We start from the raw sequence: 57,671 nt of genomic DNA, 5'->3' as shown, positions 1-57,671 counted from the left end.
GAGTTTATTGTGATAAAAACAAGCTTATTTATTCCACTAGCTCTATTTTTTGCTTCTTGTGCTAGCTATAGAGTAATCCCTGAAAATATTGTCCGTTATGATAAAGGTGTTGAAATCCTTAATTCTGAAAAAGCTCATTCAAAAGTTCAAATTGAAGTTTCCCAAAAAAAATTAGGCGGTTTAAATAACCCTCCTTTAGTTATCTATATTGGGACACAAATCACTCAAGGTGCAAATATTATATTAGATACAGATGATGTAATAGCAATGCAAAATGGAACAAAATTAAAAGTTTTAAATTACAGAGAAGTTTTGGATTCCAATTTTGATTTTACAAATATTTTACAAGATTTTAGTATTCCAACACCAACTGTTGCGGTCAATACAAATGTCATAACACCTATATTTTATTTTGGACGTGGAGGATTTTTAGCCTACAATATGCTTTTCAATCCTTTCATTATCAATGACGCACAAACCCAACAAATGCTACAAGAACAACGTCAAGCACGAAAAATAATGGGAGCAAACTATCTAAGAAAAACAACACTAAGTATTGAAGGAAAGGCAAAAGGTGGTTTTGTAGCCATCAGTCCAAAACACATCAAAGCAGGTAAAATTACCCTCAAAATCCAAATTGGGGATGAGGCTCATCTCTTTAATATTGATATTGAAAAAAGATGATTTTTTATCTTTGATTTTTTTTACTAGATGGTTTCCAAAAAATATAAACTATTTTAATCAATATAGTAAAAACAATCCCTTCAAAAATCGCTGCCAATAAAAATGAATAATAAGTATTCTGATCCATTGCATTTAATTGCAAACCTAAAGTAGCTGTAGCGACCAAAAATGTCAATGGCATAGAATCGCTCAATGCAAACAAAACCGTATTTTTTGCACTTTTAAAATAACTTTTAAAAGCAATCGTGGCTGAAAGCAGACGTAAAGAAATCATTCCTATCACTATCAGCATCCCTTGTAATAATAAACTTGGGGTATGGATAATCAAAGACAGATCTAAAGTAGAACCCACATGAATAAAAAATAATGGCACAAAAAAACCAAAACCAATATCATTAAGCTTATGAACCAATTCATGTTTATAAGGGAAAAAGGTTGCCACAATCATGCCTGCGAGAAATGCACCAAGCACAATCTCAAGTCCAAGCCACATCACAACAACAATAAGTCCAAAAAATAACATTATACTGAAACGAATATCTTGATTATTTTCATCATTATAAGGCATGATAAAAAGCTTTAGACTTGGGAACCACCAAAACATTATTTTGCCTATTTGAAACAATCCAATAATTACAAGCAAAAAAAGTAATAAAACAGCTAAAGTTTTATAAAGATCAATCGTCAACCCATAAGAATAAGAACCGTTAATAATAACTAAAACTGCTATGCTTACAAGTTCTCCAATAATGCCAATTTTTAATGCTAAATCAAGCCAAGGGGTATTTTTTCCATAATCTTTAATCAAAGCCATAATCATCCCCAAACTCATCACTGGAAAAGCTGCAATATAAATAGGTGGTAACCTCAAAAGCAATACCATTAAAGTGGCTATGACATATAATACAGTAAAATAAACACCTGCCCTCTTTAAAAAAGTTTTACCAAGTTGGCGAAATCCACGCAAATCAACTTCCATACCACATAAAAACATTAAAAATAAAAAACCAACTTCTGCAACAATATTGAAACCTTCTGAATGCTTGAAAATCCCAAAATAATACGCTAAAGCACCCAATATCATTTCAACAACCACAATAGGAATTCTTGTAATCTTACTCACATAGGGGGCTATAAGGATCAAAATAGCTATAATGGCAAATATAAATAAATTATCCATTCGACTCCTCCGATCTCAAATCTAATGCTTTCAAAATAGCTTTTGGATAAAGAATATATTCTAATTGATGTATCCTAGTTTCAAAAGATATAAAGCTTTCAGCTTCAAGTCTAAAAATAGACTCTTGTAAAATAATTTCTCCATCATCAATACCTTCATTCACCCAATGTACAGTCACTCCACCAAACTCATCGCCAGAGTCATAAGTATCTCTGATTCCATTGGCACCTTTATATTTAGGCAAAAGGGAAGGATGTATATTGATAGCTTTAATTTTGGAAGTAAAAATCAAAGATAAAACCCTCATAAATCCTGCTAATACTGTCAAATCAGGACTATAACTCAAAATAAGCTTTGTTAACTCCCTATCAAAATCTTCCCGTACCCTGAAATCTTTATGTGACAAAACCTCACACTTTATGTTGAGATCCTTACAACGCGATATGCCATAAGCATCTGGATTATTAGTGATACAAGCAACAATTTCAATACATACTTTTTCACAAACACCTCTAATAAAATATTTATTATGCAAATTATGGATAATATTTTGCATATTGCTACCATTTCCACTAAAAAGAATAACTAAATTTATTTTTCTCAATTTAATCCTATTTTTCAAATGATAAAAATCAATCAAGAACTAAAACTTAAAGCTCAGTTCTTTGATAATCTCCACTCTTACCCCCACTTTTATGCTCCAAACATACTTCAGTAACAATCATCGCCTTATCAATTCCCTTAACCATATCATAAATAGTCAAAAGTCCTATGCTGACACTCATCAATGCTTCCATCTCTACACCTGTTTTACCTTCTGTCATTACAATGGATTTAAGTGTAAAGGTATGGTTTTGTTCATCCTCTTCAATCTCAATATCTACACCTGATAGAAATAATGGATGACACATTGGTATCAAATCACTTGTCTTTTTTGCACCCATAATTGCAGCAATCACAGCAGTTTGTAAAACAGGACCCTTATAAACATTGTTATAAATGATCGCTTCATAAGCTTCAGGACTCATCTTTATTTTACCACTAGCAATAGCAATCCTTTTTGTTTCAGGCTTTAAACCCACATTTACCATTGTGGGTTGATTTTTATCATTGATATGGCTTAAAGGCACTTATACTCCTTACTTAGGATTTGGGTCTAAAAATCTTAATATTCTTTTCATTAGATACAATATATCTCCCTCCAATAAGATCAATGCAATAAGGAATCGCAGGAAAAACAACCTCTAAACATTCTCTAATGCTTTTTGGTTTTCCTGGAAGGTTAAGGATGAGGCTTTGCTTTCTGATACCTGCAGTTTGCCTTGAAAGTATCGCTGTAGGGACATATTTTAGGCTATTTTGACGCATCAATTCTCCAAATCCATGCATTATTTTTTCACATACTGCTATAGTAGCCTCTGGAGTTACATCTCTTAGAGCAGGACCTGTACCTCCAGTGGTTACAACCAAATCACATTTTTCCTCATCACACAATCCTACCAATACAGATTGAATCAAATCTTGTTCATCTTTAATAAGATGATAAAAATATTCACAAGAATTTAGAATATATTCACTCAAAACCTCTTTAATTGCCATCCCTGATTTATCTTCATAAACACCATCAAAAGCCCTATCACTTGTAACCACAATCCCTATTTTTATGACATCCATTTAACTCACTCCAAACAAATCAATTCAAATCCTCTAAGATAAAATCCCACTACCCTTCAAAACAAAACTACGATCTTTTGCATAAATCCTTTCATTATTTTTTATATCATATTTCCAAATAGGTGCAGAATGCTTAAAATCATTGATAAAATCCTCATATAAGCTCAAAGCAGCTTTTCTGTGAGCAGACATCAGAGCAACCATATAAGAACTCTGAAATTTTGCGACATTTCCTTTTGAGTGAGCCATCCTCAAAAAAACTTTTTGATCCTTAGCCTTTTGTTCCCAAACTTCAAACCATTTTAAAAAAAGAGGTTCATAAATATCAAAACTCAGCCCCTCAATATCACCCTCTTCCCTCACAATACCTTCAAACAAACAAAATGCACCCAAATTTTTTTCTATCGCTTCGCCTTCCCATCGCTTATATAGCTCAAAAACAGGTAAAGGTCCTTCATAAATTTCAAGCATTTTTAGCCACCACAAACCGGTGGCAATACCACAACTCTATCACCATTTTTTAGTTCCATATCAATATCTTCTACCAAAACATCATTCACAGCCACTGCACTTAAATCAAGCCACTTGGCAATAGCAGGTATTTCTTGAAGTTTTATTTTTAATTCAAAAAGATTTTTCACATCAAGTTCTATTTTGTTTTCATTGATTGGACCCATAAACTCTACTATTACCATACCTCACTCCTCAAAAAAAATTTTTAAAAAGTAAAATTTCAACTTCACTGCCTTTTGAAATATTCTTTCCATTTTCTTCCAAAATTACAAGTGCACTATCCCCACATAAATTATTAATAACTGAACTTTGCAATATCTTTTTGGAAGAAAAACTTACCTCATATCTGCCTTCAATTATTTCAACATCACAAACACGAAATTCAACCCTTGAATCATTCCTAAGAATATCATCCCTTAGAGTTGCTTTTAAAAACTGATGTTTATAAGTCTTTTGAAACATTTTAGAAAAAAGAATACTGCCAAAAAGATAAAAAGTAATTGCTGCAGAATTAGGAAATCCAGGCAATGCTAATAAATGTCTCTTTTGAATCTTATTATCATAAATACCATACGCAACAGGTTTACCCGGCTTCATACGCACGCCTTTAAACACTACTTCACAAATTTCTTCCATAGCTTGTTGGGTAAAATCATAATCCCCCATACTCATCCCACCTGTAGTGAGTAAAATATCACAATCTAAAAAAGCTTCAGACATCATCTCAACAATAGTTTTTCTATCATCTGGCATTATTGGATAAAGGATAGCTTCTCCACCCATTGAATAAACCATTGCATTCAAAAGATGATTATTCACACTACGAACAAAATTTTTACCTTCAGAGACTTCACCTACTTCTAAAATCTCTGCTCCTCCTGTCAAAATACCAACTTTAGGCTTCCTGAAAACTTCTACAAATACTTCATTGGCATCTGCTAAAAGTCCTATTTCATATGGACCAATACGAATCCCTTTTTGCAAAAGGATTTCACCCTTAATATAATTTTCCCCAATTTGCCTGACCCAATCACCTTTTTTTGGCATTTTAGCTTTTGGATCTAAAAATACTTTATTGTCTTTTACAATAGCAGACTCGACAAGCAAAATAGTATCGCTATTTTTTGGCATTTTAGAACCTGTAAAAGTCTTGATAGTAGATTTTGGGCTGATTTCAAAATTCTTTTCTTCTCCAGCAGGATTATCCCCCTCTAAAACCAAACCTTCTGTTTGCAAAACTTTCAAATCATTGTAATTGAAAGCAAAACCATCCATACTTGAAGTGCAAAAAACAGGCATATTTACTTTGGCAACAACATTATCAGCTAATACCCTACCTAAAGCACTCTGAAAAATAATTTTCTCTCTACTAAGCGAATCTATAGGCATATCTTGTATGATTTGAATAGCCTCATAAAAACTAATATTTTTCAACATTAAAGCAAATGTCCTAATTTAGACTTTTTGGTTGCTAAGTATTTTTCATTATGACAATTACTTGGAACAATAATACTATCTCTGATGACTTCAACATATTGACTCATCGCATCAATCTTGCGAGGATTATTAGTCAACAAATGAATTTTCTTAAGTCCATAATAATGCAAAATATCCCCCACTATCGAATAATCACGATTATCGCTTTTAAATCCTAATGCTTCATTTGCTTCAACAGTGTCATAACCTTTATCTTGCAAAGCATAGGCATTGACTTTATTGAATAGCCCAATTCCCCTACCTTCCTGACGTAAATAAATGAGCATTCCTCCTTTACCCTCTTCAACACTTTGAGCTATTTTCTCCATTGCTATTGCTAATTCTCCCCCACAATCGCATTTTTGGGATCCAAACACATCTCCAGTCAAGCATTCTGAATGCACTCGCACCAAGGGAATCTCAGGTAGATTTTGAGTAAAAATAACTAAATGCTCTACTGGACAAGGGCAATCTTTTTGAACCTTAAGCTCTCTAAAAGATTGAATAAAAAAGACACCAAAACGAGTAGGTAATTTTGCTTGATTTGATACTTCAAATTTTTCCAAAAATATCCTTTTTTGATTTTTTGTAATTATAACATTTTATAGAAAGGATAAATTTGGATTTGGATTCAGCCCTAAGATAATCAAAAAAATTTTACCATTCGTAACCCATCTATTGACCCATAATAATGAGGTAATATCCTACAAACAACAAATCCAAGCTTTTGATAGAGATTGATAGCCTTTTGATTACTAGATTTTACTTCTAAATAGATAAAATCCTTTTTCTTTTCTCTCGCCATATTGATCGCACACTCACATAAATATTCTCCATAGCCCTTACCTTGATACCCAGACAAAATAGCCAAAGAATAAACGCGCAAACTCTTTTGATAGCCCAATACTAATAAATAGCCAACAATTTTATCCTCATCCCAAAGAGAAAAAAGCCTATCTTTCTTAGCAAGATGATAGAAAAAAACCTTTTTTGAAAACCTACCATCTTGAACAGAAAACAAAGAGTTTTCTATTTCATAAATGACTTGTATATCTTCTTTAAGAGAAGTTTTGAGCTTCATTTTTGATAAATCGTATATTTAGGGACTAGTTTTTCAGGTCGATAAGACATTTTTACTTTTTTGAGGTTTTCAAAACCCATATCATCACCAACGTTAATATATTCACTATCATACTTATCTTTTAAAACTTTACAAAACTCTCTGAATATAAATTGAGCACACCCAAGTACTTCAAAATCTGTTTTTTCAATCAACACACTTGCAGTATCTTCCCTAACCTGTTCACCTACAGTAAAACCTTTCAATTCATCACCAATATAAATAACCAACCCCACCAAATTCAAATCTAAATAATCTTGCAAAACCCTTTTTACAGCCAATCTCTCCTGATAAATCCCATCCATAAAAATATCAATTTCTTCTTTTGGCATATATTTAATACGATCGCTAACCCACTTGTTAAAAAGATGATTGATAGGAACTGAATGGATTTCAGGATCTAATGTTTCAATCCTAAAATCTGGATATGCTTTTTTAAATTTATTGATCTCATTACGTTTGGCATGGTAAGCGTTGCCCTTAAGCTCAATCAAGTCATTAGTTTTATAAATATAATCAACCAATTTTTTTTCAATAACATAACTTTCCAAAGATGAGAAAATAACTTCGCCTTCATTACTATAGGTAATAAAACCTTCAAGAAATTCATCACAAACATATTCAATTTTAGAACAATAATTAGATGAATTATTTTCATTCATAATATCAAAGCATTTAGGGATTGCATTGTAACAGTGTTTGGGCTTTCCAAGCGGGGGTAAGAGCATTGAAAGCTCTCCGCCTGTCATCACAAAAAGACAAAAGGTATCATCAATGATCTCATAAAAACCACTTGTCCTTGAAAGCCAAATATAATTAGCTGCGAAAGAATAATCACTCACATCAACCTGAACTTTCTTCAGATAATTTTGCATGATGATTTTTGTTTCCATAACAAAAGGCTTAAGCTTATAATCCAAAATATTTATTGTTGCCATTTAGGAGCCTTTAAAATTTGGCTCGAATTATACTCCTAAAATAACATTTTGCAGCAAAATATTATCAAGATTCGATTGACAAGGTTAAGGGAACTAATAATCCTTCAAACAAAGCTTTATAAGTTTCTTGTCCACACAATAGCTTGACTATCTCAAGTCCAAATAATATTGCTGTGGCAGGTCCTGCAGAAGTAATAATATGTTCCCTAACAACAACTGCTTGATTGTGTCTTTTACCATCAAGTCCTGTTTCACAACCCGGATAACAAGTAAAATCTCTACCTTCAAGCACACCTGCATGGTGTAATACTATAGGAGAAGCACACATAGCACATACAAGCTTTTTTTTAAAGTGAAAATCTTTTATGATTTTAATGATTGTATCATCAGACTTCAGATTATCCATGCCTTCAAAACCACCAGGCAAAACAATACCATCAAATTCAGAAGGTTCAATATTTTTTAGGGATTCGTCTGCTTTTATTTGGACACGATTTGCTCCTGTATACAAACTATCTCCTTGCAAACCTGCAACAATGACTTCAACCTCAGCTCGTCTTAAAACATCAACAATACCTATAAATTCGGCTTCTTCAAATCCATTTGCTAATGGAACTAATATTTTCTTATTCATCAAAACTCCTAAACACAAATTCTCCCACAAGTATTAATATACTTTTGCGGGTTTAAGATATAATTGTAGTGGAAAATAAAAAGAAGAAATATAAGTTATTTGACTTTTTCTACATATTCTGCAGTTTCTGTATTTACTCTAATAGTTTCACCTTCAAGGATATGGAAAGGTATCTGCACAACGGCTCCAGTTTCTAAAGTAGCAGGTTTTTTACTTGCACTTGAAGTATCGCCTTTGAAATTTGGAGCAGTTTCTATAATCTTAAGTTCAACAATTTGAGGCACATCAACAGAAATAGCCTTGTTATTATGAAAAAGAATTTGAACACTCATTCCATCTAGCATCCATTTTGAGACATCGCCAACTTGAGAGTCATTTAAGGAAATCTGTTCATAAGTCTCTGCATCCATGAACTGATAAGTATCACCATCATGATAAAGGTATTGCATTGTTTTTTCTATCAAATTAGGCTCTTCGCATTTATCTCCAGCATGAAAAGTCTTTTCTATGGTTCTATTATCTAGAAATGATTTTATTTTTGCACGTACAAAAGCTGCACCTTTACCAGGCTTAACATGTTGATATTCCATAATCCTATATGGAATCCCTTCTATTTCTATTTTTAATCCCTTTTTTAGCTCACTCATCCCTATTGCCATATTTGCTCCTCTAATCTATCTTATTGACACTACCCAATAAATTCATCCGTTCAACAATGACTTTTTTGATAGCTTGGATACCAGGTACAAAAAACTTCCTCAAATCAAATTGTGTTCTATCCTCATTAGCCATTCTTCTGACCTCTGCAACGAAAGCTATCCTTAGATCAGTATCAGTATTTACCTTATTAATACCTCCTTTGATAGCCTCTTGAAGAAATTCAAAAGGCACACCCTTGCTACCCTTCAAATCACCTCCAGTATTCAAAAAAGATTCACGTACATTATCAGGTATAGCACTAGCCCCATGTAAAACCAATGGAATATTTGTAAGTTTTTTGACTTCTTCGAGCCGTTTAAAATCCAATTTTGGTTCACCCTTGAACTTAAAAGCACCATGACTGGTACCAATAGCAGGAGCAAGATAATCAACTTTTGACTCTTTAACAAAAATTTCAGCTTCTTTTGGATTGACCAAAACAGCATCTTTTTCATCAACTGAAATATTATCTTCAATCCCCATCAAACGACCCAATTCTGCTTCTACACTCACACCAACACTATGAGCAGCTTTAACAACCTTTGAAGTAAGCTCAAGATTTTCTTCAAAAGGATGATGAGAAGCATCAATCATCACAGAGGTAAAACCTGCTTCTATAGCTTTTTTACAGCTTTCAAAAGTAGTACCATGATCTAGATGGAGTGCTACCGGAATATGAGGATAACGATTTGACATAGTTTTAGTCATTGATACAACCATATCAATACCCAAATATTTAATAGCACCCTCACTTGCTTGGACAATAATAGGAGAGTTTGCCTCATTTGCAGCTTCAAAAATTGAAACGAGCATTTCAAAATTCACAAAATTAAAGGCTCCTACACCATAACCCTCTTTGTGAGCCTTATACAAAATATCATTGCCAACAACCAACATAAAACTTCCCTAATTTAAATTACTTATTAATAGTAATTTTGGCTTTTTTCTTAAGTTCTTCTATTTTTTTCTTCATATCTGCTTGGAATTTTTTCTCTTTGAGCATTGCCTCAATTGTTTTCTTAGCTTCATCAAAAGTATAAGTTTTAGGATCATTTTTCTTTATCAAATAAATAATATGATAACCAAACTCTGTTTTTACAGGTGTTTTTGTATAAGTTCCAGGTTTAAGTTCAAATGCAGCTTTAGAAAATTCTGGAACCATTTGATTCTTTTGAAAAGTTCCCAAATCACCGCCATTCTGAGTATTTTTTGTATTGGGATCAATAGAATCTTTATTAGCTAGTTCAATAAACTTTGCTTCAACTTTAGCTTTTGGAGTTTTATTAAGTTCTGAAATAATTTTTTTAGCCTCATCTTCAGTTTTTACAAGAATATGTCTAGCCTGTGCTTCTTGCTGTACAAATTGTTGTTTATTATCATCGTAGTATTTTTTTAGATCTGCTTCTGGGATTTTTGTTTTACCTACAGCTTCAGCCTGTTTTTTAGCCCACATTTCAACCAAAAGTTGTTTTTTAAATGCCTCCATAGCAGCTTTAAAATCAGGTATTTGATCTATTTTTTCTTTTTTAGCTTCTTTTTCTATCAAAATATTATTAATGGCTTGATCCAAAAGGGCTTTTTTTTGATCATCTTTGAGTGTATCAAAATTAAAATTAGGCACTCTTTGTTTGATAACATCAAAATCTTTTTCCGTGATAGCTACGCCATCAACAGTTGCTAGAGTTTTAGCTCCAGCAAATGCAATACACAATGTACCTGCAAGGATAATACTTACAATACTTTTTTTCATTAAAATCTCCATTCATTTAAATATTTTTCGTCGTTCTTTTTATCAAAACAACTCATTTCGCTATCTTACCTTTTAAACTTAAATAAAGTCAATAAAAGATAAATTTTTACACATAAACAAACAGGAAAAAATCAATGTTCATTATCATTAAAAAAAGCTGGGAAGACTTCTTTAGTTTGAAAATGCTCACATTAAATCTATTGCCAATTTTGATTGGTATTGTATTTTGGGCATTTGTGTTGTTTTATTTCAGCGATTATTTTATCAAATTCCTAGAATATTTTTTACCCCAAAGTTGGCAAAAAATATCACAAAATCAAGGTTTTTTTAGTCATATAGGGAATATACTTATCCATTCTTTACTCTATATTTTGCTTGGATTTTTGATTCTTATTTTGACCCTTATTGGGAATATTTTTATTTCTATTTTTTATACGCCCATTGTTGTAAAATATTTGCATAAAAAATATTTTTATTATATTGATATTGATTCATTTGGCAGTATACAAACCTCAATACATCATTATATAAAATCTCTTGGGAAATTTTTATTATTTTTTATTGTTTTAACCCCATTTTATTTTGTGCCTTTCATAGGATTTTTTGCTATCTTGATACCACATTTTTTCTTTTTCAAAAATACAATGCTCTTTGACATAGGAAGTTCAATATTCAATACTGTCCAATATCAATCCTTTATGAGGAAACATAAAATCAAAATCTATCAAATAAGCCTGATGGCTTATTTTTTCTCTCTCATCCCAATTTTTAATTTCTTTGCTACTTTGTTACAAACCATAATCATTGCACGGTATTTATTCCAATCAAAATCAAATATCAATTAAAAAAATTTTCTGCCAAAAACCACCCTAACCAAACCAAAATAAATCCTAAAATATTTGTACTCAAAATATAAAAAATAACTTTAAGATATTCTTTTTGTACAAACATATCAAAAGTATCCAGACCTAAAGATGAAAAAGTAGTAAAACCTCCCAAAAGACCGACAATAAAAAATAATCTAAAATCATTACCTAAAAATTTATGGACAACCAAAAAACCCATCAATCCTATTAAAAAACTCCCAATCAGATTCACTGCAAAAGTCCCTAAAGGAAATGTATCCCATATGAAAAATTTTAAAGGTAAGATTTTCCCCAATCCATACCTAAAAATACTCCCTATTGCTCCGCCTAAACCTACTAAAATAAAATCCATTTTTATCCTTTTTAAGGTAATTTTAATGCTAAATCTTTTGCAAATTCTATGCAACTTTCAATACTTTGTTCCGGACTAATAAACCCTTCCACTTCACTATCAAACACTCCAAAAGTAGTCATACCAATAGCAATCGCACTATAACTACCATCCCAACCAAAATTTTGTCTAAATGCCAAATAATGACTTGGAGCTGTAAAAATTAAGATTGATTTTGTCGCTGGTTTGAAGGTTTTATCTACAATATGAGTCTTATTCTCATATGCAATGACTTGCTTAAGTTTTATTTTAGCTTCTAAAAGCTTTATATCAAGTCCAGAAACAATTTTTTTAGCACGAAAATACAAAGGTTTTCGATTTTTTAACAATGGGATAATCTCACTAGAAAATCCTGCACCATGGGAATCTATACCAACATATTCGACATCAAACCCAGCGATTTTGAGTTCTTGAGCAGTATTTTCTCCAATGACAAAAGCAGGTATACTTCTAAAAATCTCTAATTCAGGATATTCTTCAATATTTTTTAACAATGACTTGAAGGCATTTTTTGAAGTAAAAATCAATGCATCCACATTTTTTTCAATTTGAGAAAGACTTAAGTATTGCTCAATGAGAGATTTTTTCATCAACAAAAGTTCAATTTTATTTACTATCAAAGTCTTTATCTTAGAATTTTCTTTAGAATTTATCAAAATAATATCTCGCATAACCACCTCAATATTTCTACAAAATCATACAGATAAACTGATAATAAATATATCAAGCTATATATTTTAGATTTTATTTTCTCTTATTTCACAAACAATATATAAAGTATACTATCTATAATTTATGATATTTTATCTCTTTATATAAATCTATTTTATAATCTTGCATATACAAAGTTTTTCTTCAAAACACAACAAATCCTATGGCTTCAAATGTTGATTTTATATATTCTTATGAATAATTATCCTACAATTAAATTTTTTATTTTTACCTCATTCATACAAAATTTGATACCATAAAAAAGGAATTTCAATGCTATTTTTGGATAAATATTTTCAACTCACTCAAAATCACACTAACATAAAAACAGAAGCACTTGCGGGATTCACCATATTTTTAACCATGCTTTATATCATCCCTGTTGGTTCTCAAATCCTATCGATTGCAGGGATGCCAAAAGATGAGCTTATCACAGCTATCTCTTTGGTAACTGCTTTAGCAACCTTACTCACTGGAATTTGGGCAAACACCCCAGTTGCAATGAGTGTTGGGATGGGGTTGAATGCTTATTTTACCTATGGATTAGTACAAGGAATGGGTTTGACTTGGCAACAAGCACTTGGAGCAGTATTTTTATCTGGGGTAATTTTCCTTATCATTTCTTTCACTAAACTGCGTGTTTGGATCATGCAAAGCATACCAAAAGATCTTAGATTTGCCCTATGTGCTGGACTTGGTGCATTTATAGCTACGATTGGATTCAAGTCATTGGGATTCATCACTATCACCTCCTCAGGATTGATGACATTAGGAGATCTTTCATCCCCACAAATCATCATAGGTATATTTGGAGTCATCCTGATGCTTTTACTTCATGCCCTCAAAATTCAAGGAGCCTTTATCATAGGTATTTTGATATGTAGCGGTATTGCTTGGATTTTAGGACTTGCTTCAATACCTCATCACTTCCTCTCAACGCCTTCTTCTATCTCAGGTATCGCAATGCAATTTGATATAAAAGGTATTATCCATATTGCACTCATTCCAGCAATCATTGCTCTACTCATCACAGATTTATTTGATTCTTTGGGCACCCTTGCAGGCGTAGGAGCAAAAGCCAAAATGTTTCAAGATACAAGTGGGAAAGATAAAAAACTTGAAAAAACACTTCAAGTTGATGCGATAGCCACAACCAGTGGAGCAATGTTTGGATTATCTACAACCACAGCATTCTTAGAAAGCTCTGCTGGTGTAGCTTCTGGTGGGAGGACTGGACTCACTGCGATTTTTTGTGCGTTCTTTTTCATACTCACACTTTTTCTTTTACCAATATTCAGTGCTATTCCAGATTATGCTATTTACCCTACACTCATTGTAGTTGGGGCTTTGATGTTTATGGAAGCAAGGCATATCAATTTTGAAGACCTACCTATCGCTGCTGCTAGTTTTTTTACGATTATTCTAATGCCACTGAGTTCATCTATCACAACAGGTTTAGCAAGTGGATTTATCATATATGTATTGATGTGTACATTTAAACGACAATGGGAAAGATTAAATCTAGGGATAATGATTTTATTTTTAATAAGCCTCATTCCATTTATATTCCAAAACTAATCAATCTTTAATCGTATAAAACTCCAGATTAGCAACCTTTTTGATAAAAATTTTTTTATCAAAAAGAAATTCTTCAAGATAGCTCAATGCCTTGTCTTCAAATAAATTTGAAGCCTCTATGACACTTATAGGTCTCCTAGCTATCAAATCTATCAAATCTTTTTTAGAATATTTTTGATGAACTAAATTAACATTCTCTTTTCTATATGGCAGACTTACATATAGACCTTCAAACTCTTTAGCAATTTCTAGGAGTCTTTTATAACTGAGTGGATTTGCATCATAAGCAGGAGGTCTATCTATAGTACCTAAATCAACCCTGTCTATCTCGATACGTTTCAAAAATTCTACAATAGACCTGATATTTTCAATCCCATCATTAATCCCCTCTACCAACAAAACTTCAGCGACTAACTCGCCTTTATAAATAGATGCAAATCTTTCAATCCCTGAAAGCAAATCCTCAATCCTAATATCGCGATAAGGTCTATCTATTCTCTCAAAACTTTTCTTATCTACCCCATCTAGAGAAAATTTCACAATATCAAACAAATGCAATGCTTTCTGCACCTCTTCATCTCCAAACTTTGAACCATTACTTAAAATCAGAGAAGAAACCTCTTGGGGAAGATTTGGTTTTATGGTTTTGATAAAATCATATAAATATGGATAAAGAGTAGGTTCACCATTTGCGGTTATAGTCAAAACATCAATTTTAGGATTTTTTTTCAATGAAGAAATCACACTCTGAATTAAAGTCTCCAAATCTAAGACTTCTTTCATTTGATTTTGAGCCTTTTTGCCTTCAAGTTCACAATAAAGGCAATCAAAATTACATTGTTTTACACTAGGAGATAAATCCACACCCAAAGACACTCCAAATCTTCGAGATATAACAGGACCAAATACCACGCTCTGCATTATGGCACTTCAATACGATGCTTACATTTAATACATTCTTGGACATGTTTATTCCTATAAATCCTATCACTCATCATATACCCACATTCAGGACATTTATCGTTAATAGGCTGATGATTAGTAATAAAATTGCACTTTGGATAATTCCCACATCCATAAAATGACCCCCTTCTCCCTCGCCTAAGAAATATTTCTCCTCCACATTCAGGGCATTTAACTTCATTTATCGCTTGAGTTTTATTAGGTACATTTTTTAAAGATTTTGTATTTTTACATTCTGGATACCCACTACAAGCGATAAATTCTCCATTCCTACCGTGCTTTTTTACCATTGGCTTTCCGCATTTTTCACAAACCTCATCTACTTCTTGGGTTTGAATATCTTCTTTATCTTGAGGTTTGATATATTTACACTTAGGATAGGCACTACAAGCGATAAATTCTCCATAACGACCACTCCTTTTAACAAGCTCTGAGCCACATTTAGGACAAAATTCTCCTGTAGGGATAATGACTTTTTGAGAAGCAATATTGAGTTTACCTTCTGAAATCTTCTGCATAAAAGGATCATAAAAATTTTTCAAAACCTCTTGCCAATCCTCTTTATTTTGTGCAATTTCATCAAGTTTATCTTCCAAACTAGCACTAAAAGCCGAATCAACAATTTCATTAAAATAAGCCTCAAGCATTTCAATGACCTTAAAAGCATCTTCTTGAGGTAAAATCTGTTTTTTTTCTACAACAATGTATTCACGATTTTGCAATAATGAAACGGTTGGGGCATAAGTACTGGGTCTACCAATACCTAAACTTTCTAAAGTTTTTATCAAAGATGCTTCAGAATATCTTGGTGGAGGTTCTGTTGTATGCTTGTTATTTTGAATTTTTTCAAGCCTAATAGGAGTATTTGATTTTAAATCTGGCAATAATTTATCCTTATCTTCATCTCCTAAAATCTTGTAATATCCTTCAAAAATTAATCTCCTCCCACTTGCTTTAAACTCACCTTTATCACATACAAAAGTAATACTTTGACTTTCAAAAACTGCATCTTCAATTTGAGAAGCCAAGAATCGATTATATATGAGCGTATATACTTTAAGTTCATCAGGTTTAAGATATGTACTTGCAATCTGTGGAGTAAAACCAATATTTGTAGGTCGTATTGCCTCATGAGCTTCTTGTGCACTTTTATTTTTCGTAGAATAGACTTTAGGTTTTTTGGGTAAATATTTTTCACCAAAATCTTTCAAAATCTTCTCTCTAGCCATATCTTGAGCTTCTTTAGCAATATTAAGGCTATCAGTCCTCATATAAGTGATGACTCCCATTGTGCCATTATTGGTCTCTACTCCTTCATAAAGCCTTTGAGCAATAGACATTGTTCTAGTAGGCGAATACCCTAAAAGATTTGAAGCACTCTGCTGCAAAGTAGAAGTCATAAAAGGTGGTGGTGAGGGGGATTTTTTTGATTTTTTGATTATTTCACCTACATGGTAAGGAAGTTTTTTTAATGCTTCTAACATCTTTTCAGCAATAGTTTTATCAGTGATAGATTGCTTTTTGATTTTTTGGCCTTCATAGATATTCAATTCTGCTTGAATATCTCCCTCAAAACAAGCATCAATAGTATAATAATCAATTGGCACAAAAGCTCTAATTTCTCTTTCTCTATCAATAATAATTTTAAGAGCAGCACTCTGCACCCTTCCTGCACTCAAACCTCTATGTATCTTACTTGAAATCAAACCACTAAGTTTAAAACCCACAATCCTATCAAGCAATCTCCTAGCTTGCTGAGCATTAACTTTATCCATATCAATATTTCCTGGATTTTTCAAGGCAAAATCTATGGCATTTTTTGTAATTTCATGAAACACAATACGCGGAAAACTTTCTGTATCTTTGCCAATGGCTTGTGTGATATGAAATCCTATAGCTTCCCCTTCTCTATCCTCATCAGTAGCTATATAAGTTATTTTTGCTTTTTTTGAAAGTGATTTTATTTTTTCGACAATTTCTTTGTGATCTTTATCTATTTTATAATCTGGAGTAAAAACCCCATCCTCAATCTTTATACCAAAATTTGACTTTGGCAAATCACGAATATGTCCCTTTGAAGCAATTACTTCATAATCATTATTCAAAAAATTCTTAATAGTCTTCGCTTTTGCAGGAGACTCCACAATAATCAAGTTCTTCATCATTTCTCTTTTAGCTATTAATCTTTGGCAATTCTAACACATTTTTGTTTTTTTAAAAAAACTTTTTTGGAACAAGTCTTGCTTATCAAACATTAAACATAAATTTTAGCAAAGGATGCGATTATGAGTTTTAGGATTAATACGAATGTAGCTGCACTTACAGCCCATGCTGTAGGAATACAAAACAATAGGGACCTGGCAGGTTCTTTAGAAAAACTAAGCTCGGGATTAAGGATAAATAAAGCCGCTGATGATGCTTCTGGTATGGCGATTGCAGATAGCCTTAGGAGTCAAAGTGAAAGCTTAGGACAAGCTGTCAAAAATGCAAATGATGCCATCGGTATGATACAAGTTGCTGACAAAGCAATGGATGAACAAATAAAAATTTTAGATACCATTAAAACCAAAGCAGTCCAAGCAGCACAAGATGGACAAACTAACGAATCAAGAAAAGCCCTGCAAAGCGATATTCAAAGACTGCTTGAAGAGCTTGATAATATCGCCAATACTACAAGCTTCAATGGTCAACAAATGCTTTCAGGCAGTTTCTCAAACAAAGAATTCCAGATTGGAGCCTATTCAAATACAACAGTAAAAGCCTCCATTGGTCCTACAAGCTCAGACAAAATTGGACACATCCGTATGGAAACTGCTTCTTTTGATGGGGCTGGAATGCTTGCATCTGCAGCAGGTTCAAATTTAACTGAAGTAGCACTGAATTTCAAACAAGTAGATGGAGTGAATGATTATGAAATTGAAACGGCAAAAATCTCCACTTCTGCAGGCACAGGGATCGGGGCACTCAGTGAAGTTATCAATCGTTTTTCTGACAAATTAGGTGTAAGGGCATCTTATAATGTAATGGCAACAGGTGGACTACCTGTCCAATCAGGAACAATCAGAGGCTTGGTTATAAATGGCGTCTCTATAGGAACCATAAATGATGTACACAAAAATGACGCTGATGGAAGACTCATCAATGCTGTCAATTCAGTAAAAGACCAAACAGGGGTAGAAGCATTCTTAGATATTACTGGCAGGATCAACCTAAAATCTAATGATGGTAGGGCTATATCAATCCATGCTAATAGTGCTACTGGACAAGTATTTGGAGGAGGAAACTTCGCTGGGATATCTGGATTCAATCACGCTATTGTTGGAAGACTAACCCTTGTACGTACCGATGCTAGAGACATTATTGTTAGTGGTGTAAATTTTAGCCATATTGGTATGCATTCTGCACAGGGTGTATCTGAATATACAGTCAATCTGCGATCTATTAGAGGGGTATTTGATGCCAATGTCGCCTCAGCTTCTGGAGCCAATGGAAATATCGCTCAAGCTGATTTGAACTGGAAAGGACTTGGAGCAGGTGTAACTAGCCTCAAAGGAGCGATGGTTGTTATGGATATGGCAGATGCAGCTAGGACACAACTAGATAAAGTCCGAGCAGATATAGGTTCTGTCCAAATACAACTTGTAGCAACTATCAACAATGTATCTATCACTCAAGTGAATGTTAAATCTGCTGAATCTCAAATCAGGGATGTGGATTTTGCTGCTGAATCTGCAAGCTTTTCAAAATATAATATACTTGCCCAAAGCGGTAGTTTTGCAATGGCACAAGCTAATGCCGTCCAACAAAATGTCTTAAGACTACTCCAATAATATACTGAAATATACTGATTTCAACCACTTATCAAAAGATTTCAAGCTTAAAAAAATCTTTTGATATGTTAAAAAGCTTAAACCCTCTTAAAATCTCAAGGATAGCTATGAAAAGTATTTATGACAAAAATCTCTCTGCATTAAAAATCAAAGATCCTCTTTTTGCACTCTCTCTTATTAATCTCAAGCCTAATGAAAAATTTGAAGTATTTATGGACAAAGATGCTGCTAATTTTAATATCATTGACAAAAGCTCAAATACTCCTATTTTTTTAGGCAAGCCCCTAGATGAAACAATGCAAAAAATTACTGATTTTACCCCCTATACCTATTATCCATATCTTTATTTTTATGGAGCTGGGAATGGTGTATTTTATCGTATTTTATTAGGCAATCCACAGATCAAACGCATTGTTGTGATTGAGCCTGAAATTGAAATTTTATTTATCATCTTAAATTTATTAGATTTTTCTGATGAAATATTAAATGATAAAATCATATTTTTATATTCAAAAATTTGCTCATATCACCTTATAGGTTCACTTTTTGAAATGGATAAAAAATCTAGAATCTATTCAAAAGTTTATGACTTGCATATCTTCAATCACTATTATGAAAAACATCAAAAAGAAATTTTAACTTTCAATCAATATTTCATCAAAGCGATTGAACATAGCGTTATCAGTCTTGGGAATGACAGTCGGGATGCAATCATAGGCATCAAACAACATATCCAAAATCTTCCTGATGTTCTCTCATCTCCCACACTCATCAACCTAGTTCAAAATCTAAAAAATCGCAATACCGCCATCATTGTCTCAACAGGTCCAAGCCTAACCAAACAACTAGACACACTCAAAAAAATTGCACCTTACGTTACACTTTTTTGCATTGATGCCTCTTTCCCTATTTTATACAAATATGGTATCAAGCCTGATATCGTACTCTCTTTAGAACGTGTTGAAGCAACGGCAAGATTTTATTATGACACACCACAAGCTGCTCAAGAAAATGTCATATTTGCTATCACTTCTATTGTCCACCCAAAAATCAAAGAATCAATTACAAAAGGCATCAAACAATTCAGTTTCCGCCCATTTGGCTATACGAATCTTTTTGGGTTCCACGAATATGGATATTTAGGGATTGGAATGAGTGCAGCTAATATGGCATATGAACTGGTGGTGCATTCAGGATTCAAACAATGTATACTCATAGGGCAAGATTTAGCCTTTGGCGATGATGGGACAAGTCATGCAAAAGAAGCACTCTATGGCAGCAAAGAAATAAAACCAAAACCTGAAGATGAAAAAATTTTCATAGAAAAATATGGTGGCAATGGAAAAGTAGAAACAACAAAAGTATGGAAATTGTTTTTAGAATTTTTTGAAAAAGATATTGCACAAACCTCACATAAATTAAAAATCATCAATGCTACAGAGGGTGGGGCCAGAATCAATGGTGCTTTAGAAATGAATTTTAAAGAAGCTATTGCTTCAATAGATACCTCTACTTGCAAAGCCCCTATCAAACTCGCATATCCTGATAATATCACTTCAAAATCCAATATCAAAACAGCCAAACAAAAATGTCTTGATATTATCAAATATGGCACTCAAAAAAAATCTATGATAGAAAAATTATTTTTAAAAGTGGTCAAATATACAGAAGAGCTTGAAAAACTAAATATTCAAAATAATTTAGAAAAAATCAATTTCAAAAAACTAAACCAACTCATTGATGAAATTGACAATATCAAAAAACTTTTTGAAGATAAAAAATTCAATGACTATTTTGTCGATGCATTACAATCTTATATTTTTCATCAAGAAATGGATATTGCCAAAGTGGTAGTCAAATACACTCAAAGTGAACTAGAAACCCAAGCCAAGCAAATTGAATGGATATATTTACACAAATATTGGCTTTTTAGCCTTGCGGGTGGGATTGATTGTGTCATCAATGTTGTCAAGGAAGCTTTAGATTCTTGGTAAATCCAATCCTCTTTATTTAAAATATTTGTCAAAATTTTTAAGCTAAAATACAAAAAATATTTACTCTCAAAAATTCAACAAAAGGTCTTCAAAATCCTATGAAAGAAAAACAAATCATCCCACTTATGTTTTGCTTTGACACACATTATGTTATTCCCGCAGCAGTAGCATTCTACTCGCTATTAGAAAATATCAAAAAATCTTTAAATGGGGGGGGGGGTATATGAAAATATAGAATATAGATTCTATGTCATTCATAATGATATTTCACAAATTCAAATACAAAAACTCCAACAAATTTTCACTCCTTTTGCATTCGCTTCTTTAAAACTTATCCAAGATACAGATCGTTTCGAAAATCTTTGGAATAACATACTTACAAAACACCATTTTGCCAAAGAAATCTTTTATAAAATAGTCGCATCAAGTCTCTTCCCTCAATATGAGAAAATAATCATCAGTGATGTTGATGTGATTTTTTTAGATGATGTTAAAGAAAGTTTTTTAGCTTTCAATACAGATGAAAAAATTTACTTAAGTGGCATCAAATCAACCAATCCAAATAATATATTCCCTCTCACAGGCTGGAAAGAAGGGTATAAAAAATTTAGCAAAATTGAATTAGAATCTATAATGAATGGGATAGGTGCAGGATACTTTATCGCAAACCTCAAACAAATACGCAAAGACAAAATAGAAGAAAAAATGATTGATTATGCCATCAAAAATGCCCACAAACTCATCCAACCTGAACAAGATATACTCAATATTGTCTGTTATCCTTACATAAAGAGCTTGAGTTTACGACATATGATAAGCCACACAATGTGGCAAAGATATGGTGAAAAATGGGAAAAATTAACTCCTGTGACTTACCCTGAAGAAGAAATCACACAAGCTCGCATAAACCCTATTCAAATCCATTATGATGGAAATAAAAAACCTTGGAAATACCCAAATATTCCAAAATCAGATCTATGGTTTTATTATTTAGTCCACACACCTTTTGCGAAAGAATTTTTCAATCAGCTCACTTCAACAATCATTGATATATATAAACAACAAACATTTTTTTATCGATTAAAAAAACTATCAAAACAAGAACCTCTTTTTTTCCTAAAAATCAAGTTCTATAAAAAAATATATGACAAATCTAAAAGGTTGGTAAAAACATTAATTTGATTATCAAAATTTTTAAGCTAAAATACCCAAATTCAGTTTTCTGGAGGATCTCTTTGAAAGGCATTATTTTAGCTGGTGGTAGCGGGACAAGACTTTATCCAACAACCCTTGCACTATCCAAACAACTCCTACCTATTTATGATAAGCCTATGATTTATTATCCTCTATCAATCCTAATGCTCGCAAAAATCAGAGAAGTACTCATCATCTGCACTCCTAGAGATATTTCATCATTTCAAGATATTTTTGCGGATGGATCTTGGCTAGGGATGGACATACAATACTGTATCCAAAAAAAACCTGATGGTCTTGCACAAGGGCTTATTCTTGCACAAGATTTTATCAAACAAGATGATATCGCCCTTATTTTAGGGGACAATATATTTTATGGACGTGGTCTATATCCAATGCTTGAAAATGCCAGAGAAAATACACTCAACAAAGAAGCAACTATTTTTGCTTATCCCGTAAAAGACCCTGAAAGATTTGGTGTTGTAGAATTTGATAATAAAAATCAAGTCATCAGCTTAGAAGAAAAACCAAAAAATCCTAAAAGCAAATTTGCAATCACTGGACTTTATTTCTATGATAATACTGCTATTGAAATAGCCAAAAATATCAAACCTAGCACTAGGGGTGAACTCGAAATAACAGATGTCAACAAATACTACCTACAAAAACAAAAACTCAAAGTACAAATATTTGGCAGAGGATTTGCTTGGTTGGATACCGGAACTCACGATAGTCTAATTGAAGCAAGTAGTTTTGTCCAAACCATTGAACACAGACAAGGCTATAAAATTGCTTGCATAGAAGAAATAGCTTATAATAACGGCTGGATTAGTAAAATCCTCTTAAAAAAAAGAGCAAAAATACTTGAAAAAAGTGGTTATGGGGAGTATCTTTATAATATTCATCAATCAAGTTTATCCATCTGATAAAATATGTATAAAAATCAAGGGAAGATAAGAAGATAACGGAGCAAAAATGAAAAAAATCAATAATTTCAATTCTGATGAAAAAATACTTCAATACTCTAACAAGATTGATTATTTTTTTAATTTTCATAAAACATTGATAGTGACAGAATTGGATTTAACAAATAAATGCAATCATCGATGCCCTGGTTGCTGTGGACATAATGAAAATAATGCAGAACTCTCAAAAGAACAAGTAGAAGCAGTGGTAGAAGGTCTAAAAAGTCTTGACAATAAAGGCGTCATCTTGTCTGGAGGAGGTGAACCCACTGTAAGCCCTTATTTTGAATATGCTATTGAACTCATCAAAAAAGCAGGGATGAATATTGGTCTGAACTCACATGGAATGAATTTAGATGAAAACAAAGCCAAAATCATCGCGAGCAACCTTGAATATTTTAGGATAAGCTTAGATGCAGGCAGTCCTGAAATGTATGGAAAAATTCATGGGATGAAACCACATCATTTTGAAAAAACACTTGAAAATATTGCTTTATTTTCTAGAATCAAAAAAGAGCTAAATTCTAAAACAAGCTTTGGGGTAGGTTTCCTCACTTCTGAACTCACACAAAAAGATATGGAACCCTTTGTGCAACTAGTCAAAGAAAGAGGTGCGGATTTTGCACAATTCAGACCTTTTACAGGTAATACTTTAGATATCCTCCCTATTTTAGAAAAACTCCGCAAAAAATATGAGAGTGATGATTTTAAAATCGTAGCAAGTTATCAAAAATATAAAGAGATGAGTGATGTTTCTTATCGAGGTTATGATAAATGCCATGGGATGTTTTTCTCCACTGTCATCAGTGCAGATTTTAAAGTTTGGGCTTGCTTACATTTCAGGCAGAGTGACAAACACTTTTTAGGTGACCTCAAAGAACAAACGCTTGAAGAAATATGGCGTGGAGCTAGAATCCGCGAAGTTTATGAATCAATTAATTGTGCCCAATGCCCTATACTATGCAGGAATGATAGCTTCAATCGGACACTCAATAAACTCAGTCTAGACATCACTAATAGTGAATTTTTATGATCAAATTTTTTAAAATTTTATCATTTGACTCATAAAGGATATTTATGCACATCAATGTCAATAAACCCTACCTACCTGATATAAAAAAATACCACCAATATCTTGATAGTATTTGGAAAAATCATCACCTCACTAATTTCGGTCCTCTTTCTACATTACTAGAAGAAAAACTATGCGAATACCTCAAAATCCCTCATATTTTATTTGTCACCAATGGGACTATTGCACTACAAATTGCCTACAAACTCATAGGACTAAAAGCTACAGATGAGGTTATCACAACTCCTTTTAGCTTCGTAGCTACAAGTTCAACATTATCTTGGGAAGGACTTAAAGCTAAATTCTGCGATATTGATAAAAAAACTTTCTGTATAGACTCTAAAAAGATTGCATCAAAAATCAATCAGAAAACAAAAGCTATTTTGCCTGTACATGTCTTTGGTAATGCTTGCGAAGTTGAAGAGATTGAAAAAATTGCAAAAACACACCAACTCAAAATCATCTATGACGCTGCACACGCTTTTGGAGTCAATTATAAAGAAAAAAATATTTTAAATTATGGAGATATTTCAACCCTTAGCTTTCATGCCACAAAACTTTTTCACACTATAGAAGGTGGGGGGATTGTATGCCAAGATTGGGCTATGATAAGCCAAGCCAAAGAAATCATTAATTTTGGTCTGAAAAATTCCCTACCCTACACGCTTGGTATCAATGCAAAAAATAGTGAATTCCACGCTGCTATGGGTCTTTGCATATTAGAAGAAATGGATTTTATCCTGCAAGAAAGACAAAGAATCTGGGATTATTATTACTCAAACCTCAAAGATCATTTTTCTTTCCAAAAGCAAAATCAAAACTCAAATAACAATCATCACTATTTCCCTATTCTTTTTGAAAATGAAACAATACTGCTCAAAACCCTTCATGCCCTAAATAATCAAAATATTTTTCCAAGAAGGTATTTTTATCCAAGTCTTGATACCCTTCCGTTTCTGAAAAATAATGAATGCCCTATATCAAGAGACATAGCCAATCGCATCCTTTGTTTGCCTATTTATATCGGATTGGATAAAAACACACAAGATAAAATCATCAAGGAACTCAAATCAAACCTCTCATAAAAATTAAAATAACAGATTGGTGGCGAAATGAAAATTTTGATGAAAATTATTTTATCAAACACTTACGCAAAAAATATAATGTCATAGAAGATGAAAATCCTGATTATATCCTTTATTCAGTCTTCGGGTATGAACACACAAAATATGATTGTATAAGGATATTTTTTACAGGTGAAAATATTTGTCCTGATTTTAATGTATGTGATTATGCGATTGGCTTTCATCATATAGATTTTGAAGATAGATATATCAGATACCCGCTTTATCTGATATATGAAAAAGATTTATATAGAGCTCGCAACAAACACCTTATCACAAAAGAAAACTTTAAAAATAAAACTAAATTTTGTAATTTTATTTATTCTCACTCTGATAGTTCCAAATTACGTGAAGAATTTTTTGAAGCACTAAGCCTATATAAAAAAGTCGATAGTGCAGGCTCATATCGTAACAACATTGGCAGAACTTTGCCAATCATTAATGGTGATTTTTCAACTTCTAAATATGAATTCATGAAAGATTATAAATTCTCAATAGCATTTGAAAATTCTTCTGCTAATGGTTATAGCACCGAAAAAATTATTCAAGCCTTTGGTGCTCAAACAATCCCTATTTATTGGGGAGATCAAAAAGTTGCTATGGGGGGGGGGGCTAAATCAAAAAGCTTTTATAAATATTTTGGATTCTAATGATTTTGATAAAGCCATCAAAACAATCATCAAAATAGATAATAACAACACATTATTTGAAAATATTTTAAAAGAACCTGCATTTTCCCCAACTGATTATCCAGACAAACAATATAAAGCTTTGATGAATTTTTTTGATAATATTTTTTCTCAAGATTTTTCTAAAGCAAACCGGCGAAAAAATGAACATTGGTTCAAAAATCATGATTTTGCTTACAAACAAATGACTTCAATGCTATGTATCAGACAAAAAATATCACAATCAAAAATCTCACAAATCCTAAAGAAAACAGGTATCATAAAAATCTTAAAATCACCCTTCTCTTAAATTGTTCATATATTGAAACTTTAATTCTAATGAGGTATAATAGCTAGCAAAAATATAGGCAGTTTATGGATAGTTTTTACACAAAAAAAGAACTTGAACATTTAGGATTCAAATCTATTGGTAATAATATTTTTTTAAGTAAAAAAGCAAGCTTTTATAATCCAGAAAAAATCAGTATTGGCAATAATGTCCGTATTGATGATTTTGTAATCATTTCTGGATATGTCACTATAGGTAATTTTGTTCATATTGCTACAGGAAGCGTTGTGATGGCTAAAAAAGAAGGTATATTTATTGAGGATTTTGCAGGCATAAGCATCCAATGTAAAATCTTGGGTAGTAGCGATGACTTTTCAGGGAATGGACTTATAGGACCCTGTGTTCCTGAAAAATATAGGCAAATCAGCTCAAAAACAATCAGATTACAAAAACATTCCCTACTTGGTTGTAATAGTATTATTTTGCCAGGTGGAAACCTTGCAGAAGGTGTCAGTGTAGGAGTGTTTAGCCTTATCAATAGACCCACAAAAGAATGGGGGATTTATTTTGGTATTCCAGCTAAACGGATTTTAGAAAGGAGTAAAAATATCCTTCAACTTGAAGAAGAACTCTTAAAATCTAAAAAATCTCAATGGGGGGGGGGGCATAACAAACTAAAACCTCATAAAGCTTCTCTTTCTTTCTCTATTCATACTTCTTCTATCTTATTACAGTGTGCTTAAAATGAAAGAAATTATTTTTATTGGTGCTGGTGGTTTTGGCAGTGAGTGTTATGAATATTTATGTGATGTGATGGCATTACATAAAGATATTTCTTTCAAAGGTTTTCTTTCTACTAGCAATGATCTTAAGCCTTTAAGACATTTGAATTTCCTTGCACACAAAACTACTTTCATACTAAAAACAATCATTGAAAATAACTACAAAGTCTTGACTAACTCAATAGTATTAAGAACCTTACTGAAGTTAGCCATACAAATTAAATGAATAAGGAAATATAAAAATGGAAGAAAAAATAAAAGCAATCATCCTTGATCTCAGACCCGACCTAGAACCCCTTGAAGACAATATAGAATTTGTCAATGATGGCATTTTTGACTCTTTTGATATCATTTCTCTAGTATCAGCTATTGACAAAGAATTTGGTATTTCTATTGATGGGAGCAAAATCACTCCAAAATACTTTAATACCCTTGAAGATATAAGCAAACTTATAAAAGAAAGTCGAAAATGAATTTCAACTTTTTTGGCAAAAAAATCACATCAATCACAACTATACTCCCTGAAAATGAAAGCTTTTTTGATGATGAGATAAAAAACTATAATTTTCCTCCAAAAAAATCAAAAATCCTAAAAGAACTAATGGGATACAACAAACACTGCATCGCTTCAAAAAACACACTTGCCTCAGATTTTATCATTGAAGGATTTTCTTTTCTGTTTGAAAATAAAATCATTGCACCTCAAGATATTGATGTACTCATCTATATCACCCAATCGCCTGATTATATAATCCCACAAACTTCTACTATCATTCAACACAAAACTGGTTTGAAAAAAGATATTTTATGTTTTGATATCAATCAAGGTTGTGCTGGGTTTGTTCAGGGATTATTCCAAGCCTTTTTTATGCTAGAAAATCCCTGCATAAAAAAAGTAGCGATTGTTAATTCTGATATTTTGAGCCATAAGGTCAATCCAAAAGATCGTAATAGTTACCCGCTTGTAGGAGATGGGGGAAGCATTACTATTATAGAAAATAGTGAGCAAAAAAATGAAATCTTTTGTTTCAACCAGACTTTTGGAGAAAATGCCCTTTCTATCTCCATCCCTGCAGGAGGATTCAAACTTCCAAGTACTGATAAAACAGCCAAAGATTTTGAAGATGAAGATGGCAATATCAGGAGTCTGAATAATTTAAAAATGGAAGGAGCCTCAGTCTTTAGCTTTGTGCAAGAATACGTTCCTGATATGGTAGATTCATTGCTAAAAAATGCAGGCCTTATGAAAGAAGAAATTGATTATTTCATTTTCCACCAACCCAATAAATTTATGTTAGAAAAACTAGCTGACAAACTTCAAATCCCTCATCAAAAAATGCCCAATAATATTGTTGAAAATTTTGGGAATGGGAGTGGTATCACTATACCTCTTAATATTTGTTTCAATCTAAAAAATGAACTCAATCAGAATCATTTAAAAATCTGTTTTGGTGGATTTGGTGTGGGACTCACACTTTCAGGAATTATAATGGATCTTGAGTCTATCCCATCCATAAACCTCATTACCCTAAAAGATAAAAAATGAAAGAAATTATTTTTATTGGTGCTGGTGGTTTTGGCAGTGAGTGTTATGAATATTTATGTGATGTGATGGCTTTACATAAAGATATTTCTTTCAAAGGTTTTCTTTCTACTAGCAATGATCTTAAGCCTTATGGATTAGAAAGATTCTTTATGGGACATTATGATGATTATGATTTTAAGGAAAATGATTTTGTTGCCATAACCATTGGAGATCCTATTGCCAGGTATAAAATTTATCATTTACTGAAAAAAAAGGGTGTTAAATTTTATAACTTGATTTCTCCTAAAGCTTTTGTTACTAATATTAATAATATTGGAGAGGGGAATGTGATAACACCATTCAATTCAATAGCTTCTAATGTTAAAATAGGCAATGCAAATATAATCAATGGATTTTGTGCAATAGGACATGACTGCATAATTGGGAGCTACAATGCAATCAATTCTTATTGTGGATTTGGAGGATTTTCATCCATTGGGGATGGGAATTTTTTAGGTCCAAATGTAATCATTTTTCCAAAATCAAAAATAGGGAATAACTGCAAAATTTCAGCAGGTAGCATTGTATTCAAACGTCTAAAGGATGATTGTATCGCTTTTGGCAACCCAGCTCAAATTATCGGCAAAAATGAATATTTTAACTTCAACTAAAAGGAAAATAAAATGGAAAAAATCTACATGAAACTTCAAGATATACTTGATACAGAATCTATCAATGACACTGATGTGTTAGAAGATTTTGAGGATTGGGATAGCTTAAGTATAATCACCCTAATAACATTTCTGGACAAAGAATACAACATTGTCCTTTACACCAATGAAATCAAATCAGCCAAAACAATAGGTGATTTATTACAAATAATTCAAAAAAAGAAACAATAATGCAAACTTATATGCTTCTAACAGGAGCAAGCTCTGGGATTGGCAAAGCGATTGCTGCAAATCTTGCACATTCTTATTCTCTTATCCTATGTGCCAAAGATAATGATAGGTTAAAATCTACATTACAAAGCCTAGATAATCCTCAAAATCACAAGATACTCACTTGTGATTTATCAAATATACAATCCACAGAAAAATCAATACAAAATCTCCTCAAAGAAATCAAAATTCAAGGATTTATTCATTGTGCAGGGATTAATTATGTTTCATATGCAAAGAATTTCAATTATAATGAAATGCTTGATTGTGCCAATGTCAATCTATACTCTGCAATGGCTATCAATAAATACCTCCTCAAAAAAAATGCAAGAGAAAACCTTAAAAATATCATCTTTATCTCTAGCATTTCGAGTCAAAAATGTGAGGTAGGAGATGGTTTTTATGCCTCAACAAAAGCAGGTTTAGATGCCTATATGAAAAGTCTAAGTTTAGAACTTGCTCCAAATATTAAAGTCAATTCAATTCTTCCTGGAACTATTTTTGAGACAAAAATGGGGACACTCATCTACAATGAAGAACAAAAACAAAAAACACTCAAAAAATACCCACTCGGAGAAGGAAAATGTCAAGACATTGCAGAAGGGGTAAATTTTCTACTCCATTCAAGATGGATAAGTGGTCAAGAACTTATTATTGATGGGGGGTATAGCACTTGAATCAAAAATCTAATTCTCCAAAGGCTAAAATATATGCTAGATAAAAACCTAATCCTTTTTACCCATAAAGACAAAAAGATAACAAAAAATGATATTCATAATGCTTTATTAGAACTAAAAGCTAATGAATGTGATTATCTATTCATACACTCTGAGCTAAATTTTGGGATGCCTAATACGGATTTGAGCAAAAAAGAACTTTTGAATCATATTTTTGATATTTTTGCTTCGTTGAATGTTGCGAACTTGATTGTACCTACTTTTAGTTTTAGTTTCTGTGCCAAAGAAGATTTTGATCATCAAAATACAAAATCACCAATGGGCATTTTTAGCGAATATTTTAGAAAACTCCCTCAAGCAAGACGAACTATAGATCCATTGCTATCATGTTCTATCATAGGCAAAGATAAAGGACTTTTTGATATCGGTAAACACTCTTGTGGAAAAAACAGCCTATTTGATAAACTCCATCATAAAAAAGATGTAAAATTTATCTTCTTTGGCAACCGCGTGTGTGATTGTTTCACCTATTCGCACTATATTGAACGTATGCTTGAAGTACCATATCGATATGATAAAGCCTTTGAAGGGAATATAATCCTTGAAAATAAAACATATCAAGATACTTTTATATTACCCGTAAGGTATGCAAATGTAGAAGCCTTTAAAGATGATACCCTTAATACTACTCTTGATAACTTCAATGCGATCAAAAAAATTAAATTAGGAGGGAGTCAAATCCAAATAATAGAAGAATCTATCTCTTATCAAATCATCACTCAGGCTATTGAAAAAAACATTGATTTTATGCTTGAAAATCCCTATCCAAGAGATTTTTTAGATAAAACTTATGTTCATGAAAAAAAGGTTGCTTTATGAATTATACACTCCTGAATGGAGCAAGCTCAGATATTGGCAAAAAAATCGCACTTACCTTGTCTAAAAATCACTCGTTGCTATTATCCGGACGCAATCACTTAAAACTTCAACAAACCCTTCAAACATTACACAATCAAAAAAATCACAAAATACTCCTATTAGATCTCAAAGAAATACAAAACATTAAAATTATCATAAATGAATTTCTAAAATCTCTAAATGGGAGGGGGGGGGGGTATAAGCTCTTTTATCCATTGTGCAGGGTATGCAGATTTTAGTGCTATAAAACACTTTGATTATACTCAAAGCCTAGAGACTTTCAATATTAACTTTTTTTCTTGTTGTGAAATCATCAAAACCTTACTCAAAAAAACAAACAAAGCTTATCTTAAAAATATCCTTTTAATCTCAAGTATTTCTGCTATCAGAGGATATAAAGGTTCAAGTATTTATGCTGCCACAAAAGCTGGGTTAGACTCTTTAAGCAGGACTCTTTGTAATGAGCTTAGCGACACAATAAGGGTAAACTCTATCCAACTTGGGAATATACTCACTACAAGCAATACACACCTGCATCAAAATAATTTAAAGCCATCTCCTACTAGAGATGGAAAATGCGAAGATGTGGCTTCCTTAATCGAATTTTTATTATCTGAGTCTGCAGGTTGGATAAATGGTCAAAATATTATTCTTGATGGAGGCAAGAGTAATATTGGTTACTAAGTTGATATGGTATAATGAGGGGTATTTTTTATCCTAAAAAGGGAAAAACAGGCAAACCAGTGAAAATCAATGTCATTGAATATTTAGAAAAAACAGTCCAACAATATCCCGATAAAATAGGATTTGAGGATACTTCTGATTGCTTAAATTTTAAAGATTTTTATCAATTTTCTCTTTATATCTCAACATATCTAGTAGGCTTAAAAATTGATTGTGTGCCTATAGCCATTTTCCTCCCTAAAAATATCCAATCACTTTTATCTATAGCAGGGATTTTACTTTCTGGAAATGTTTATATGCCTTTGGATATTAAAAGCCCTAAAGAAAGATTAAAATCTATTTTAGAAAATATCAATCCTGATTTTATCATCACCGATAAAGTCAATCAATCTAAATTAGAAGGTATTATTGAAAATAAAAAGATTTTATTGATTGAAGATTTGATCCAAAAAATTCAGCCAATTAAAACTAATTTTGAATCTAGGATCGATACAGACCCTGCTTATATTATCAATACTTCAGGTTCTACAGGTATCCCAAAAGGAGTAGTAGTATCTCATCGTTCTATTATTGATTATATTGAATGGATTTTGAATGAAGATAAGATTTGTCCTAAACCTGATGATATTATTGGCAATCAATCACCTTTTTATTTTGATAAATCTCTCTTTGATATCTACCCCACTTTTAGTATAGGCAATACCCTCATCCTCATCCCTGAAGAAAAATTCATCTTCCCTATAGAAAGCCTAAAATTCTTAGAAGAAAAACACATCAACTACATCTATTGGGTACCTTCTATCTTAAATACTATCCAAAATCAAAACCTACTTCAAATATGCAAACCCAAATTAGAAAAAATATTTTTTGGAGGCGAAGCAATGAATGCAAAAGTGCTTGAGTATTTTAAATCCCATTACACAAATGTTACCTTTGGGAATTTATACGGACCTAGTGAAATCACAGATATTTGTGCTTATCATATTATCCAAAAAGATTTTGATAGTACACAACCCATTCCCATAGGCAAACCCTGCAGAAATACTCAAATCTTCTTACTTGATATGCAAAACCAAAAAATTACTTCCAAAAATCAAATAGGTGAAATCTGTGTTCGTGGCAGCTGTCTTTCACTAGGTTATTATAATGATTTGGAAAAAACAAATTCAGTTTTTATTCAAAACCCTCTACATCAAAAATATGAAGATAGGGTATATAAAACAGGTGATTTGGGTTATTATACTGCTGATAGACATATCATACTCACAGGCAGAAAAGACCAACAAATCAAACACAATGGTTACCGTATAGAACTTGGAGAAATTGAGCTTGCATTAGGAGATTTTGATGCTATAGAAGGAGTATGTGTGGTGTATGATGAAGGTAAAATCATCCTGTGCTATCAATCTTCAAACAAAATATCAAAAACACAATTTTTAAAACATCTCCAAAACAAAATAGCCAAATATATGCTACCTCAAGAATATATTTTATTTGAAAAATTGCCCTTAAATGCAAATGGAAAGCTTGATAGAATTGCTATCAAAGGAATCGTCAAAAACAAAAAACCATTATAGATATATAAAATCCCAAAACCCTAGGAACCTCATTTTATGATTTGGAAATTTTTTAATAAGATATTAAAACCTTTTAGTATAAAATTTGCCATCAAAAAATAGGAAAGTTGAATAATAAACAATTATTTTTTCCTCTTTGAAGGATAGCTTGAATATGATTTATAAAAAAATAATCTTGATGGGACAAGGAACTATAGCTTTAGAAATCTTGAAACATCTCTTTGAATTCAAATCCTTTATTGAAGTAATTTCTTATAAACCCAATTATTTTTGTATGCTAAAAACTTTCTGTGAAAAAAAAGAAATTTTTTATAAAGATTTCAAAGATTCTCTTCAGATCACAAATTTTTTATCCACAATCAATGTTCCAACCCTCATCATTAGTGCTAACAACAATTATATATTCCCATCTGTTATCCTTTCAAAAAATAATTTCAAGATCATCAATTTTCATAATGCTCTTCTTCCTCAATATAAAGGTGTCAATGCACCCATTTGGAGCATTTACAATCAAGATAGCACAACAGGAATCACTTGGCATATAGTCACAGAAGATATTGATAGTGGGAATATCATCATTCAAGAAAATATCCAGCTAGATGATGATATCACAAGCTTCAAGCTCATCAAAAACCTTATGCAATTAGGTATAAAAACATTTTTACAAATCAAACAAAATTTACTCAATGATAAATTGAATACATACCCAATGCCATATTCTGATATCAAACCAAAAAAATCAAATCAACTCCCCAATGATGGATTCTTAGATATTGAATGGGGAAAAGAAAAAATCAGTGCATTCCTTAGGAGTATGGACACCAAAGGCATACTGCCTAAGCCAAAAATAAAAATATCACAAACTGAATATATTATCACAGAATACAAACTTAACAATCCTATAATCAAAACAGATTCTATGCTTTTAAACAAAAATAATATTTATATGCTTCTGGAAGAAAAAGGCTTGGGGGGGGGGGCATTAAAAAAATATTCAAATAACCCTATTTACCTTCCTTATTATCAAGAAAAGATATGTTAATGAAGGTATTGAATCCAAATGAAATTTGTAGTTTTAAGCAAAATCTCCCACATAACTGCATTTATACTAACTATTTTTCCCCAATTCAAAAACCACTCCTCCTGAGCCAAACACAAAAAACATTGATTTTCCTCAAATTGATTGAATCTTTTTATCAAATGTATTTCATCACTTCAGATTTAAAGGATTTTGACACAACACTTAAAAATCTTCCATTTGACAATCTAAGTCTTCACATTGTCCAAAAAGGCGAATTAGAATCAAATCTAAAAAATATCATTCAAAAATATTTTAAACTTGAAGGCAAATATGAAAAAATGCTAATCCAGACTAAAAATCTTCAATTAAAAATGAAACCTATCCCAGAACCAAATAATATTTTTTATGCTACTCAAAACGATTTGGATTTTATCCATCAAAGCTTATATAGAGATTTTGACATCAGATTTGACCATCTACCAGACAAAAAAACCATCATTGAACTCCTAAAAAATCAGCAGGCAATCGTCATAAAAGAGGATTCCATCATCAAAGCCTATTGTATTTATACTCTCAATGCCAAAACAGCTCATTTTAACTATCTACTCAATCTTGAAGCCATGCCATTTGAAATCATTGCATTGATGGAAAAATATTATCAAGATATGAAGAAAAAAAATATCCAATATATCTATCTATGGGTAGATGTGATAAAAAATAAACGCGTCAAAGCTATGCATATCAAATATGGCTATCAAAGTAGCAATATTTTCAACTATGTTTTTAACCAAATCAAATAAGGAGTGCAATATGAATCCAATAGAACAAAAAATACAAAATCTTATTTATCAATCCCTGCAAAATTTGAGCGATGAGCTTGAAAATGAATTGCTCAAGCAACCTAATAAAAACACTAAAATTTATGGTGTTGATGGCAATTTAGACTCTTTGGCTCTGGTTTCTCTCATATCAGATATAGAAATGGGGTTGAGTGATGAAATGGGGATTGATATAACCATAGCTGATGAAAAAGCTATGAGCCAAAGAAGTTCACCCTTCAAAGATGTGAGTACTTTAAGTGCATATATCTCAAAACTCATTGATGAAAAAACCACTCAAGCTCCCTGCCAATGAAAAAAATCTTTATCATCACAGGGACAAGAAAAGGGATCGGAAAAGACTTGAGTTTGTATTATCTGCAAAAAGGGCATATTGTATGTGGATGCTCAAGGGGTGAATCCAGCATACATCATCCCAATTATAAGCATTTTGAGCTAGATGTAAGTGATGAAAAAGCAGTCGTTAAGATGACAAAAGCGATACAAAAAGAATTTGGCAAGATTGATATTTTACTCAATAATGCTGGCATAGCTTCTATGAATCACCTCCTTTTGACACCATTTAAAACCTTACAAAATATATTTTCTACAAATGTATTTGGGAGTTTTTTATTCATCAGAGAATGTGCAAAGATTATGAGTGTTAATCATTCTAAATTCAAAAAAGAAGGCAATGACGCACACTTTAGGATTATCAATTTTACCACAGTCGCTACACCTTTAAGGCTAGAAGGAGAAGCAATCTATGCAGCTTCAAAAGCAGCCATTGTGAATTTAACAGAAGTAGCTAGCAAAGAACTCGCTCCTTTTGAAATAACAGTAAATGCAATTGGACCTACTCCCGTACCAACAGATTTGATAAAAAATGTCCCCAAACAAAAAATGGATGCTCTACTTTCAAGACAAGCTATCAAAAGATTTGGAACTTTTGAAGATGTACTCAATGCTATTGAGTTTTTTATCAGCGAAAAAAGTGATTTTATCACAGGTCAAATACTCTATCTTGGGGGAATAAATGGCTGAATTTACCCATCCATTTTTACAAAAACTCACCACCTTTAAAGACAAACAAGCACTCATTTACGAAGGCAAATCCTATAGTTATCAAACCTTACTTGAACACACAAAGAACAAACTTCAATATTTGAAAAAAATCCAATCAGGATCAATAATAGGTCTTATTGGCGATTATGATATTGATAGCTTGAGTCTATTTTTGGCTGGGATTGAAAAAAGACTTATCCTTACCCCTCTGACTAATGACAATACAATTGATTTGAAGCTTTATGAGGCAAAAGCTAATCTCCTTTATCAAAATGGAATATTTAAAACACTCAATACAAAATATGAAAAAAATCCAATTTTGCAAAATCTTGAAAAAAAAAGTGGTTTGATATTATTTTCAAGCGGCTCGACAGGTAAACCAAAAGCGATCCTACATAATCTTGACAAACTACTAGATTCTTATCTAAATAAAAAAATAAAATCTATGTATATTTTACTTTTCTTAATGTTTGATCATATTGGTGGACTCAATACTCTTTTTAGCACACTTGCGATTGGAGCTTGTGGTGTGGGGATAAAAGACAGAAAAAATATTCAAGCATTGGCTAAAATCATTCAAGATTATAAAATTTCTCTACTACCAGCAAGTCCATCACTCCTAAATTTGCTTCTTTTGAGTAATGTCTATCAAGCTTATGATTTGAGTTCACTAAAAATCATCACCTACGGAACAGAACAAATGCCAGATTCACTCCTAAACAAACTCAGACTTGCATTCCCAAAAGTTAGGTTTCATCAAACATTTGGCACTACAGAAATAGGCATTATTCAGACAAAAACTTCACAAAATTCCTTCAAATTAGAAGGAATTGCTTATAAAATCCTCGATAACCAGCTCTACCTCAAATCAGACACGCAAGCATTGGGTTATCTCAATACCTCAAAACCTGCATTTGACCATAAGGGATATTTCGCAACTGGTGATTTGGTGGAAACATTTCAAAAAAACAACGAAGAATACATTAAAATCATTGGTAGGATAAAAGAAGTCATCAATGTAGGGGGAGAGAAAGTTTTACCTTCAGAAATTGAGGGAGTTGTACTTGAAATTGAAGGCATTGTTGATTGTTTGGTTTATGGAGAGTCTAATCCTATTACCGGACAAAGCATTGGATTAAAAGTTGTTTTGGATTCAAAAATATTGGATTGTAATGATAAAATTGGATTAAAAAAAATCATCAGGAAACATTGTAAAAAGTATTTATCAAATTATAAAATTCCAACCAAAATAACTGTTGTAGAAAAATTAGAAATGACACAGAGGTTTAAAAAAATCAGAAAATCAACAACATATATGGGGGGGGGGTAGATAGTTTTTCTACTTATTGTTTTTTTGAGTGCGATTTTGATATTTTGGATGTTTTATGCAAAGTGTCATAAAACATCCATTTTTTGAAAGATTAAAAAATTATCAAGACTCTCTTGCTATCATTGATAAAGATAAAAAGTATACCTACGCAAATTTATATGAATCAATCAAACAATCAATTTACTCATTAGAAATACCAGATCAAAGCATAGTTGCCCTCATAAGTGATTATAGTTTTCAATCCATAGCTATACTATTGTCTTTAAGCATAAAAAAATGCATTATTGCTCCTTTAAATCCAGAAAATCCAAACCATTATCTACAAGACTCTCCTATTGAATTTATCATCACTAAAGATAAAATCTCCAAACTTCAAAAGAATACTCATCCTTTTATCCAATATCTAAAAGAAAAACAAACAAGTGGACTCATCCTTTTTAGCTCCGGAAGCACAGGGAAACCAAAAGGGATAGTGCATAATCTTGATTCAATGCTAGATTCATACTCACAAAAAATACCCAATCCAACAAACACTGCAGGAATATTTTTACTTGATCACATAGCCGGTATTGATGTGCTTTTCAATCAACTTGCTATTGGCGGAACACTCACTATCCCTAAAAAACGAACACCTTCAGAAGTCTGCAAACTCATTGAAAAACACAATGTTGAAATCCTCCCAGCTTCTCCAACTTTTTTAAAGTTACTGCTATTAAGTGGGGTGCTTGAAGAATATGACTTGAGCTCACTAAAAATGATCATTCATGGCTCAGAAATAATGCCTGAAAAAATCCTAAAAAACTTAAAAAAATCTCTTCCATTTGTAAAATTCAAACAAAGCTTTGGGACAAGTGAAACAAATGCAATAAAAACAAAAAATTCAAAAACCACTGAAGGCTTTATAAAAATTGATACTTCACACACCCAATATAAAATAATCAATAACGAATTATGGCTAAAATCCAAAACACAAGCATTGGGTTATCTCAATGCTTCAAATAATTCCTTTGAAGATGGATGGTTTAAAACTGGCGATATCGTTGAAACATTAATAGAAAACAACGAAGAATACATTAAAATCATTGGTAGGATAAAAGAAGTCATCAATGTAGGGGGAGAGAAAGTTTTACCTTCAGAAATTGAGGGAGTTGTACTTGAAATTGAAGGCATTGTTGATTGTTTGGTTTATGGAGAGTCTAATCCTATTACCGGACAAAGCATTGGATTAAAAGTTGTTTTGGATTCAAAAATATTGGATTGTAATGATAAAATTGGATTAAAAAAAATCATCAGGAAACATTGTAAAAAGTATTTATCAAATTATAAAATTCCAACCAAAATAACTGTTGTAGAAAAATTAGAAATGACACAGAGGTTTAAAAAACAACTTGAGATATAAAAAATTCTTTTCATATGCTGAATTTAAGTTGGCTTTGAAGATTTTTTTAATATAATTAGAGATTAATGCAAACAAAAGAAAATTTCAAACAAGGTAATATTATGGCAAAAAAATGTTTTATCACAGGCAAAGGACCAATGGTAGGAAACAATGTAAGTCACGCGAATAATAAAAATAAAAAAAGATCACTGCCTAATCTCAGAAGTATACGTATTAAACTTGAAGATGGATCTTCAATGAAAATTAAAGTAGCTGCTTCGACTCTTAGAACAATGAAGAAAAAATCTTAAAATTAGGGCAAAAATGCCTTGTTTAATAAACTAAAAAAAATCATCCACTGGGGCAACACCTCAAAACCAGATATTGATCTTCGACCTGAGTTATATGAACAATTCAAGGCTTTTAGACTCCCTCTTGTCCTTATTCAAATTTTTATCCTGATTGGAACTTTAGGATATTTTGCTCTGGAAAATTACACACTTATCCAAGCATTTTTCCAAGCTTCTTATACCTTTACCAATACAGGTTTTGGTGCTCTTAATGAAAAAGATTTTGGTCCTGTTGCCATTATCTTTACGACATTTTTAATGCTTGCTGGTGCAGGAGTTATAACCTTTAGCGTCGCTTTTATCATCAGCATTATCAATAATGGAACATTAACAAGACTCATCAAGGAGAAAAAAATGGTAAATAAAATAGCAAGGCTACGCAACCACTATGTTATCTGCTATCACAATGAATACACCATTGAACTCAGCAAACAATTTCGAGATGCTCAAATCCCTTTTGTAGTAGTCGATAACCAACCAGATTTCGAAAAAGAAGCTATTAAACATAAATATCCTTATTACATAATCAGTGATCCACACACTAATATTGCTATGCTAAAAACACACTTATCTAGTGCCAAAGGTATTGTTACATTTTCTAAAATCTCCTCTGATAATATTGCACTAATTGTTTCAGTGAGACTTTTTGAAAAAGAACTAAGTCGACGACCTTATTATATTATTTCAAGTGCAGACACTGAAGAAGATGTAGATAAACTAAAAAAACTTGGTTCAGATACTGTTGTATCACCTACAAAACTAATGGCTCAACGTATTAGTGCTATGGCTATCCGTCCAGATATGGAAAATTTACTTGAAAGATTTGTTTACAAAAAAGATACACCTTTAGATCTTGAAGAAGTTATTGTGCCAAAATACAGTTGGCTTGTTTTACACAAACTCAAAGAAGCACATTTCAGAGAAATCACAAAAGTGTCCATCATTGGCATCACACAAAAAGATGGCAAGTATATCCCTATGCCTGATGGTGAAGCAGTGATTGCTAGTGAGGCAAAACTATTAATGATAGGTACTTCTAATGGCATAAGAGAAACAAAACGTTTTATCACCAAAAAACAAAAACCCAAAGAACTTGATTATGTATAAAACGTAATGATTTTCTTATAAACTACGGATTTTAGCAATTTCATCACGCAATCTCGCAGCTTCCTCAAAATCAAGCCTTTTTGCAGCTTCTTGCATTTTTTTATTCAATCCTTTGACAATAGAATCTCGCTCAGCTTTTGGAATCTTTGATCTCTTAAGTGCCTTTTCATAAATCTTAGCATTTGCACTGGACTCTAAACGCAATTCTTCCTCAACATTTCTAGCTACAGATCTTGGAGTAATATGATGGATTTCATTAAATTCTTCTTGTTTCTTTCGACGATAGTCAGTAATATCCATTGCTTTTTGCATACTTTTAGTAATCTTTTTAGCATAAAACAATACTCTGCCATTGATATTCCTTGCTGCTCGACCCATTGTCTGTATTAAACTAGTTTCACTACGCAAAAAACCTTCTTTATCTGCATCCATAATTGCTACCAAAGACACTTCAGGTAAATCAAGCCCCTCCCTTAATAAGTTAATCCCAATAAGCACATCAAATTCACCAAGCCTTAAACCTCTAATAATATGATTGCGCTCAATTGCATCAATTTCACTGTGCATATACTGAACCCTTAAACCTAATTCCGTATAATATTTACTCAACTCTTCAGCCATTTTTTTTGTGAGGGTAGTGATAAGCACTCGTTCATTTTTTGCAATAACTTTTTTGATCTCATCAAAAAGATTTTCCACTTGCGTATCACTATCCCTTACCTCATAAGCAGGATCAAGGAGTCCTGTAGGACGAATAATCTGCTCGGCAATATTGCCATCGCAAAGTCCTATTTCAAGCTCCGCAGGTGTAGCAGATACAAAAAGATAATGCGGAGCTTTATTGATAAATTCATCAAACTTCAAAGGTCTATTATCTAAAGCTGAAGGCAACCGAAATCCATATTCAACAAGAACATTTTTCCTGCTCATATCTCCAGCATACATCCCACCAAACTGTGGCAAACTCACATGAGATTCATCAACTATGACTAAATAAGGTTTATTTTTTTGAGCAAAATAATCTAACAAACTATAAGGGGTTTCTCCTGGAGCTTTTCCAGTAAGATGTCTAGCATAGTTTTCAATACCCTTGCAAATTCCACTAGTAGCAATCATTTCTAAATCAAATTCAGTTCTCCCTTTTAATCTATTATACTCAACCATCATATTTTCTTTTTGAAAAAAAATCAATCGATCGTGCAATTCATCTTCAATATTTTTAAGTGCCATATTTAATCTTTCCTGCCCTACAATAAACTGATTAGCAGCATACAAAACATATGAATCAAGCTTTTTTATCTCTGTGCGTTCAATGTTATCAAAAATAGCAATTCTCTCTACCTCATCACCAAAAAACTCTACACGTATAAATTCTACTTCATTATAAGCAGGAAATATATCTACGCTTTCTCCTTGCACCCTAAAATTACCTCTGTCAAAAAAATTATCATTCCTACTATAACCCATATCAACTAATTTAAGCAAAAACTCTTTATAATTCCTTTGCTCTCCAGTTTCTATTTTTTCTATCATCGTGAGGTATTCTGCAGGATTCCCTAAACCATAATTCGCTGAAACACTAGCCACCACAATCACATCATCGTAAGCTAAAAGCGATGTTGTGGCTGAAAGCCTAAGCCTCTCAAGATCTTCATTAATAGAGCTATCCTTTTCAATAAAAATATCTCTACGTGGGATATAAGCTTCAGGCTGATAATAATCAAAATGAGAGATAAAATATTCAACATGATTTTTTGGAAAAAACCCTTTAAATTCACTATACAACTGTGCACATAATGTTTTATTATGACTCATAATCAAAGTAGGCATATTAAGCTTAGCTATAATATTTGCCATCGTATAAGTTTTCCCGCTTCCAGTAACACCTATGAGTGTTTGATAACGATGGTTAGAAGCAATACTTTTTGAAATTTTTTCTATGGCTTCAGGCTGATCTCCTGCAGGAGAATAAGGGGAATTAAGTAAAAACTTTGGCATTATTTTTCCTAAAAACAATAGAATATTCTGTTACAATTATACTTTAATTAGGCTGTATTAAACCTATTTCAGGAGTAAAAATGTCTTTAATCAACAAATTGAGTGAAAAAATCGATCTGATATTACAAAAAATAAAATCTCAAGAAGCAGAAATTGAAGAACTTCGTCTAAAAATCACTACATTTATGGCTCAAGACAAAGAAAAAGACAAGCAAATTTCTTTATTATATGAAGAAATAGCCAATAAAGATAAAAGTTTACAAGAGCTTTATGATAAAGTTAAAGAAATATTAGAATGACTCAAGAATTCATTGAAATCAAAATTTCAGGCAGAAAATTTCAGATCAGACTCAATGGTTTCACTCAAGAAGCTATAGATGAAATCAAACAGACCTTTGAAGATCAAAATTTAGAACTCGTAGAATTGTTACAATCTCATTTAAATAAAATCCAAGAATATTCACTCCTCAATCAACATTTAAAAGGCATTTTACAAAAAATCTCACAATGAATTATTATCAAATAGCCCCACTTAAAGTCAACTCTCCTATTTTCACCTATCAATCCCCAAATACATTCCAAAAAGGTGATATTGTAAATATTTATATCAAGAATAAAAAAACTCAAGGTGTCATACTTTCTGATTGTCAAAAACCTAATTTTACTTGCAGAGAAGCTACAAAAACACCTTACTATTTTGGATACAATCAGATAATTTTAGCTGATTTTATTGCTCAATACTATTGTTGCAGTTATGGAGAAGCTTATGGGCTATTCATACCCTTTGAAACAAATCATTTAGATTCAATCATTCTCCCTACTGATTCTTATAGCACAAATCCACTCAACATACACCAAGAAAAAGCACTCAAAACAATACAAAATCAGCCTTTTAGTCTACTATTTGGAGATACTGGTAGTGGAAAAACAGAAATATACATCCAATTGCTCATCCAGACAATCTCAAAAAAAAAGAATGCCTTTTTTCTAATGCCTGAAATCTCTCTGACTCCACAAATAGAAGAACGACTCAAAAATGTATTTGGAGATATTGTAGGCATATGGCACAGCAAAATATCGGCCAAAAAGAAAAAAGAAATACTCCAAAAAATTCAAACAAGTCAAATAAGGATCATTGCTGGAGCTAGAAGTGCTCTTTTTTTGCCACTCCCAAATCTAAGTCTAATTATCATTGATGAAGAACATGATGATGCTTACAAATCTCAAAATAGACCTACATATAATGCTAGAGATATCAGTCTATATCTGGGTAAAAAAAATAAAATAAAAATCATCTTAGGCTCTGCTACACCAAGCTTAACTAGTTATGAAAATGCAAAAAAAACTAATAGTCTTATCCGCCTAAAAGGCAGACATTTTGATTCCAAAAAAGAGATTTTATATGAAAATCACCTCACTCAAATCACTCCTTTTATCCTAAATCATTTGGAAAAAACACTCAAACAAAAAAAACAAGCTATCATTTTTCTACCTACAAGGGCAAATTTTAAAACTATCCTCTGTCAAAATTGTGCTCAAAGTATCCAATGTCCCTTTTGCAGTATTGATATGAGTTTGCATTTGGGGAAAAAAATCCTCTGTTGTCATTATTGCAACTATACCCTTCCTATCCCCTCATATTGTCCAAATTGTAAAAACCATGACCTTTCTACCAAAAGATTAGGCACTGCACAAGTAGCACTTGAATTACAAGAGCTACTCCCACAAGCTTCAATTGCAATTTTTGACAAAGATCACACAAACACTCAAAATAAATTAAAAAAAATCCTCAATGATTTTAATCATAAAAAAATAGACATCCTTATTGGCACACAAATGATCAGTAAGGGTCATGACTATCATAGTGTGAGCCTTTCAGTTATTTTAGGAATTGATTATCTCTTAAGGAGTGGGGAATACAGAAGTTATGAAAAAACATTATCGCTTATCCATCAATTAGCTGGAAGAAGTGGGAGAAAAGAAAATGGTGAAGTTATCTTGCAAAGTTTAAATTGTGATTTCTTAAAAAAGTTCATGGATGATTATGAAGATTTCATAAATTTTGAGCTTACGCACAGATCACATTCCTATCCACCTTATACAAAGCTAGCAATGCTTCGTTTCTCGCATGTTGAAGATGAAAAAGCAAAAAAAAATATGGATTTTATCATCAAAATACTTGAAACATTAAAAAATAAAGAAATAATTATTATAGGTGCTGGAAAATGCGGTGTAGAAAAAATAGCTTCAAAATACCGCTATCAAATTTTTCTTCGCTCTACATCGCATACAGCTATTATGAAGCTAATGCATAATATCAATAGTTATTCACAAAAAATGGGGTTTGAAATAGATATTGATCCTATCCAAACCATTTAAGATTATTTAGTCATTCCTTTGTAAGGACCAAATTGATGTTGTTTTTGAGGTAATTTATCTAAATAAGGTCCTACGACTGCATCAACAGGTTTAACTCTTTTATCAGGATAATCTTTTTCGCCACCTTTTTTAACAGGTCGTGGCTGAGAATTGATATAAGCAGCAACATCATAAGCCTGCTCATCAGTCAAGTCAGGATTTCCTTGAGGCATATTTGCTTTGATATAAGCTGCTGCCTTAAGCTCGCGATGCATACCAGCTCCAGTATTATAACTGTCCTTGCCCCAAAGAGCCGGGAAAAGATAGTAAGCACCATTTGAAGGATCAGGATTTTTCATACCCTCTCCATTATCTTGATGGCAAGCAACACATTTTTCCTTAAAAACAATTTCACCTTTTTTAGGATCTGCAGCCCTATCCATCAAAGCCATCTTTACAAGACCTTGCCCTTTGACTTTTCCTCCAACAGGAATACCTTGTGAAAGCCATTGCATATATGTAACGATAGCTTTCATTTCTTTTGAATCTATAGGCAAAGGCTTACCATTAAGACTCCTTGTCATACATCCATTAATCCTATCTTCCAAAGTATTGATAGAATCACTTCTTGAACGATACTCAGGGAATCTAGCATAAACTCCCACAAAGCCAGATTGATAAGGCACAGTACCCCCAAGAGCATGACAGCTCGAACAAGAAAGATTACTTCCAGCATATCTCATTTTTGGATCTTTAGCTTGAGGACCAACATATTTTGTAGTCTCATTCAAAATCTTATTACCCAAAACTACCATTTCAGTATATCTAGAACCTTTTGGCATTTTGCTTTCATCAACATACCCATCTTCTTTCATTGCTGCAGGCAATTTCCATTCACTAACAGGCAAATTTATCCCTGTTGCTTCCTTTTGTTTGGCTAACTTGGCATCAAAACCAAAACTTACTCCAGCTACCAATGGCAAAATTACCAAAACTTTTAGTCCTAATGATTTCATTCCTTTCTCCTCTAGTTTTTGTTTGTCTCTAATAATACTACTAAATAATTAAACAAAAATTAAAAATAGTCATATCCTTTTGTTTATATCTATTTTTATGATTGAAAACCTACATTTTTTTCTCCATCAAAATTTCCACTTTGCTCTTTTTTTATCTCTTCAATAAAATCTTCCTTGTCAAAAATAGCCTGAGTTCGAGTCGCAACCTTATAAGCCGTATTCTTAATGACTAATAAAATCTGCCCTCCGCTCAAAGGATAAGTGGCTAATTCACTCGCTAGCATTTCAATTGAACAAGACTTATGATATTGTGCATTTTTAGGGAGATATTTTTTCCACAACAATATCCTTTGTTCAATAGAAGGTTTTTTGAACTCTATCTTATAGTTAAACCTACGCGAAAATGCCACATCAATAGTTTCCAAAAGATTAGTTGTAGCAATCAAGATACCTTCAAACTTTTCAATCTGTTCTAAAAAAATATTTTGCATCTGATTGTGCATTTTTTCAACACCACTCCCACTATTGACACGTGTACTCAAAAATTGATCAGCCTCATCAAGCAAAAGTATTGGATTATTTTTGAATTTTTGAGCAATATCTTTATAGCCATCAAATATCTTACGAACATTTTTCTCTGATTCTCCTACATACATTGAAAGAATCTTTGAACAATCAAAACTTATAACAGATTTTTTAAGGCTTTTAGCAATCCCTAATGCAGTAAGTGTTTTTCCTGTACCAGGAGGTCCATAAAAAATAATCTTAGCATCAATACCTTTACCTTTCTCTTTAATACCCCACTCTCTAAGTCTAGCAATAACTTTTGCATCAACTTGCCTGAGTAATGCATTCAAAGTTTCTTTAGTTTTTGGAAATAAAATAATTTCATCTAAACTGATTTTAGGATCAAGGATTTCAAAAATTTCCTGCTCTTTCACCAAAGATTGTAATGTGATTTTGGTCTTCTTTTTCTTTCGATTTGGATGGACTATAGTTTGTAATACCTCTTCAGGTATAAAAAATGTTCTGCTGATGCCCCCAAAAGGATTAAGCATTTCATCATAATCAATAAGATTTTTTTCTATTAAGGTGCTTTTTTCATCTAAAAGCGTGCGATTTTTAATCCTATCATATTCATTCTCGCTCACCAAATCTATCAAACTATTCATATCCCTCAGACTTTCATCACTGCCAGAATACTCCTCTTTAAGCAAAGCAAAAAATATGATTTCTTCTTTAGTATTTAAAGAATTTTCTTTGATAAGCATTTCAACACGGATAGGTATTTTTGTGATTTTGAGTCGAGATAAAATCCTATCTTCTAATAACTTGATACGTTGTTTTGTACGAGAAAGTGATGTAGGAGAAACTTTTTGAAAACTATAGCCAATCTTTTGAAGTAAATCAATACGTAAAAATTGATCTTTTAGGTATTCTAAATGATCGTCATAAGGACTGATTTCAGGTAATTCAAGATTAAGCGTACCATCTTCAAGGAGTTTTAAAAAACTTGGACTCAAAGCAATATTTATATTCAATATTTCCAAAATTACAATTTCATTCACCCTAGCAGAAACAAAACCACTCTGGATAACCCATCCTAACTCTAAAAGATTCTTTATATTAGGCAAATACTGCAGCAAATCTATCTGTTTTGCCTTAAAAATATTGCCCAAAAGATTCAAAACATTAAACTCATCATTACTGCCTAATAGTGCTTCGGCCATATATTGTAAAATTTTTGCTTCCAAAGTATTGCATTTCAAATAAGGGTAAATAGTAGATTTTTCAATATCCTTAGAATAGATAAAATCAATATAATGTTTCAAGCATTTTTCCTTTTTATAAAACTAAGATTATTATTTTCAAAATACTCTACAGGCTCTAAATGAGTCGTTATTTCCCATTTTTTATTCATATCAATGCTCCTGATACGATTTTCTATCTCATCACAAATACTATGGGCAGATAAAAGTGTGATTTGTTTTTCAAATATCAAATAAACGACAACAAACACACTATCTCCAACAATACGAGTTTTTAGATTATAATAACCTAAAATTTCACTATCATTTAAAATATACAATAAATTATCATGAGTTTGTTTATCCAATGCTGTGTCCAATAGCATCAAAATACCCGAACGAATGATCTTTAAAGCCCCATAAGCAATATAAACAGCAATAAAAACACCTAATATAGGATCTATCAATGAAAAACCACTCAACCCTATGACTAAGAGCGAAATCAAAACTGCACCATTGCTAAATAAATCGCTTTTATAATGCAATATATCTGCTTCAATAACAGGATTTTGACTGATTTTTGCCACTTGATACAAAAATAATACCAATCCGCCCACAACAATCATACTTAATATCATCACCCAAATTGCTGCATTCATATTATTCAAAATAGCACCAGAATGCAAACGAGTAAATGATTCATAACAAATATAAACAGCAGAAAGTAATATCAATATGCCCTCAATTGTTGTGGCAATGTATTGTATTTTTCCAAATCCATAATTAAATTTCTCATTTGAAGGCTTGGAAGCTTCTTTAAGGGCAAAATAATTAAATGCCGATATACAAATATCTAATAATGAATCAATCGCACTTGCCAAAACAACAATTGAACCAGTCAGAAGAGCTACAACAAATTTTATTACCATCAAAAAAATGGATATAAAAGTAGCCAATATCATTGCCCTTAAGGGAGTAAAAAAATCCATCAATATCTTCTCTGAAAATAAAATTTATAAACCATTAAAAATCCTCTTGGGTATTTTGATTCTTACCTTTTGGTATGAATATAATTGGAGTACCTAAAAAACTAAATTTTTCTCTCATAACATTAACCAAATACCTCTTATAGCTAAAATGCAAAGCTTTTGGTCTATTCATCACTAAAGAAATACGTGGAGGTTTTGTATCATATTGCGTCGCATAATAAATCTTTACAATTTTACCATGATCACTTGGAAGGGAATGCCTTTTTGTAGCCTCTGAAATTGTCTCATTTAAGATGCTAGTAGGGATACGATAAGAAAAATATTTATAAACTTCTAAAATTTTCTCTTTGAGTTCTTTGATATGACGATGATTCAATGCACTAATTGTCAATATAGGTGCGTATTCCAAAAATCTAAACTTTCTTTTCAATTCTGCAATTATCTCTTTGTATTCAGCACGACGAATATCCCATTTGTTCAAGACAATAATAACCCCTAAGGCATATTTATCTACCAAAGAACTGATCTTTTCATCTAATTCTACAAAAGACACACTCACATCTAAAACCAACAAACAAATATGGCTTTTTTGAAGAACTTTATTTGTCCTATCCATGGCATATTTTTCTATGCCTTCAATCTTACCTCTTCTTCTGATACCTGCAGTGTCAACAAAACATACTTGTTTATTATCAATAAAAATATTTTCATCAACAGGATCAATCGTAGTCCCTCCTATTTCAGAAACCACACTCCTCTCTTCTCCTATGAGTGCATTTAACAAAGAGCTTTTACCAACATTCACTCTACCAATGATACCTACACGGATTGCATCATCAGGTTTTTGAGGATCTTCTTGAATATTTTGGATATATTCAACAATATCTTCATCCTCATCTTGGTTGTATAATACCTCTGTCTTAAAACCTAATTGAAGCAAAATTTTTTCAATAAGATTTGATATACCCCTATTATGACTCACAGAAATAAAGGATATATCTTTTGTCCCAAAAGAAACAAAATCATAAGCAAGTTGCTTGTCTTTATCGTTATCAATTTTGTTGACAACCAAAAAACATTTATTATTGATTTTACAAAGCTCTCTAAAAAGCTTCTTATCATCATCTTGAGGTATCACCTTCCCATCTGTTAGATAAATCACAACATCAGCTTCTCTAGCAGTTTTTAAACTCAAATCTTTTACATGTAAAAACAAAGAAGAGCTATCATCAAGACCACCTGTATCACAAATTTCAATTTCATTTCCATTCAACATGATGATTTTCTTATTGACATCCCTAGTAGTACCAGATATCTCAGAAGTAATAGCTATCCTCTCTTTGGCAAAACGATTGAATAAAGAACTCTTGCCAACATTTGGTTTTCCTAAAATTGCGATTTTTTTCATAAACTTGCTTCTCTTTAATGATATTTTTCTTATAATCTTTGATTCAGATTTAAAAAATAGTTATGCAATCATAACCAAAACTTTAAAATCATAGGAGTAAAATAAAATGAAAAAACCCTTATTGGGAACACTTTTAGGTATTATCCTGATAAACTTCCTAAATGCTCAAGAAGACCAAAATATACTTCCCCTACCTACCCAAAAAGAAGAAATAAATCTTCCGATCACTAAAGCTCCCACACAAAGCACTTCCACTCAACAATCTGATGAAGAAATAATAGACAAAAAAAAATCTAAAATCCTTGAAAATAAACAAAATAAAAATCTTGATGGCTCAAAAGAAACTACTACTAACAAAAATGACTCATCTCCAACCATAAATCTCCTTAAAGATAAAAAAGATAATAAAGCTAAAAAAGTTATCTTCATTCAAGAAGAATTTTATGAGCCAAAAAAAGAAGATATTAATGTTGAAAAACAATCCCAAATGCTCATTTTAAATGTCTATTCCAAAGAATTACAAAGATTTATGGAAGGCGGCATATATGAATCAAAACAACAAGTGCAAACTTTTGCATTAAAAGATTCCTTCACTCAAATCACTAATATCAATGGCAAGATTTACGAATATAAATACGCACAAAAATCAATTGACAGATATTCGACTATTGGTACCTACAAAAACTATCCACTCAAAAAACTCTCTACAAATAAATACCAAATAATCATCAAAAAAATCCCTCCAATATTTGTCATCAAAGGCTGTAAAATAGTCATAAAAAAAGAAATATCAGGGACATTGAATCAAACACAAGAAGTCATCATAAATCTGGATACCAAAAGAGAGCTTAGAAATAAAAGTTATTTTGATTTGTTTTTAGAATGCCCAAGATAAATATGACTAAATACACAAATAAAATAAAACTATGCCAAATTAAAGAAATTTAATTGGATTATTGCTCAGGAGATTTTTAGCAAAATCAGTGTCATTTTTAGATAAAATCTAAAACAAAGTTAGATTAAATTTCGCCAAAAATCTGGAGAAAAAATGCAAAATACATTCATTGATATCCAACATCTTTATAAAAACTATAAAAATACGCCTGTATTAGAAGATATCAATCTTTCCTTGCCAGATAAAAAAATCATTGGTTTATTAGGTCCTAATGGAGCAGGAAAAACTACATTAATAAAAATTTTAGCCAACCTTTTACATCAATATCAAGGTAAAATACTCATAGATGGAAACAAACTAGGCATAGAAACTAAAAAAATTACTTCTTATCTCCCTGATATTAACTACTTAGATGAAAATTGGAATGCTCAAAAAGCATTAAACTTTTTTGGAGATTTTTTTGGAGATTTTGATAAACTCAAAGCAAATAATTTACTCAAAAATTTTCAAATCCCCTCACAAAGAAGTTTCAAAAATCTATCTAAGGGAACCAAAGAAAAACTCCAACTCATCCTAACCCTTTCTCGCAAGGCAAAATTATATTTATTTGATGAGCCTATTGCAGGCGTAGATCCCTTAGCACGTCAAGAGATTTTTGATCTGATATTGCAAAATACACATTCAAATGCAAGTGTGCTTATCTCAACTCATCTTGTCAATGATGTTGAAGATTACCTTGATATGTGTATTTTCATCAAAGATGGCAAAATCATTAAATTTGACACAACTCAAGAAATAAAAGCCCACTATAAAAATCTTGAAGAGGCTTTTAAAGAAAGTTTTAGATGAAAAAAATATTAAAATATGATTTTTTAGATAATTATGCAGGTTTATTGCTTATCAATGCAATTATATTTTTTTGTTCTATAGGGATTGCTCTTATTTCTATTCCAATTACATTATATTCTCCTTATATAGAAATATTAAATACAGCACTTTATAGTGGATTTTTTATCGGTTGTTTTTTTGCACTGGTATTCATAGTATTAGCTATTTTCAACTCTATGAATAAGAAACTATTCTTTACACAAGGATACTTGACTTTTTCACTACCTATTAGCATTGATGCTATTTTGCTACCAAAAATCTTCATCAATCTATTCTGGTTAGCTACAACACTACTCACACTTTATGTTTCATTATTTTTATCAAAACTCTTCAATCCTAATCTGTCAATAATCCTGATAATAGATACATATACACAAATTTTTTCAAATCCATTTAATTCATTATTATTGCACTTAAATCTCTTTATCACATCAGCATTATTCCTTGTAAAATTTTTATTCATACTTAGCCTTTTGAATATCGGAAAAATCAAAAAATATCGATTCATTATAGGAGTTTTAATATTCGCAGGGATAGAAATTTTATTGGGTATTTTTAAAGGCTTTTTTTGGATATTTTTATCCCATTTTTATACTACTATCCAATCAAACATTTTATATTCATATGATATTAATAATATGGAAAATTCAATAATGCTCTATGGTATAAAATGCATCCAAATCATCATTTTTTATCTATTAAGTCGCTACCTCATTAAAAATAAACTTGAACTAGAATAAACTTTAGATTAGCCATTTTGCTAATAGAAATTTGATTGACATACCCTATGTCCTTTTTTCTATCAGCATCTATTCGCATTAAAACTATTATAACGTCTCTCTTGAGCCTCTTTAAAAAACTCTTTCCTATTTTGAGGGATTTTATCTGGATGATGCTTATACATATGCTCCAGATACTTATCATAGCTAGGAAGACCTACCAACAAGTAAAAGAATCGATCAGACTTTTGATAAAATTTTAAAATTTTTTCAACGATTTTCATTTATTTACCTCAACATAATCAGCTTCCTGTAACGGAGGGTAGACATTTTGCTTCCCATCCTTTAAATACCTAAAACAAACCCTCACACAAGAAATAATCACCATCAAAGTTACCAACATAAAAAAAACACACAAAATTGCATTCACAATATTATTAATAATAATTGTTTGAATAGCATGGATCTGTTGAGGATCATCTAAAGAAGCAAGCTTTTTAGTCAAATTTTGTGCTATAGCAATATGACTGACACTATCTGCTATCTCAACACCACTTGCAGGCATAATTTTTTGAATACCAGCATAAAATGTTGCGGTGAGGACAAAGATAGCAGGCAAAGCAGTTATCCAAGCATATTTAACCCTGCCCATTTTAAATAAAATAACTGTTCCAAGCAAAAGTCCCATTCCTGCCAACATTTGATTACTCACACCAAACAATGGCCAAAGCGAATAAATCCCTCCCTTTGAATCAATAGCACCTTGATAAAGAAAATACCCCCAACCACATACACAAATCGCTGTAGCAACAATACCAGCAAAATAAGAATGCGTATTCCCTAAAGGCTTATAAATATTACCTAAAATATCTTGAACCATAAAACGACAAGTCCTCGTCCCAGCATCCACAGCTGTCAAAATAAAAAGAGCTTCAAACAAAATAGCAAAGTGATACCAAAAAGCCATCATTTCTGGACCGCCTATCATCTGATGGACAATCAATGCCAAACCAATAGCAAAAGTAGGAGCACCACCGGTTCGACTCAAAATTGTCTGTTCGCCAATATTATGAGTAAGGTTAATGATTTCTTCAGGAGTGATCTGAAAACCCCAGTTTGAAATAGTCTGCACAACTGAAGAAATATCACTTCCAATAGTAACTGCTGGAGAATTGATAGCAAAATAGACTCCTGGATGTAATATACTAGCAGCAATTAAAGCCATGATAGCGACTGCTGATTCCATAATCATAGAACCATAGCCCACCATCCTCGCATGAGATTCTTTTTCTAACATTTTAGGCGTAGTCCCTGAAGCAATCAAAGCATGAAATCCACTGATTGCTCCACAAGCAATAGTTATGAATAAAAACGGAAATAAACTCCCAGCAAAAACAGGACCACTTCCATCAAGATATTGCGTGATTTTTGGCATTTGCAAAGGTGGGGCAACAAAAACAATCGCTATAGCCATCCCCAAAATAACACCGATTTTCAAAAAAGTACTCAAATAATCTCTTGGAGCAAGCAAAAACCATACAGGCAAAATAGCTGCTACAAACCCATAACCTATCATCATTATCGCCAAAGTCGGTGCATCGAAAGTAAAATAAGCAGCCAAAACTTCATCTGCTGCAATATACCTACCATAATATAATGCAATCATAAGCAAAACAAATCCAATCACAGAAGCTTCACCTACTTTACCCGGACGAATATAACGCATATAAACACCCATCAAAACAGCAATAGGTAATGTCATTATGATAGTAAAAAATCCCCAAGGACTTTCAGCCAATGCCTTCACAACAACCATTGCCAAAATAGCAATGATAATCAACATAATCCCAAAAATCCCTAGCATTGCAAAACCACCAGTAATATGCCCTAATTCATCTTTTATCATTTCACCTAAAGACTTACCATTACGTCTTATAGAAGCAAATAAAACCACAAAATCATGGACAGCACCAGCCAAAACTCCCCCCACTAAAATCCATATCATGCTAGGCAAATAACCCATCTGTGCTGCTAAAATTGGACCCACTAATGGTCCTGCACCTGCAATAGCAGCAAAGTGATGTCCAAAAAGGACAAATCTATTGGTAGGGACATAATCTTTCCCATCATTATGAACTACAGCAGGAGTCGCACGATTATCATCAAGCTTAAGAACCTTATAAGCAATAAATTTGCTATAAAATCTATAACCAATACTATAAATACACACACTAGCTACAATCAACCATATTGCACTAATATTTTCTCCCTCATTGAGAGCCAATACACCAAAACAAAATGCTCCCAATACTGCAATGATTATCCAAAAAGAAAAAACAAAGGTTTTACTCATCCTATTACCCTTAAAATTTTAGATTTTGGAATCATAGCTAAAATATCAATCGAGACAAAAAACAATATATTTAAATATTCTACAGAAGTAAAAGCGAGGAAAATGCCAATGGCATTTTAAAATAAATCATTTTTGTTCAGGTTCCCAAGTTGTCTGTTCAGATGGAATATAGTTTGACTCATCTTTTTTTACCTGTTCTTCATTCACAACACATCCATTCAGGAAAAATACACCCATTGTTCCAATTACCATAAATATTTTTACCATTTTTATCCTTTTTTAGTTTGATTTTCAAAGACTCAAGATTATATCAAAAACTTAAAAAACAAAAATGCTCTATAACTGCCTATTTTTCAAAATATCAGCAATCAAAAATGCCAGCTCAATGGCTTGAGTTGCATTCAAGCGAGGATCGCATTGTGTATTATAATTAGAACTCAAGCCTGCCTCAGTAATAGCTTGAGACCCCCCTACGCATTCTGTTACATCTTGTCCAGTCATTTCCAAATGCACACCACCAGCATAGCTACCTTCTGAAGAATGGATTTCAAAAAAGCTCTTGACTTCTGAAAGCACCCTATCAAATGCACGCGTTTTATATCCTGAGCTTGCCTTCATAGTATTACCATGCATCGGATCGCAACTCCATAAAATTTCTCTGCCCTCAGGATTGATTTCTTTGAGGAGTTTAGGGAAATTTGTCTTGATAATATCTGACCCCATACGAACTATAAAATTCAAACGACCCGCTTCATTAAGGGGGTTGAGTATATCACAAATACCCAAAATATCCTTTTTGGTTGCATTTGGACCAATCTTGATTCCAAGCGGATTCTTTACCCCTCGCAAAAACTCTAAATGAGCCTCATCAAGTCCCCTTGTACGCTCACCAATCCAAAGCATATGTGCAGAACAATCATACCATTGATCACTCAAGCTATCTTTACGCACCAACTGCTCTTCATAATTTAGCAATAAAGCTTCATGACTGGTATAAAACTCTGTTTCTTTCAAAATAGGAGTATTTTGCACATTAATGCCACAAGCCTCCATAAAGCCTAGTGTTTGAGTAATCCTATCGGCCAATTCTTCATATTTTTTTCCAAAAGGATTATTCTTAACAAAATCCAAATTCCAACGATGAACTTCATTTAAATCTGCCAATCCGCCCTGTGCAAAAGCCCTAATAAGGTTCAAAGTCGCAGCACTTTGATGATAAGCTCGTAGCATCCTATCAGGATCAGGGACTCTACTTTGTGTATCAAATTCAACGCCATTGATAATATCACCACGATAACTAGGCAACTCAACCCCATTAAAAATTTCACTATCACTTGATCGTGGTTTAGCAAACTGTCCTGCAAGTCTCCCGACTTTGATGATTGGGCAACTGCCTGCAAAAGTCAATATAGCACCCATTTGGATGATAACTTTGAACATATCACGGATATTCACAGCATTGAATTGAGAAAAAGACTCAGCACAATCTCCACCCTGAAGCAAAAAAGCCCTGCCCTTAGAAGCTTCTTTGAATCTTTCTTTTAAATTCCTAGCCTCTCCAGCAAAAACCAAAGGCGGATAACTCTTCAATTCACTTTCAATCTTTTCAAGCTTCTCCTCATCAGGATAAACTGGATGTTGTTTTATAGGAAAATTCCTCCAAGACTTAGGATTCCAATCTTTCATCATCACTCCAAAGATAATAATTTAAATCATCATTCTATCAAAAACTTCCCAATCTCAAATCCATAAAAACTCTAAACACTAAGTATCACTCAACTCCTTGATATAAAATCTTCTTTCCTAAATTTTTTTAGTTTAAGATACTTCACATCATATCCACCCTTATGGATTTTACCCATTGGGTGGTCAACTTATCCCTACTCTATACAAAAACCTAAAAACTTATCAATCATTAAAATCTTTCTTTAAAATCTTTAATTTCTTTGAAAGCAATTAATTTACTATACCCCCCCCCCCATAAGTAAAAAAATCAATTTTATATTGACATTTATGAAAATAAGTTTTATAATATTCTAAACATTTGACAAAAAAAGGTTCTATAATGAAAATGAAAAAAACATACTTAAAAATCTCAACAATAGTTTGCTTGATTGCTTATGGGGGGGGGGGCATCATTAAAAGCTGACTCTATCTCTGCAGGGAGTTCAGTATCAACAACTCAACCAATCCAGTCCTTCAATATAAACCTTCAAACGGCACTCTCTTTCTCCAAAGACAAAGCTAAATCAGGCATAGAAGAGCAATTCAAGATTCTCAATGAGAATAAGGCTGAAGTAGAAAAAAGCATTGATACATTAAATAAGAAACTTGTTTCAGAAAAAAATAATATTAAAGAAAATATAATTGAAGCGTCTAATTCTATTCACGCAGCTTTCATTGAGGCTTATTTCAGTAATAATGAAATAAAAAATTTAAGAACTTTACTAAATGATTTAAAAAATTTAGTAAATAATAGTAGTTTAATAACTTATACTGAATTAAAAAATAGTTATTTGCCAAATATGATAAATAATTTAGATAAAATTGAAGAAACTTTTTCTAACATTCAAAGTTATTCTAATCCCACAATAACAACATATATAAAAAACAACCTAGACAACCTTTCAGAAATCAACAACAATATCCAAACCAATCAAACAAACCTTCAAGCCATCGAAAACAAAATCGCTCAAATAACCACCCTAGCTAAAATACAACAAAAAGCTATCTCCACTATCCATTCAGAACAAAAAACACTCTCATCTCTATCCAATGCTACCTATAATAATCTCTCTGCTTTGAACTTTTCT

65 protein-coding genes are annotated in these 57,671 nt (G+C 32.2%); 38 read left to right on the top strand and 27 right to left on the bottom strand.

Going from position 1 to position 57,671, the window contains the following annotated elements:
* The first annotated feature begins 9 nt into the window (after window positions 1-9).
* Window positions 10-684: a hypothetical protein gene (locus BKH44_RS05760; protein ID WP_095271086.1), complete on the top strand. Its 675-nt coding sequence runs from the start codon at window positions 10-12 to the stop codon at window positions 682-684.
* Window positions 685-688: 4 nt separating this feature from the next.
* Here the strand turns inward: BKH44_RS05760 and BKH44_RS05755 are convergent, their stop codons facing one another.
* The 14 genes from BKH44_RS05755 to BKH44_RS05690 all read right to left on the bottom strand — a co-directional run bounded on the left by BKH44_RS05755 (window position 689) and on the right by BKH44_RS05690 (window position 10,668).
* Window positions 689-1,864: a cation:proton antiporter gene (locus BKH44_RS05755; RefSeq protein WP_095271084.1), complete on the bottom strand. Its 1,176-nt coding sequence runs from the start codon at window positions 1,862-1,864 to the stop codon at window positions 689-691.
* Window positions 1,857-2,468: a phosphoribosylglycinamide formyltransferase gene (gene purN / locus BKH44_RS05750; protein ID WP_257842606.1), complete on the bottom strand. Its 612-nt coding sequence runs from the start codon at window positions 2,466-2,468 to the stop codon at window positions 1,857-1,859. The genes BKH44_RS05755 and purN overlap by 8 nt, the downstream gene beginning before the upstream one ends.
* A 46-nt stretch (window positions 2,469-2,514) precedes the next feature.
* Complete coding sequence (moaC, locus tag BKH44_RS05745) at window positions 2,515-2,994, bottom strand: cyclic pyranopterin monophosphate synthase MoaC (RefSeq protein ID WP_095271081.1); 480 nt, start codon at window positions 2,992-2,994, stop codon at window positions 2,515-2,517.
* A 13-nt stretch (window positions 2,995-3,007) separates the two neighbouring features.
* Window positions 3,008-3,538, bottom strand: coding sequence for a molybdopterin adenylyltransferase (gene mog / locus BKH44_RS05740; protein ID WP_095271078.1), 531 nt, complete (start codon window positions 3,536-3,538; stop codon window positions 3,008-3,010).
* A gap of 33 nt (window positions 3,539-3,571) precedes the next feature.
* Window positions 3,572-4,009, bottom strand: a complete 438-nt coding sequence (locus BKH44_RS05735; protein ID WP_095271076.1) for a molybdenum cofactor biosynthesis protein MoaE — start codon at window positions 4,007-4,009, stop codon at window positions 3,572-3,574.
* A gap of 2 nt (window positions 4,010-4,011) precedes the next feature.
* On the bottom strand, window positions 4,012-4,233 hold the full coding sequence (locus BKH44_RS05730) for a MoaD/ThiS family protein (protein WP_095271073.1): 222 nt from the start codon (window positions 4,231-4,233) through the stop codon (window positions 4,012-4,014).
* A gap of 10 nt (window positions 4,234-4,243) precedes the next feature.
* Window positions 4,244-5,488 carry a molybdopterin molybdotransferase MoeA gene (locus BKH44_RS05725; protein ID WP_095271070.1) on the bottom strand — a complete coding sequence of 415 codons (1,245 nt, stop codon included), beginning with the start codon at window positions 5,486-5,488 and terminating at the stop codon, window positions 4,244-4,246.
* Window positions 5,488-6,093: a GTP cyclohydrolase II gene (gene ribA / locus BKH44_RS05720; RefSeq protein WP_095271068.1), complete on the bottom strand. Its 606-nt coding sequence runs from the start codon at window positions 6,091-6,093 to the stop codon at window positions 5,488-5,490. The genes BKH44_RS05725 and ribA overlap by 1 nt, the downstream gene beginning before the upstream one ends.
* An 80-nt stretch (window positions 6,094-6,173) precedes the next feature.
* Window positions 6,174-6,608 (bottom strand): N-acetyltransferase, encoded by a 435-nt coding sequence (locus BKH44_RS05715; protein WP_095271065.1) that lies wholly within the window; start codon window positions 6,606-6,608, stop codon window positions 6,174-6,176.
* Window positions 6,605-7,585, bottom strand: coding sequence for a phosphatidylglycerol lysyltransferase domain-containing protein (locus BKH44_RS05710; RefSeq protein ID WP_095271063.1), 981 nt, complete (start codon window positions 7,583-7,585; stop codon window positions 6,605-6,607). Before BKH44_RS05710 ends, BKH44_RS05715 begins: the two co-directional genes overlap by 4 nt.
* Before the next feature lie 64 nt (window positions 7,586-7,649).
* A complete protein-coding gene (locus tag BKH44_RS05705) occupies window positions 7,650-8,219 on the bottom strand; it encodes a DJ-1 family glyoxalase III (protein ID WP_095271061.1) in 570 nt (189 codons plus the stop codon).
* Window positions 8,220-8,314: 95 nt separating this feature from the next.
* Window positions 8,315-8,878: an elongation factor P gene (gene efp, locus BKH44_RS05700; protein ID WP_095271058.1), complete on the bottom strand. Its 564-nt coding sequence runs from the start codon at window positions 8,876-8,878 to the stop codon at window positions 8,315-8,317.
* A gap of 10 nt (window positions 8,879-8,888) precedes the next feature.
* A complete protein-coding gene (locus tag BKH44_RS05695) occupies window positions 8,889-9,815 on the bottom strand; it encodes a class II fructose-bisphosphate aldolase (protein ID WP_095271055.1) in 927 nt (308 codons plus the stop codon).
* Between the two features lie 19 nt (window positions 9,816-9,834).
* Window positions 9,835-10,668, bottom strand: a complete 834-nt coding sequence (locus BKH44_RS05690) for a peptidylprolyl isomerase (RefSeq protein ID WP_095271052.1) — start codon at window positions 10,666-10,668, stop codon at window positions 9,835-9,837.
* Window positions 10,669-10,802: 134 nt separating this feature from the next.
* Here BKH44_RS05690 and BKH44_RS05685 point away from each other — a divergent pair, with 134 nt between their 5' ends.
* Window positions 10,803-11,513 carry an EI24 domain-containing protein gene (locus BKH44_RS05685; RefSeq protein ID WP_095271049.1) on the top strand — a complete coding sequence of 237 codons (711 nt, stop codon included), beginning with the start codon at window positions 10,803-10,805 and terminating at the stop codon, window positions 11,511-11,513.
* On the opposite strand, the gene crcB is transcribed toward BKH44_RS05685, so the two are convergent.
* Both crcB and BKH44_RS05675 read right to left on the bottom strand, forming a co-directional pair.
* Window positions 11,506-11,886, bottom strand: a complete 381-nt coding sequence (crcB, locus tag BKH44_RS05680; protein ID WP_095271046.1) for a fluoride efflux transporter CrcB — start codon at window positions 11,884-11,886, stop codon at window positions 11,506-11,508. The two genes, BKH44_RS05685 and crcB, sit on opposite strands and share 8 nt — an antisense overlap.
* Window positions 11,887-11,897: 11 nt before the next feature.
* Window positions 11,898-12,596 carry a uroporphyrinogen-III synthase gene (locus BKH44_RS05675; protein ID WP_095271042.1) on the bottom strand — a complete coding sequence of 233 codons (699 nt, stop codon included), beginning with the start codon at window positions 12,594-12,596 and terminating at the stop codon, window positions 11,898-11,900.
* Between the two features lie 322 nt (window positions 12,597-12,918).
* Between BKH44_RS05675 and BKH44_RS05670 the strand changes: the two genes are divergently transcribed.
* Window positions 12,919-14,214: an NCS2 family permease gene (locus BKH44_RS05670; RefSeq protein ID WP_095271154.1), complete on the top strand. Its 1,296-nt coding sequence runs from the start codon at window positions 12,919-12,921 to the stop codon at window positions 14,212-14,214.
* Here the strand turns inward: BKH44_RS05670 and BKH44_RS05665 are convergent, their stop codons facing one another.
* The gene (locus BKH44_RS05665; protein ID WP_095271039.1) at window positions 14,215-15,135 is read right to left on the bottom strand and encodes a radical SAM protein; all 921 of its coding nucleotides are present in this window, start codon (window positions 15,133-15,135) and stop codon (window positions 14,215-14,217) included.
* Window positions 15,135-17,339 carry a type I DNA topoisomerase gene (gene topA / locus BKH44_RS05660; RefSeq protein ID WP_095271036.1) on the bottom strand — a complete coding sequence of 735 codons (2,205 nt, stop codon included), beginning with the start codon at window positions 17,337-17,339 and terminating at the stop codon, window positions 15,135-15,137. Before topA ends, BKH44_RS05665 begins: the two co-directional genes overlap by 1 nt.
* A gap of 123 nt (window positions 17,340-17,462) precedes the next feature.
* Between topA and BKH44_RS05655 the strand changes: the two genes are divergently transcribed.
* The 28 genes from BKH44_RS05655 (at window position 17,463) to BKH44_RS05530 (ending at window position 40,486) form a co-directional block, all read left to right on the top strand.
* On the top strand, window positions 17,463-19,007 hold the full coding sequence (locus BKH44_RS05655; protein ID WP_095271033.1) for a flagellin B: 1,545 nt from the start codon (window positions 17,463-17,465) through the stop codon (window positions 19,005-19,007).
* Between the two features lie 107 nt (window positions 19,008-19,114).
* Entirely contained in the window at window positions 19,115-21,001 is a 1,887-nt protein-coding gene (locus BKH44_RS05650) for a motility associated factor glycosyltransferase family protein (RefSeq protein WP_095271031.1), read from the top strand.
* A 98-nt stretch (window positions 21,002-21,099) separates the two neighbouring features.
* Entirely contained in the window at window positions 21,100-21,228 is a 129-nt protein-coding gene (locus BKH44_RS08720; protein WP_143428311.1) for a glycosyltransferase family 8 protein, read from the top strand.
* Complete coding sequence (locus BKH44_RS05645; RefSeq protein WP_095271028.1) at window positions 21,209-22,183, top strand: glycosyltransferase; 975 nt, start codon at window positions 21,209-21,211, stop codon at window positions 22,181-22,183. Before BKH44_RS08720 ends, BKH44_RS05645 begins: the two co-directional genes overlap by 20 nt.
* A gap of 53 nt (window positions 22,184-22,236) precedes the next feature.
* A complete protein-coding gene (gene rfbA, locus BKH44_RS05640; protein ID WP_095271151.1) occupies window positions 22,237-23,121 on the top strand; it encodes a glucose-1-phosphate thymidylyltransferase RfbA in 885 nt (294 codons plus the stop codon).
* 49 nt (window positions 23,122-23,170) lie between these two features.
* Complete coding sequence (locus BKH44_RS05635) at window positions 23,171-24,193, top strand: radical SAM protein (RefSeq protein ID WP_095271025.1); 1,023 nt, start codon at window positions 23,171-23,173, stop codon at window positions 24,191-24,193.
* Between the two features lie 44 nt (window positions 24,194-24,237).
* On the top strand, window positions 24,238-25,317 hold the full coding sequence (locus tag BKH44_RS05630; protein WP_095271022.1) for a DegT/DnrJ/EryC1/StrS family aminotransferase: 1,080 nt from the start codon (window positions 24,238-24,240) through the stop codon (window positions 25,315-25,317).
* Complete coding sequence (locus BKH44_RS09015; RefSeq protein WP_095271021.1) at window positions 25,302-26,006, top strand: glycosyltransferase family 10; 705 nt, start codon at window positions 25,302-25,304, stop codon at window positions 26,004-26,006. Before BKH44_RS05630 ends, BKH44_RS09015 begins: the two co-directional genes overlap by 16 nt.
* Window positions 25,951-26,334, top strand: coding sequence for a hypothetical protein (locus BKH44_RS05620; protein WP_180674120.1), 384 nt, complete (start codon window positions 25,951-25,953; stop codon window positions 26,332-26,334). Before BKH44_RS09015 ends, BKH44_RS05620 begins: the two co-directional genes overlap by 56 nt.
* Before the next feature lie 65 nt (window positions 26,335-26,399).
* Window positions 26,400-27,056, top strand: coding sequence for a hypothetical protein (locus BKH44_RS05615; protein WP_095271017.1), 657 nt, complete (start codon window positions 26,400-26,402; stop codon window positions 27,054-27,056).
* A gap of 1 nt (window position 27,057) precedes the next feature.
* Window positions 27,058-27,321 carry a hypothetical protein gene (locus BKH44_RS05610; RefSeq protein ID WP_095271015.1) on the top strand — a complete coding sequence of 88 codons (264 nt, stop codon included), beginning with the start codon at window positions 27,058-27,060 and terminating at the stop codon, window positions 27,319-27,321.
* 16 nt (window positions 27,322-27,337) lie between these two features.
* Window positions 27,338-27,568, top strand: coding sequence for an acyl carrier protein (locus BKH44_RS05605; RefSeq protein WP_095271013.1), 231 nt, complete (start codon window positions 27,338-27,340; stop codon window positions 27,566-27,568).
* The gene (locus BKH44_RS05600; RefSeq protein ID WP_095271012.1) at window positions 27,565-28,641 is read left to right on the top strand and encodes a ketoacyl-ACP synthase III; all 1,077 of its coding nucleotides are present in this window, start codon (window positions 27,565-27,567) and stop codon (window positions 28,639-28,641) included. The genes BKH44_RS05605 and BKH44_RS05600 overlap by 4 nt, the downstream gene beginning before the upstream one ends.
* Window positions 28,638-29,291 (top strand): acetyltransferase, encoded by a 654-nt coding sequence (locus BKH44_RS05595; protein ID WP_095271009.1) that lies wholly within the window; start codon window positions 28,638-28,640, stop codon window positions 29,289-29,291. Before BKH44_RS05600 ends, BKH44_RS05595 begins: the two co-directional genes overlap by 4 nt.
* Before the next feature lie 12 nt (window positions 29,292-29,303).
* Window positions 29,304-29,522: an acyl carrier protein gene (locus BKH44_RS05590; protein ID WP_095271008.1), complete on the top strand. Its 219-nt coding sequence runs from the start codon at window positions 29,304-29,306 to the stop codon at window positions 29,520-29,522.
* Window positions 29,522-30,238, top strand: a complete 717-nt coding sequence (locus tag BKH44_RS05585) for an SDR family oxidoreductase (RefSeq protein WP_095271005.1) — start codon at window positions 29,522-29,524, stop codon at window positions 30,236-30,238. Before BKH44_RS05590 ends, BKH44_RS05585 begins: the two co-directional genes overlap by 1 nt.
* 33 nt (window positions 30,239-30,271) lie before the next feature.
* A complete protein-coding gene (locus BKH44_RS05580; RefSeq protein ID WP_095271002.1) occupies window positions 30,272-31,117 on the top strand; it encodes an AAC(3) family N-acetyltransferase in 846 nt (281 codons plus the stop codon).
* Window positions 31,114-31,395 carry a hypothetical protein gene (locus tag BKH44_RS08715; protein ID WP_143428310.1) on the top strand — a complete coding sequence of 94 codons (282 nt, stop codon included), beginning with the start codon at window positions 31,114-31,116 and terminating at the stop codon, window positions 31,393-31,395. Before BKH44_RS05580 ends, BKH44_RS08715 begins: the two co-directional genes overlap by 4 nt.
* Complete coding sequence (locus BKH44_RS05575; RefSeq protein ID WP_095270999.1) at window positions 31,337-31,840, top strand: SDR family oxidoreductase; 504 nt, start codon at window positions 31,337-31,339, stop codon at window positions 31,838-31,840. Before BKH44_RS08715 ends, BKH44_RS05575 begins: the two co-directional genes overlap by 59 nt.
* A 14-nt stretch (window positions 31,841-31,854) precedes the next feature.
* Window positions 31,855-33,417: an AMP-binding protein gene (locus tag BKH44_RS05570; protein WP_095270997.1), complete on the top strand. Its 1,563-nt coding sequence runs from the start codon at window positions 31,855-31,857 to the stop codon at window positions 33,415-33,417.
* Window positions 33,418-33,571: 154 nt separating this feature from the next.
* Complete coding sequence (locus tag BKH44_RS05565) at window positions 33,572-34,459, top strand: formyltransferase family protein (protein WP_095270994.1); 888 nt, start codon at window positions 33,572-33,574, stop codon at window positions 34,457-34,459.
* Complete coding sequence (locus tag BKH44_RS05560; RefSeq protein ID WP_095270992.1) at window positions 34,459-35,238, top strand: hypothetical protein; 780 nt, start codon at window positions 34,459-34,461, stop codon at window positions 35,236-35,238. Before BKH44_RS05565 ends, BKH44_RS05560 begins: the two co-directional genes overlap by 1 nt.
* 19 nt (window positions 35,239-35,257) lie before the next feature.
* The gene (locus tag BKH44_RS05555; protein WP_095271148.1) at window positions 35,258-35,572 is read left to right on the top strand and encodes a hypothetical protein; all 315 of its coding nucleotides are present in this window, start codon (window positions 35,258-35,260) and stop codon (window positions 35,570-35,572) included.
* On the top strand, window positions 35,569-36,300 hold the full coding sequence (locus BKH44_RS05550) for an SDR family oxidoreductase (RefSeq protein WP_095270990.1): 732 nt from the start codon (window positions 35,569-35,571) through the stop codon (window positions 36,298-36,300). Before BKH44_RS05555 ends, BKH44_RS05550 begins: the two co-directional genes overlap by 4 nt.
* Entirely contained in the window at window positions 36,293-37,651 is a 1,359-nt protein-coding gene (locus BKH44_RS05545) for a fatty acid--CoA ligase family protein (RefSeq protein ID WP_095270989.1), read from the top strand. Before BKH44_RS05550 ends, BKH44_RS05545 begins: the two co-directional genes overlap by 8 nt.
* Before the next feature lie 55 nt (window positions 37,652-37,706).
* Window positions 37,707-39,050 carry a fatty acid--CoA ligase family protein gene (locus tag BKH44_RS05540; protein WP_095270986.1) on the top strand — a complete coding sequence of 448 codons (1,344 nt, stop codon included), beginning with the start codon at window positions 37,707-37,709 and terminating at the stop codon, window positions 39,048-39,050.
* Window positions 39,051-39,151: 101 nt separating this feature from the next.
* Entirely contained in the window at window positions 39,152-39,340 is a 189-nt protein-coding gene (gene rpmB / locus BKH44_RS05535) for a 50S ribosomal protein L28 (RefSeq protein WP_095270985.1), read from the top strand.
* A gap of 18 nt (window positions 39,341-39,358) precedes the next feature.
* Window positions 39,359-40,486, top strand: a complete 1,128-nt coding sequence (locus BKH44_RS05530) for a potassium channel protein (RefSeq protein ID WP_095270982.1) — start codon at window positions 39,359-39,361, stop codon at window positions 40,484-40,486.
* A gap of 15 nt (window positions 40,487-40,501) precedes the next feature.
* Here BKH44_RS05530 and uvrB read toward each other — a convergent pair whose 3' ends face one another.
* Window positions 40,502-42,484 carry an excinuclease ABC subunit UvrB gene (uvrB, locus tag BKH44_RS05525; RefSeq protein ID WP_095270980.1) on the bottom strand — a complete coding sequence of 661 codons (1,983 nt, stop codon included), beginning with the start codon at window positions 42,482-42,484 and terminating at the stop codon, window positions 40,502-40,504.
* A gap of 80 nt (window positions 42,485-42,564) precedes the next feature.
* Between uvrB and BKH44_RS05520 the strand changes: the two genes are divergently transcribed.
* Genes BKH44_RS05520 through BKH44_RS05510 form a run of 3 tightly spaced genes read left to right on the top strand, consistent with a single transcriptional unit; the run spans window position 42,565 to window position 44,863 of the window.
* Entirely contained in the window at window positions 42,565-42,783 is a 219-nt protein-coding gene (locus tag BKH44_RS05520; RefSeq protein ID WP_095270977.1) for a DUF904 domain-containing protein, read from the top strand.
* Window positions 42,780-42,995, top strand: coding sequence for a hypothetical protein (locus tag BKH44_RS05515; protein WP_095270975.1), 216 nt, complete (start codon window positions 42,780-42,782; stop codon window positions 42,993-42,995). The genes BKH44_RS05520 and BKH44_RS05515 overlap by 4 nt, the downstream gene beginning before the upstream one ends.
* Entirely contained in the window at window positions 42,992-44,863 is a 1,872-nt protein-coding gene (locus BKH44_RS05510) for a primosomal protein N' (RefSeq protein WP_095270973.1), read from the top strand. The genes BKH44_RS05515 and BKH44_RS05510 overlap by 4 nt, the downstream gene beginning before the upstream one ends.
* A gap of 2 nt (window positions 44,864-44,865) precedes the next feature.
* Here BKH44_RS05510 and BKH44_RS05505 read toward each other — a convergent pair whose 3' ends face one another.
* From BKH44_RS05505 to der, 4 genes are all read right to left on the bottom strand, one after another.
* Complete coding sequence (locus tag BKH44_RS05505; RefSeq protein ID WP_095270970.1) at window positions 44,866-45,858, bottom strand: c-type cytochrome; 993 nt, start codon at window positions 45,856-45,858, stop codon at window positions 44,866-44,868.
* A gap of 95 nt (window positions 45,859-45,953) precedes the next feature.
* Window positions 45,954-47,690 carry an ATP-binding protein gene (locus tag BKH44_RS05500; RefSeq protein WP_095270968.1) on the bottom strand — a complete coding sequence of 579 codons (1,737 nt, stop codon included), beginning with the start codon at window positions 47,688-47,690 and terminating at the stop codon, window positions 45,954-45,956.
* Entirely contained in the window at window positions 47,687-48,595 is a 909-nt protein-coding gene (locus BKH44_RS05495) for a cation diffusion facilitator family transporter (RefSeq protein WP_095270965.1), read from the bottom strand. Before BKH44_RS05495 ends, BKH44_RS05500 begins: the two co-directional genes overlap by 4 nt.
* Before the next feature lie 34 nt (window positions 48,596-48,629).
* Window positions 48,630-50,003, bottom strand: coding sequence for a ribosome biogenesis GTPase Der (gene der / locus BKH44_RS05490; RefSeq protein ID WP_095270962.1), 1,374 nt, complete (start codon window positions 50,001-50,003; stop codon window positions 48,630-48,632).
* Window positions 50,004-50,109: 106 nt separating this feature from the next.
* On the opposite strand from der, the gene BKH44_RS05485 reads away from it, so the two are divergent.
* The 3 genes from BKH44_RS05485 (at window position 50,110) to BKH44_RS05475 (ending at window position 52,526) form a co-directional block, all read left to right on the top strand.
* Window positions 50,110-50,898 (top strand): cell surface protein, encoded by a 789-nt coding sequence (locus tag BKH44_RS05485; RefSeq protein WP_095270960.1) that lies wholly within the window; start codon window positions 50,110-50,112, stop codon window positions 50,896-50,898.
* A 153-nt stretch (window positions 50,899-51,051) separates the two neighbouring features.
* Window positions 51,052-51,747, top strand: coding sequence for an ABC transporter ATP-binding protein (locus BKH44_RS05480; protein WP_095270958.1), 696 nt, complete (start codon window positions 51,052-51,054; stop codon window positions 51,745-51,747).
* A complete protein-coding gene (locus tag BKH44_RS05475; protein WP_095270955.1) occupies window positions 51,744-52,526 on the top strand; it encodes a hypothetical protein in 783 nt (260 codons plus the stop codon). Before BKH44_RS05480 ends, BKH44_RS05475 begins: the two co-directional genes overlap by 4 nt.
* Before the next feature lie 62 nt (window positions 52,527-52,588).
* Here BKH44_RS05475 and kcuS read toward each other — a convergent pair whose 3' ends face one another.
* The 4 genes from kcuS to BKH44_RS05455 form a co-directional block, all read right to left on the bottom strand.
* On the bottom strand, window positions 52,589-52,789 hold the full coding sequence (gene kcuS / locus BKH44_RS05470; RefSeq protein WP_095270952.1) for a KCU-star family selenoprotein: 201 nt from the start codon (window positions 52,787-52,789) through the stop codon (window positions 52,589-52,591).
* Window positions 52,786-54,858, bottom strand: a complete 2,073-nt coding sequence (locus BKH44_RS05465; RefSeq protein ID WP_095270949.1) for a carbon starvation CstA family protein — start codon at window positions 54,856-54,858, stop codon at window positions 52,786-52,788. The genes kcuS and BKH44_RS05465 overlap by 4 nt, the downstream gene beginning before the upstream one ends.
* A gap of 126 nt (window positions 54,859-54,984) precedes the next feature.
* Window positions 54,985-55,125, bottom strand: a complete 141-nt coding sequence (locus BKH44_RS08810) for a hypothetical protein (protein WP_095270947.1) — start codon at window positions 55,123-55,125, stop codon at window positions 54,985-54,987.
* 69 nt (window positions 55,126-55,194) lie between these two features.
* Window positions 55,195-56,544 (bottom strand): 3-deoxy-7-phosphoheptulonate synthase class II, encoded by a 1,350-nt coding sequence (locus BKH44_RS05455; RefSeq protein WP_095270944.1) that lies wholly within the window; start codon window positions 56,542-56,544, stop codon window positions 55,195-55,197.
* 434 nt (window positions 56,545-56,978) lie between these two features.
* Here BKH44_RS05455 and BKH44_RS05450 point away from each other — a divergent pair.
* Window positions 56,979-57,671: hypothetical protein (locus BKH44_RS05450; protein WP_143428309.1), on the top strand; the 693-nt coding region annotated here is incomplete at its 3' end.

This window comes from Helicobacter sp. 13S00477-4, from assembly GCF_002272785.1.
Taxonomy (GTDB): Bacteria; Campylobacterota; Campylobacteria; order Campylobacterales; family Helicobacteraceae; genus Helicobacter_J.
This window is presented reverse-complemented; position numbering and strand designations above follow the sequence as displayed.

What these genes read in the sequence shown, in the direction of transcription:
- BKH44_RS05755 (WP_095271084.1), bottom strand. Translation starts at nt 1,864, where the DNA reads ATGGATAATTTATTTATATTTGCCATTATAGCTATTTTGATCCTTATA.
- mog (WP_095271078.1), bottom strand. Translation starts at nt 3,538, where the DNA reads ATGGATGTCATAAAAATAGGGATTGTGGTTACAAGTGATAGGGCTTTT.
- BKH44_RS05735 (WP_095271076.1), bottom strand. Translation starts at nt 4,009, where the DNA reads ATGCTTGAAATTTATGAAGGACCTTTACCTGTTTTTGAGCTATATAAG.
- BKH44_RS05730 (WP_095271073.1), bottom strand. Translation starts at nt 4,233, where the DNA reads ATGGTAATAGTAGAGTTTATGGGTCCAATCAATGAAAACAAAATAGAA.
- BKH44_RS05725 (WP_095271070.1), bottom strand. Translation starts at nt 5,488, where the DNA reads ATGTTGAAAAATATTAGTTTTTATGAGGCTATTCAAATCATACAAGAT.
- BKH44_RS05715 (WP_095271065.1), bottom strand. Translation starts at nt 6,608, where the DNA reads ATGAAGCTCAAAACTTCTCTTAAAGAAGATATACAAGTCATTTATGAA.
- BKH44_RS05710 (WP_095271063.1), bottom strand. Translation starts at nt 7,585, where the DNA reads ATGGCAACAATAAATATTTTGGATTATAAGCTTAAGCCTTTTGTTATG.
- BKH44_RS05705 (WP_095271061.1), bottom strand. Translation starts at nt 8,219, where the DNA reads ATGAATAAGAAAATATTAGTTCCATTAGCAAATGGATTTGAAGAAGCC.
- efp (WP_095271058.1), bottom strand. Translation starts at nt 8,878, where the DNA reads ATGGCAATAGGGATGAGTGAGCTAAAAAAGGGATTAAAAATAGAAATA.
- BKH44_RS05695 (WP_095271055.1), bottom strand. Translation starts at nt 9,815, where the DNA reads ATGTTGGTTGTTGGCAATGATATTTTGTATAAGGCTCACAAAGAGGGT.
- BKH44_RS05690 (WP_095271052.1), bottom strand. Translation starts at nt 10,668, where the DNA reads ATGAAAAAAAGTATTGTAAGTATTATCCTTGCAGGTACATTGTGTATT.
- BKH44_RS05685 (WP_095271049.1), top strand. Translation starts at nt 10,803, where the DNA reads ATGTTCATTATCATTAAAAAAAGCTGGGAAGACTTCTTTAGTTTGAAA.
- crcB (WP_095271046.1), bottom strand. Translation starts at nt 11,886, where the DNA reads ATGGATTTTATTTTAGTAGGTTTAGGCGGAGCAATAGGGAGTATTTTT.
- BKH44_RS05675 (WP_095271042.1), bottom strand. Translation starts at nt 12,596, where the DNA reads ATGCGAGATATTATTTTGATAAATTCTAAAGAAAATTCTAAGATAAAG.
- BKH44_RS05665 (WP_095271039.1), bottom strand. Translation starts at nt 15,135, where the DNA reads ATGCAGAGCGTGGTATTTGGTCCTGTTATATCTCGAAGATTTGGAGTG.
- topA (WP_095271036.1), bottom strand. Translation starts at nt 17,339, where the DNA reads ATGAAGAACTTGATTATTGTGGAGTCTCCTGCAAAAGCGAAGACTATT.
- BKH44_RS05655 (WP_095271033.1), top strand. Translation starts at nt 17,463, where the DNA reads ATGAGTTTTAGGATTAATACGAATGTAGCTGCACTTACAGCCCATGCT.
- BKH44_RS05650 (WP_095271031.1), top strand. Translation starts at nt 19,115, where the DNA reads ATGAAAAGTATTTATGACAAAAATCTCTCTGCATTAAAAATCAAAGAT.
- BKH44_RS08720 (WP_143428311.1), top strand. Translation starts at nt 21,100, where the DNA reads ATGAAAGAAAAACAAATCATCCCACTTATGTTTTGCTTTGACACACAT.
- BKH44_RS05645 (WP_095271028.1), top strand. Translation starts at nt 21,209, where the DNA reads ATGGGGGGGGGGGTATATGAAAATATAGAATATAGATTCTATGTCATT.
- BKH44_RS05635 (WP_095271025.1), top strand. Translation starts at nt 23,171, where the DNA reads ATGAAAAAAATCAATAATTTCAATTCTGATGAAAAAATACTTCAATAC.
- BKH44_RS05630 (WP_095271022.1), top strand. Translation starts at nt 24,238, where the DNA reads ATGCACATCAATGTCAATAAACCCTACCTACCTGATATAAAAAAATAC.
- BKH44_RS05615 (WP_095271017.1), top strand. Translation starts at nt 26,400, where the DNA reads ATGGATAGTTTTTACACAAAAAAAGAACTTGAACATTTAGGATTCAAA.
- BKH44_RS05610 (WP_095271015.1), top strand. Translation starts at nt 27,058, where the DNA reads ATGAAAGAAATTATTTTTATTGGTGCTGGTGGTTTTGGCAGTGAGTGT.
- BKH44_RS05605 (WP_095271013.1), top strand. Translation starts at nt 27,338, where the DNA reads ATGGAAGAAAAAATAAAAGCAATCATCCTTGATCTCAGACCCGACCTA.
- BKH44_RS05600 (WP_095271012.1), top strand. Translation starts at nt 27,565, where the DNA reads ATGAATTTCAACTTTTTTGGCAAAAAAATCACATCAATCACAACTATA.
- BKH44_RS05595 (WP_095271009.1), top strand. Translation starts at nt 28,638, where the DNA reads ATGAAAGAAATTATTTTTATTGGTGCTGGTGGTTTTGGCAGTGAGTGT.
- BKH44_RS05590 (WP_095271008.1), top strand. Translation starts at nt 29,304, where the DNA reads ATGGAAAAAATCTACATGAAACTTCAAGATATACTTGATACAGAATCT.
- BKH44_RS05585 (WP_095271005.1), top strand. Translation starts at nt 29,522, where the DNA reads ATGCAAACTTATATGCTTCTAACAGGAGCAAGCTCTGGGATTGGCAAA.
- BKH44_RS05580 (WP_095271002.1), top strand. Translation starts at nt 30,272, where the DNA reads ATGCTAGATAAAAACCTAATCCTTTTTACCCATAAAGACAAAAAGATA.
- BKH44_RS08715 (WP_143428310.1), top strand. Translation starts at nt 31,114, where the DNA reads ATGAATTATACACTCCTGAATGGAGCAAGCTCAGATATTGGCAAAAAA.
- BKH44_RS05575 (WP_095270999.1), top strand. Translation starts at nt 31,337, where the DNA reads ATGGGAGGGGGGGGGGGTATAAGCTCTTTTATCCATTGTGCAGGGTAT.
- BKH44_RS05570 (WP_095270997.1), top strand. Translation starts at nt 31,855, where the DNA reads ATGAGGGGTATTTTTTATCCTAAAAAGGGAAAAACAGGCAAACCAGTG.
- BKH44_RS05565 (WP_095270994.1), top strand. Translation starts at nt 33,572, where the DNA reads ATGATTTATAAAAAAATAATCTTGATGGGACAAGGAACTATAGCTTTA.
- BKH44_RS05560 (WP_095270992.1), top strand. Translation starts at nt 34,459, where the DNA reads ATGAAGGTATTGAATCCAAATGAAATTTGTAGTTTTAAGCAAAATCTC.
- BKH44_RS05550 (WP_095270990.1), top strand. Translation starts at nt 35,569, where the DNA reads ATGAAAAAAATCTTTATCATCACAGGGACAAGAAAAGGGATCGGAAAA.
- BKH44_RS05545 (WP_095270989.1), top strand. Translation starts at nt 36,293, where the DNA reads ATGGCTGAATTTACCCATCCATTTTTACAAAAACTCACCACCTTTAAA.
- BKH44_RS05540 (WP_095270986.1), top strand. Translation starts at nt 37,707, where the DNA reads ATGCAAAGTGTCATAAAACATCCATTTTTTGAAAGATTAAAAAATTAT.
- rpmB (WP_095270985.1), top strand. Translation starts at nt 39,152, where the DNA reads ATGGCAAAAAAATGTTTTATCACAGGCAAAGGACCAATGGTAGGAAAC.
- uvrB (WP_095270980.1), bottom strand. Translation starts at nt 42,484, where the DNA reads ATGCCAAAGTTTTTACTTAATTCCCCTTATTCTCCTGCAGGAGATCAG.
- BKH44_RS05520 (WP_095270977.1), top strand. Translation starts at nt 42,565, where the DNA reads ATGTCTTTAATCAACAAATTGAGTGAAAAAATCGATCTGATATTACAA.
- BKH44_RS05515 (WP_095270975.1), top strand. Translation starts at nt 42,780, where the DNA reads ATGACTCAAGAATTCATTGAAATCAAAATTTCAGGCAGAAAATTTCAG.
- BKH44_RS05510 (WP_095270973.1), top strand. Translation starts at nt 42,992, where the DNA reads ATGAATTATTATCAAATAGCCCCACTTAAAGTCAACTCTCCTATTTTC.
- BKH44_RS05505 (WP_095270970.1), bottom strand. Translation starts at nt 45,858, where the DNA reads ATGAAATCATTAGGACTAAAAGTTTTGGTAATTTTGCCATTGGTAGCT.
- BKH44_RS05495 (WP_095270965.1), bottom strand. Translation starts at nt 48,595, where the DNA reads ATGGATTTTTTTACTCCCTTAAGGGCAATGATATTGGCTACTTTTATA.
- der (WP_095270962.1), bottom strand. Translation starts at nt 50,003, where the DNA reads ATGAAAAAAATCGCAATTTTAGGAAAACCAAATGTTGGCAAGAGTTCT.
- BKH44_RS05485 (WP_095270960.1), top strand. Translation starts at nt 50,110, where the DNA reads ATGAAAAAACCCTTATTGGGAACACTTTTAGGTATTATCCTGATAAAC.
- BKH44_RS05480 (WP_095270958.1), top strand. Translation starts at nt 51,052, where the DNA reads ATGCAAAATACATTCATTGATATCCAACATCTTTATAAAAACTATAAA.
- BKH44_RS05475 (WP_095270955.1), top strand. Translation starts at nt 51,744, where the DNA reads ATGAAAAAAATATTAAAATATGATTTTTTAGATAATTATGCAGGTTTA.
- kcuS (WP_095270952.1), bottom strand. Translation starts at nt 52,789, where the DNA reads ATGAAAATCGTTGAAAAAATTTTAAAATTTTATCAAAAGTCTGATCGA.
- BKH44_RS05465 (WP_095270949.1), bottom strand. Translation starts at nt 54,858, where the DNA reads ATGAGTAAAACCTTTGTTTTTTCTTTTTGGATAATCATTGCAGTATTG.
- BKH44_RS08810 (WP_095270947.1), bottom strand. Translation starts at nt 55,125, where the DNA reads ATGGTAAAAATATTTATGGTAATTGGAACAATGGGTGTATTTTTCCTG.
- BKH44_RS05455 (WP_095270944.1), bottom strand. Translation starts at nt 56,544, where the DNA reads ATGAAAGATTGGAATCCTAAGTCTTGGAGGAATTTTCCTATAAAACAA.